This is a genomic window from Burkholderia sp. RF2-non_BP3 (assembly GCF_001522185.1).
GTDB lineage: Bacteria > Pseudomonadota > Gammaproteobacteria > Burkholderiales > Burkholderiaceae > Burkholderia > Burkholderia diffusa.
This window is the reverse complement of sequence record NZ_LOSU01000024.1, coordinates 1-56,209: the sequence shown is the minus strand read 5'-3', so window position 1 is coordinate 56,209 and position 56,209 is coordinate 1. Positions and strand designations below refer to the sequence as shown.

At 66.9% G+C, this 56,209-nt stretch carries 53 protein-coding genes and 1 tRNA gene (1 of these 54 cut by a window edge); 38 read left to right on the top strand and 16 right to left on the bottom strand.

Annotated elements, in window-relative coordinates; all coding sequences use genetic code 11:
* On the bottom strand, positions 1-1,808 hold the 5' portion of the coding sequence (gene mnmC / locus WS45_RS09620) for a bifunctional tRNA (5-methylaminomethyl-2-thiouridine)(34)-methyltransferase MnmD/FAD-dependent 5-carboxymethylaminomethyl-2-thiouridine(34) oxidoreductase MnmC (protein ID WP_059699572.1). It extends 154 nt beyond the left edge of the window; only the first 1,808 of its 1,962 coding nucleotides appear in the window; its start codon is at positions 1,806-1,808; the stop codon falls past the left edge of the window.
* Positions 1,809-2,197: 389 nt separating this feature from the next.
* On the opposite strand from mnmC, the gene WS45_RS09615 reads away from it, so the two are divergent.
* Positions 2,198-2,476, top strand: a complete 279-nt coding sequence (locus tag WS45_RS09615; RefSeq protein ID WP_006401505.1) for an HU family DNA-binding protein — start codon at positions 2,198-2,200, stop codon at positions 2,474-2,476.
* 143 nt (positions 2,477-2,619) lie between these two features.
* Here the strand turns inward: WS45_RS09615 and WS45_RS09610 are convergent, their stop codons facing one another.
* Positions 2,620-3,933, bottom strand: a complete 1,314-nt coding sequence (locus WS45_RS09610; RefSeq protein ID WP_059691489.1) for a GTP-binding protein — start codon at positions 3,931-3,933, stop codon at positions 2,620-2,622.
* A gap of 158 nt (positions 3,934-4,091) precedes the next feature.
* Positions 4,092-4,541: a lytic transglycosylase domain-containing protein gene (locus WS45_RS09605; RefSeq protein WP_059691488.1), complete on the bottom strand. Its 450-nt coding sequence runs from the start codon at positions 4,539-4,541 to the stop codon at positions 4,092-4,094.
* Between the two features lie 367 nt (positions 4,542-4,908).
* Between WS45_RS09605 and gspD the strand changes: the two genes are divergently transcribed.
* Genes gspD through gspF form a run of 3 tightly spaced genes read left to right on the top strand, consistent with a single transcriptional unit; the run spans position 4,909 to position 9,954 of the window.
* On the top strand, positions 4,909-7,236 hold the full coding sequence (gene gspD, locus WS45_RS09600) for a type II secretion system secretin GspD (protein ID WP_059531280.1): 2,328 nt from the start codon (positions 4,909-4,911) through the stop codon (positions 7,234-7,236).
* A complete protein-coding gene (gene gspE / locus WS45_RS09595) occupies positions 7,233-8,732 on the top strand; it encodes a type II secretion system ATPase GspE (protein WP_059531283.1) in 1,500 nt (499 codons plus the stop codon). The genes gspD and gspE overlap by 4 nt, the downstream gene beginning before the upstream one ends.
* A gap of 4 nt (positions 8,733-8,736) precedes the next feature.
* Positions 8,737-9,954, top strand: coding sequence for a type II secretion system inner membrane protein GspF (gspF, locus tag WS45_RS09590; protein WP_059531287.1), 1,218 nt, complete (start codon positions 8,737-8,739; stop codon positions 9,952-9,954).
* Positions 9,955-9,984: 30 nt separating this feature from the next.
* On the opposite strand, the gene WS45_RS09585 is transcribed toward gspF, so the two are convergent.
* Entirely contained in the window at positions 9,985-10,395 is a 411-nt protein-coding gene (locus tag WS45_RS09585; protein WP_059448336.1) for a type II secretion system protein N, read from the bottom strand.
* A gap of 177 nt (positions 10,396-10,572) precedes the next feature.
* On the opposite strand from WS45_RS09585, the gene gspG reads away from it, so the two are divergent.
* From gspG to WS45_RS09545, 8 genes are read left to right on the top strand one after another with little or no spacing between them, the layout of a single operon-like run.
* Complete coding sequence (gspG, locus tag WS45_RS09580; protein WP_059531290.1) at positions 10,573-11,025, top strand: type II secretion system major pseudopilin GspG; 453 nt, start codon at positions 10,573-10,575, stop codon at positions 11,023-11,025.
* Between the two features lie 43 nt (positions 11,026-11,068).
* Positions 11,069-11,611 (top strand): GspH/FimT family pseudopilin, encoded by a 543-nt coding sequence (locus WS45_RS09575; protein ID WP_059531294.1) that lies wholly within the window; start codon positions 11,069-11,071, stop codon positions 11,609-11,611.
* On the top strand, positions 11,608-12,012 hold the full coding sequence (gene gspI / locus WS45_RS09570) for a type II secretion system minor pseudopilin GspI (protein ID WP_059531297.1): 405 nt from the start codon (positions 11,608-11,610) through the stop codon (positions 12,010-12,012). The genes WS45_RS09575 and gspI overlap by 4 nt, the downstream gene beginning before the upstream one ends.
* Positions 11,990-12,694 (top strand): PulJ/GspJ family protein, encoded by a 705-nt coding sequence (locus WS45_RS09565; RefSeq protein ID WP_059699570.1) that lies wholly within the window; start codon positions 11,990-11,992, stop codon positions 12,692-12,694. The genes gspI and WS45_RS09565 overlap by 23 nt, the downstream gene beginning before the upstream one ends.
* A 2-nt stretch (positions 12,695-12,696) precedes the next feature.
* Entirely contained in the window at positions 12,697-13,824 is a 1,128-nt protein-coding gene (gene gspK, locus WS45_RS09560) for a type II secretion system minor pseudopilin GspK (RefSeq protein WP_059699713.1), read from the top strand.
* A 24-nt stretch (positions 13,825-13,848) separates the two neighbouring features.
* Complete coding sequence (gspL, locus tag WS45_RS09555) at positions 13,849-15,222, top strand: type II secretion system protein GspL (RefSeq protein ID WP_059691486.1); 1,374 nt, start codon at positions 13,849-13,851, stop codon at positions 15,220-15,222.
* Positions 15,219-15,725 (top strand): type II secretion system protein GspM, encoded by a 507-nt coding sequence (gspM, locus tag WS45_RS09550; protein WP_059531425.1) that lies wholly within the window; start codon positions 15,219-15,221, stop codon positions 15,723-15,725. The genes gspL and gspM overlap by 4 nt, the downstream gene beginning before the upstream one ends.
* Before the next feature lie 31 nt (positions 15,726-15,756).
* The gene (locus WS45_RS09545) at positions 15,757-16,545 is read left to right on the top strand and encodes a type II secretion system protein N (protein WP_059699568.1); all 789 of its coding nucleotides are present in this window, start codon (positions 15,757-15,759) and stop codon (positions 16,543-16,545) included.
* Between the two features lie 29 nt (positions 16,546-16,574).
* Here WS45_RS09545 and WS45_RS09540 read toward each other — a convergent pair whose 3' ends face one another.
* Together WS45_RS09540 and WS45_RS09535 are read right to left on the bottom strand one after the other, a co-directional pair.
* Positions 16,575-18,113, bottom strand: a complete 1,539-nt coding sequence (locus WS45_RS09540; protein WP_059699566.1) for an efflux transporter outer membrane subunit — start codon at positions 18,111-18,113, stop codon at positions 16,575-16,577.
* Between the two features lie 275 nt (positions 18,114-18,388).
* Positions 18,389-18,673, bottom strand: a complete 285-nt coding sequence (locus WS45_RS09535; RefSeq protein WP_082721891.1) for a multidrug ABC transporter ATPase — start codon at positions 18,671-18,673, stop codon at positions 18,389-18,391.
* 176 nt (positions 18,674-18,849) lie between these two features.
* Between WS45_RS09535 and WS45_RS09530 the strand changes: the two genes are divergently transcribed.
* Complete coding sequence (locus tag WS45_RS09530) at positions 18,850-19,338, top strand: MarR family winged helix-turn-helix transcriptional regulator (RefSeq protein ID WP_059699564.1); 489 nt, start codon at positions 18,850-18,852, stop codon at positions 19,336-19,338.
* Between the two features lie 172 nt (positions 19,339-19,510).
* Positions 19,511-21,073 carry a DHA2 family efflux MFS transporter permease subunit gene (locus WS45_RS09525; protein ID WP_059699562.1) on the top strand — a complete coding sequence of 521 codons (1,563 nt, stop codon included), beginning with the start codon at positions 19,511-19,513 and terminating at the stop codon, positions 21,071-21,073.
* A gap of 57 nt (positions 21,074-21,130) precedes the next feature.
* On the opposite strand, the gene WS45_RS09520 is transcribed toward WS45_RS09525, so the two are convergent.
* Positions 21,131-22,057: a LysR family transcriptional regulator gene (locus tag WS45_RS09520; protein ID WP_059531322.1), complete on the bottom strand. Its 927-nt coding sequence runs from the start codon at positions 22,055-22,057 to the stop codon at positions 21,131-21,133.
* A 140-nt stretch (positions 22,058-22,197) separates the two neighbouring features.
* On the opposite strand from WS45_RS09520, the gene WS45_RS09515 reads away from it, so the two are divergent.
* The 17 genes from WS45_RS09515 to WS45_RS09435 all read left to right on the top strand — a co-directional run bounded on the left by WS45_RS09515 (position 22,198) and on the right by WS45_RS09435 (position 39,943).
* Positions 22,198-22,674 (top strand): CidA/LrgA family protein, encoded by a 477-nt coding sequence (locus WS45_RS09515; RefSeq protein WP_059531325.1) that lies wholly within the window; start codon positions 22,198-22,200, stop codon positions 22,672-22,674.
* A gap of 13 nt (positions 22,675-22,687) precedes the next feature.
* Complete coding sequence (locus tag WS45_RS09510) at positions 22,688-23,410, top strand: LrgB family protein (RefSeq protein ID WP_059699560.1); 723 nt, start codon at positions 22,688-22,690, stop codon at positions 23,408-23,410.
* Between the two features lie 179 nt (positions 23,411-23,589).
* Positions 23,590-24,126, top strand: coding sequence for a flagellar basal body-associated protein FliL (gene fliL / locus WS45_RS09505; RefSeq protein ID WP_059531331.1), 537 nt, complete (start codon positions 23,590-23,592; stop codon positions 24,124-24,126).
* A gap of 22 nt (positions 24,127-24,148) precedes the next feature.
* Positions 24,149-25,147: a flagellar motor switch protein FliM gene (gene fliM / locus WS45_RS09500; RefSeq protein ID WP_059531334.1), complete on the top strand. Its 999-nt coding sequence runs from the start codon at positions 24,149-24,151 to the stop codon at positions 25,145-25,147.
* Positions 25,140-25,631, top strand: coding sequence for a flagellar motor switch protein FliN (gene fliN / locus WS45_RS09495; protein WP_059531336.1), 492 nt, complete (start codon positions 25,140-25,142; stop codon positions 25,629-25,631). Before fliM ends, fliN begins: the two co-directional genes overlap by 8 nt.
* Positions 25,628-26,197, top strand: coding sequence for a flagellar biosynthetic protein FliO (fliO, locus tag WS45_RS09490; RefSeq protein ID WP_059699558.1), 570 nt, complete (start codon positions 25,628-25,630; stop codon positions 26,195-26,197). The genes fliN and fliO overlap by 4 nt, the downstream gene beginning before the upstream one ends.
* Before the next feature lie 36 nt (positions 26,198-26,233).
* Positions 26,234-26,995 carry a flagellar type III secretion system pore protein FliP gene (fliP, locus tag WS45_RS09485; protein ID WP_059699556.1) on the top strand — a complete coding sequence of 254 codons (762 nt, stop codon included), beginning with the start codon at positions 26,234-26,236 and terminating at the stop codon, positions 26,993-26,995.
* 16 nt (positions 26,996-27,011) lie between these two features.
* Positions 27,012-27,284, top strand: coding sequence for a flagellar biosynthesis protein FliQ (gene fliQ, locus WS45_RS09480; RefSeq protein WP_006750427.1), 273 nt, complete (start codon positions 27,012-27,014; stop codon positions 27,282-27,284).
* A 28-nt stretch (positions 27,285-27,312) separates the two neighbouring features.
* Positions 27,313-28,095 (top strand): flagellar biosynthetic protein FliR, encoded by a 783-nt coding sequence (gene fliR / locus WS45_RS09475; protein WP_059691479.1) that lies wholly within the window; start codon positions 27,313-27,315, stop codon positions 28,093-28,095.
* A 143-nt stretch (positions 28,096-28,238) separates the two neighbouring features.
* Positions 28,239-29,243: an ABC transporter substrate-binding protein gene (locus tag WS45_RS09470; RefSeq protein WP_059531428.1), complete on the top strand. Its 1,005-nt coding sequence runs from the start codon at positions 28,239-28,241 to the stop codon at positions 29,241-29,243.
* Positions 29,244-29,364: 121 nt separating this feature from the next.
* On the top strand, positions 29,365-30,162 hold the full coding sequence (locus WS45_RS09465) for an ABC transporter ATP-binding protein (protein ID WP_059531344.1): 798 nt from the start codon (positions 29,365-29,367) through the stop codon (positions 30,160-30,162).
* Between the two features lie 24 nt (positions 30,163-30,186).
* The gene (locus WS45_RS09460) at positions 30,187-31,044 is read left to right on the top strand and encodes an ABC transporter permease (protein ID WP_107938093.1); all 858 of its coding nucleotides are present in this window, start codon (positions 30,187-30,189) and stop codon (positions 31,042-31,044) included.
* A 73-nt stretch (positions 31,045-31,117) separates the two neighbouring features.
* Positions 31,118-32,485 (top strand): sensor histidine kinase, encoded by a 1,368-nt coding sequence (locus WS45_RS09455; RefSeq protein ID WP_059699554.1) that lies wholly within the window; start codon positions 31,118-31,120, stop codon positions 32,483-32,485.
* Positions 32,486-32,497: 12 nt separating this feature from the next.
* Positions 32,498-33,175 (top strand): response regulator, encoded by a 678-nt coding sequence (locus WS45_RS09450; protein WP_059531350.1) that lies wholly within the window; start codon positions 32,498-32,500, stop codon positions 33,173-33,175.
* A gap of 255 nt (positions 33,176-33,430) precedes the next feature.
* Positions 33,431-34,561, top strand: a complete 1,131-nt coding sequence (locus tag WS45_RS09445; RefSeq protein WP_059699551.1) for a porin — start codon at positions 33,431-33,433, stop codon at positions 34,559-34,561.
* A 328-nt stretch (positions 34,562-34,889) separates the two neighbouring features.
* Positions 34,890-36,908, top strand: a complete 2,019-nt coding sequence (locus WS45_RS09440) for a site-specific DNA-methyltransferase (RefSeq protein ID WP_059699549.1) — start codon at positions 34,890-34,892, stop codon at positions 36,906-36,908.
* Positions 36,908-39,943, top strand: coding sequence for a type III restriction-modification system endonuclease (locus tag WS45_RS09435; RefSeq protein WP_059699547.1), 3,036 nt, complete (start codon positions 36,908-36,910; stop codon positions 39,941-39,943). Before WS45_RS09440 ends, WS45_RS09435 begins: the two co-directional genes overlap by 1 nt.
* 227 nt (positions 39,944-40,170) lie before the next feature.
* On the opposite strand, the gene WS45_RS09430 is transcribed toward WS45_RS09435, so the two are convergent.
* From WS45_RS09430 to WS45_RS33295, 6 genes are all read right to left on the bottom strand, one after another.
* Positions 40,171-40,545 (bottom strand): hypothetical protein, encoded by a 375-nt coding sequence (locus tag WS45_RS09430; RefSeq protein ID WP_059531362.1) that lies wholly within the window; start codon positions 40,543-40,545, stop codon positions 40,171-40,173.
* Positions 40,546-40,769: 224 nt separating this feature from the next.
* Positions 40,770-41,024 carry a hypothetical protein gene (locus WS45_RS09425; protein ID WP_059699545.1) on the bottom strand — a complete coding sequence of 85 codons (255 nt, stop codon included), beginning with the start codon at positions 41,022-41,024 and terminating at the stop codon, positions 40,770-40,772.
* A 56-nt stretch (positions 41,025-41,080) separates the two neighbouring features.
* On the bottom strand, positions 41,081-41,383 hold the full coding sequence (locus tag WS45_RS09420) for a hypothetical protein (RefSeq protein WP_059531368.1): 303 nt from the start codon (positions 41,381-41,383) through the stop codon (positions 41,081-41,083).
* A 249-nt stretch (positions 41,384-41,632) separates the two neighbouring features.
* Positions 41,633-42,646 (bottom strand): L-histidine N(alpha)-methyltransferase, encoded by a 1,014-nt coding sequence (gene egtD / locus WS45_RS09415; RefSeq protein WP_059699543.1) that lies wholly within the window; start codon positions 42,644-42,646, stop codon positions 41,633-41,635.
* Positions 42,630-43,859 (bottom strand): ergothioneine biosynthesis protein EgtB, encoded by a 1,230-nt coding sequence (gene egtB / locus WS45_RS09410; protein ID WP_059699541.1) that lies wholly within the window; start codon positions 43,857-43,859, stop codon positions 42,630-42,632. The genes egtD and egtB overlap by 17 nt, the downstream gene beginning before the upstream one ends.
* Complete coding sequence (locus WS45_RS33295) at positions 43,856-44,194, bottom strand: hypothetical protein (protein WP_156437104.1); 339 nt, start codon at positions 44,192-44,194, stop codon at positions 43,856-43,858. Before WS45_RS33295 ends, egtB begins: the two co-directional genes overlap by 4 nt.
* A 248-nt stretch (positions 44,195-44,442) precedes the next feature.
* On the opposite strand from WS45_RS33295, the gene WS45_RS09405 reads away from it, so the two are divergent.
* Together WS45_RS09405 and WS45_RS09400 are read left to right on the top strand one after the other, a co-directional pair.
* The gene (locus WS45_RS09405) at positions 44,443-44,919 is read left to right on the top strand and encodes a carboxymuconolactone decarboxylase family protein (protein WP_059699539.1); all 477 of its coding nucleotides are present in this window, start codon (positions 44,443-44,445) and stop codon (positions 44,917-44,919) included.
* On the top strand, positions 44,919-45,800 hold the full coding sequence (locus WS45_RS09400) for a sigma-70 family RNA polymerase sigma factor (RefSeq protein WP_059699536.1): 882 nt from the start codon (positions 44,919-44,921) through the stop codon (positions 45,798-45,800). The genes WS45_RS09405 and WS45_RS09400 overlap by 1 nt, the downstream gene beginning before the upstream one ends.
* A 210-nt stretch (positions 45,801-46,010) precedes the next feature.
* On the opposite strand, the gene WS45_RS09395 is transcribed toward WS45_RS09400, so the two are convergent.
* Positions 46,011-46,087, bottom strand: a tRNA-Val gene (locus WS45_RS09395).
* 714 nt (positions 46,088-46,801) lie between these two features.
* On the opposite strand from WS45_RS09395, the gene WS45_RS09385 reads away from it, so the two are divergent.
* The 3 genes from WS45_RS09385 to WS45_RS09375 are packed head-to-tail and all read left to right on the top strand — an operon-like array spanning position 46,802 to position 52,226.
* A complete protein-coding gene (locus tag WS45_RS09385; RefSeq protein ID WP_059699532.1) occupies positions 46,802-49,576 on the top strand; it encodes a type VI secretion system Vgr family protein in 2,775 nt (924 codons plus the stop codon).
* A 2-nt stretch (positions 49,577-49,578) separates the two neighbouring features.
* Positions 49,579-51,159: a hypothetical protein gene (locus WS45_RS09380; RefSeq protein ID WP_059699711.1), complete on the top strand. Its 1,581-nt coding sequence runs from the start codon at positions 49,579-49,581 to the stop codon at positions 51,157-51,159.
* Entirely contained in the window at positions 51,156-52,226 is a 1,071-nt protein-coding gene (locus tag WS45_RS09375) for an Imm72 family immunity protein (protein ID WP_059699529.1), read from the top strand. Before WS45_RS09380 ends, WS45_RS09375 begins: the two co-directional genes overlap by 4 nt.
* Positions 52,227-52,755: 529 nt before the next feature.
* Here WS45_RS09375 and WS45_RS09370 read toward each other — a convergent pair.
* Both WS45_RS09370 and WS45_RS09365 read right to left on the bottom strand, forming a co-directional pair.
* Positions 52,756-53,517, bottom strand: coding sequence for an anti-sigma factor family protein (locus tag WS45_RS09370; RefSeq protein ID WP_059699527.1), 762 nt, complete (start codon positions 53,515-53,517; stop codon positions 52,756-52,758).
* Entirely contained in the window at positions 53,514-54,032 is a 519-nt protein-coding gene (locus WS45_RS09365) for a sigma-70 family RNA polymerase sigma factor (RefSeq protein WP_059531391.1), read from the bottom strand. Before WS45_RS09365 ends, WS45_RS09370 begins: the two co-directional genes overlap by 4 nt.
* A 157-nt stretch (positions 54,033-54,189) precedes the next feature.
* On the opposite strand from WS45_RS09365, the gene WS45_RS09360 reads away from it, so the two are divergent.
* A complete protein-coding gene (locus WS45_RS09360) occupies positions 54,190-55,278 on the top strand; it encodes a catalase family peroxidase (RefSeq protein ID WP_059699525.1) in 1,089 nt (362 codons plus the stop codon).
* Entirely contained in the window at positions 55,275-55,808 is a 534-nt protein-coding gene (locus tag WS45_RS09355; RefSeq protein ID WP_059699524.1) for a cytochrome b, read from the top strand. Before WS45_RS09360 ends, WS45_RS09355 begins: the two co-directional genes overlap by 4 nt.
* Positions 55,809-56,209: the final 401 nt, after the last annotated feature.

Sequence of the window (56,209 nt, the reverse complement as noted above, 5' to 3'; positions counted from 1 at the left end):
TAGCCGAATGCGCCGTAGAGCCCAGCGGTGCGCGGCAGGTCGCGCGCCTTCGCACCGCTCAGCGCACGTGCGTTCGCGACGGTCTGCGCTTCGTCGGCAAGCGGGCCGATCACCGGCACGCGGTCGGCGACGACCCAGCGAAACGCGACGCGCCCGCGCAGCGTCCCGACGTCCGGCAGATCGCCGATCAGGCCGGGCAGCAGATGCCGCACGCGTTCGATATTTTCGATATGTCCGGCGGGACGCATCGCAGGATCGAGGTCGTCCGGTTCGAACGTTGCGCCGATCAGCAGCGTGCCGTCGTCGAGCGGCACCGCATAGCCGTCGCCGATCGCCGGGCACGGCAGCGGCGCCGTGCTGCCGGGCGGCAGCAGCGTCAACTGGCCGCGCACCGGCTGCAGCGCGACATGCCGCAGGCCGGCGAGACGCACGGCATCGCCCGCGTTCGCGAGCACGACGACCGGCGCTTCGGCGAGCGTCGCACCTGCCGCATCGACGGCGCGCCACGTGTTGCCGTCACGCTCGAGTCGAGCGACCTCGGTGCCGGCCAGCAGTTTCACGCGCTCACCGGCCGCCGCGACTTGCGCGGCGCAGAGCGCTGCCGGCCATACGGCGCCGCCGTGCGGAAACAGCAGGCCGCCATGTGCGACGGGCAGGTTCAGATGCGCGCGTGCGGCGTCGGTGTCGAGCAGCGACACGTAGTCGGACGGTGCGCCGAGCGCATCGAACGCCTCGCGCATCCGCACGAAATCGTCGGCCGATTCCGCAAGATGAATCATTCCGCGCGTGCTGCGCGCGAACGCATGGCCGGCCTGCTCGAGCGCGCGCCAGCGTGCGAGCGCATGCAGGAAACCGCTGCGCGTGAGGCGGCTCGCGACGTTGTCGTCGCGCGTCATCAGTGGATGAAATACACCGGCCGGATTGCCCGATGCATCGCTCGCGATCCGCGCGTGCCGCTCGATCAGCGTGACGTTCCAGCCGCGTGCCGCAAGCCGTTCGACGACCGCGCAGCCGGCCAGGCCCGCGCCGATCACGATCGCATCGCGCGCGGCGACCGGCAATGCGCGCGGCGGTTCGTGCCGGCGCGTCCGCCAGCGCGGTGCATATTCGCCCGCGAGCATCGCGAACTTGCCGGCCAACCCGGCGATCTTGCGATACGTGAAACCCGCGTCGAGGAGCGCCTGTTTCACCACGCCCGCGCTCGAATACGTCGCAAAGGTCGCATCGTCGGCGGCGACGCGTGCGAGTGCGCGAAACACATCGGCCGACCAGAGCTCCGGGTTTTTTGCGGGCGCGAAGCCGTCAAGATAGAACGCGTCGGCGCGTGCGACCAGTTTCGGCAGCATCTCGCGCGCGTCGCCCAGTGCGAGCGTGAGCACGACGCGGCCGGCGTCGAATTCGAGGCGATGGAAACCTGGAACGAGCATCGGCCACGCATCGACGAGCATCCCCGCTTCTGTCGATATGGTTGTGTTCGCAACTATCTTTGACAGTGCGTGGCGCAGATCCTCGCGCGAAAACGGATGTTTCTCGAACGACACGAAATGCAGCCGCTCGCAGCGTGCGGGATCGTCGCGCCAGGCGGCCCAGGTCGCGAGGAAGTTGGCGCCCACGCCGAACCCGGTCTCGACGATGGTGAACGTGCGGCGGCCTTGCCAGCGCGCGGGCAGCGCGTTGCCCGCGATGAACACGTGGCTCGCCTGCGCGAGCGCGCCCGCGACGTTGTGATAGATGTCGCCGTACGCGGGCGAGACGAGGGTGCCGTCGTCGCGAAACGCGAGCGTGGCGGGAACGAGTCGGTCGGGCATGCGAAACAAAAAACGTGGCAGCCAAGCCTGGCAAGGGATTGCGCGGAGGCGTCCGGCGGGCCGTTGGCAAAAACCAACGGCGTTGCGCGACGGCGGACCCGGCTGCGTATCCTGTCCGGTTGGCGCAGGTCAAAAAACGGGCAATCGACGATTCATTCGGCGAAATACCGATGAAAATCTTTGAAACCCTTGTCGTTATTGGGTTTGCGCTGCGCTATCATAGCAACGCCGTACCGCGGGGTGGCCGCCGGCAAGCCGGACGGCACGTCGCGCGGGCCAGGATTCGGCGCTGTGCCGTCGGAGTCTGACTCTCGACGGCACGGTTCGCGCACGTATAATCGGCGCGTTCGCGCTGTTCGTGTCAAACCTAACCTGAAAAAGGAACCTTAATGAACAAACAGGAACTGATCGACGCCGTCGCCGCCCAAACGGGCGCCAGCAAGGCTCAAACCGGCGAAACGCTGGACACGCTGCTCGAAGTCATCAAGAAGGCCGTGTCGAAGGGTGATGCGGTTCAGCTGATCGGCTTCGGCAGCTTCGGTTCGGGCAAGCGCGCAGCACGTACGGGCCGCAACCCGAAGACGGGCGAAACCATCAAGATCCCGGCAGCCAAGACGGTCAAGTTCACGGCTGGCAAGGCGTTCAAGGACGCCGTCAACAAGCGTTAATTCAGCGCCTGTTCCAGGAAAAAAACCCGCCTTCCGGCGGGTTTTTTGTTGGGCGCGCGCGGCATTTTCGCCACAGTTCGCGTCACTCTTGCAAGATTTAACGGTTACTGTCCGCGGCCGTTTTCCCCGAGTTTTACCGTGTATTACGCGTGCACGATCTGCGTGTCGCCCGGGTCTTCGTCGTCGTGCGAATCGACATCCCACACCGGAAACGGATCGTCGAACGTGGCCCATTGCGGCGCGCCGAGCGCGAATTCCGCATCGGTGAGCAGGCATGTGTCGAGTTTCGCGCGCCATGCGTCGGCATCGAGCCCGATGCCGATCAGCACGAGTTCCTGACGGCGATCGCCGACCGAGCGGTCGTCGAGGTCGCCCTGCCACTCCGTGCGAATTTCGGCGAGCAACTCGTCGTCGTCCGGCCATTCCGCGCGATCCTGCGCGGCCCACCAGAGACCTGCCGGGCCATGCCGGCACACGCCGCCCGCCTGCGACAGCGAACCCGCGATGTCGTTGCGCGTCGCGAGCCAGAAGAAGCCTTTGCTGCGGAGCACGCCCGGCCACTCCTGATGCAGCAGCGCCCAGAGTCGCGCCGGATGAAACGGCCGGCGCGCGCGGTAAACAAAATTGCCGATGCCGAATTCGTCGGCCTCGCCATGCACGTGCGCGTGATGCGGATCGTGGCACTCGGGATCGTCGCAATGCGTGTGATCGTGATCGAGCGACGCGAGCCAGCCCGGCGCGTTCGCGGCTTCGTCGAAATCGAAGCGGCCGGTGTTCAGCACTTCGCCGAGCGCCACGTTGCCGAACGTCGACACGACCTGGTGCGCGCGCGGGTTGAGCCGCGCAAGGATGTGCTGCAGGCGCGCGAGTTCGTCCGCGCCGACGAGGTCGGCCTTGTTGATCACCAGCACGTCGCAGAATTCGATCTGCTCGATCAGCAGCTCGACGAGCGTGCGATCGTCTTCGTCCGATGCGGCGATGCCGCGCGTCGCGAGCGCGTCGTCGGAACCGTAGTCGCGCAGGAAATTGTAGGCGTCGACCACGGTGACGAGCGTGTCGAGGCGCGCGACGCTCGACAGCGACGCGCCGTCGTCGTCGACGAACGTGAAGGTTTCGGCGATCGGCATCGGCTCCGCGATGCCGGTCGATTCGATCACGATCGCATCGAAGCGGCCGTCCGCCGCGAGATTGCGGATCTCGACGAGCAGGTCGTCGCGCAGCGTACAGCAGATGCAGCCGTTCGACATCTCGACGAGGCGTTCCTCGACGTGCGACAGCGCCTGCGCATCGCGCACGAGCGACGCGTCGATGTTGACCGCCGCGAGATCGTTGACGATCACGGCGACTTTCAGGCCCGCGCGGTTCGCGAGGATGTGATTGAGCAGCGTGGTCTTGCCGGCGCCGAGGAAACCGGACAGCACGGTGACGGGCAACGGCTGGTTCATTGCCGGATTCATAACGATTTGCACCAACGGAAAAGAGGGAAAAGCGGCCGCGGCGCCCTGGCGGGGCGCGATCGGCCCGGGCCGGTCGAAATCGCGGCGTGAGATGCGCATTGTGCATCAAACGCGCGCCGGCCGAGCGGCACGGCGTCAGCCGGCGCTGCGGCGCGGCGTCACTGCTCGGGCGGCAGCAGCTTCCACTGCGCCAGGATTCCGGCGATCTGCCGCGCGTACTTGTCGCGCAGCGACGGCGTTTCGGAATGATAGGCGCCGACGGCCTGCCATGTGTTGCCGTAGCGATTCATCTTCTGGCGCAGGTGCCACGCGGCGATGTAGACGCTCTTGCACGGCTGCATCAGCGTGTCGCGGCCGATGCCGTAGCGCGACAGCGTCGGCAGGTGGATCGAATTGATCTGCATCAGGCCGTAGTCGACCGAGCCGTTCGTGTTCTTGTTCAGCGCGTCGGGCCGGTTGCGCGACTCCTGCCACGCGATCGCGCGCAGGATCAGCGGATTGACCTTCTGGTAGCGGGCGGCTTCGTCGAAACAATCCGCGCGAGCGTTTCCGCAGGCGAACCACGCGCCGGCGGCGATCAACGCGATCGAAGCGAACCGTCTGTTCATGTTGCGGAAACGAAATGGAAATGACGCAAGGATCGGGAAAACCCGTGTCTGTTATTCGTACGACTGGAAACGCGCCGCCCGTATCATACAGACAGTCCGTCGCGTGACGACAAGCGAAAGGCGGCAGCCCGTTTATACCGCATTTTCGTGTCGATTCATCGCAAAACGACGGCGATGGCCTGAATGCCGGGGCATTGCCGAAATCTTACATATTGCATACGGTGTGCCGGATACATGTCGTATGTGAGACAGTCTTCGGATCAATGTGATATTTCGGACATGAAAAACTGCTAATGTCGCGCCTTTAGGACCTGGATCCCAGCACTACCGCCGGAAGTGGCCTGAGCCGGCATCGACCCAATCATCCATGACAAGAAATCGCTTCGTTATGCGGCGCATCGCCACGACCTTGATGGTCGCCGGCATCATCGTCTCGCAGGCCGCCTACGCTCAGGTCACGCTCAATTTCGTGAATGCGGATATCGACCAGGTCGCCAAGGCGATCGGCGCCGCAACCGGCAAGACCATCATCGTCGACCCCCGTGTGAAGGGGCAGCTCAACCTCGTGGCCGAACGGCCCGTGCCGGAAGACCAGGCGTTGAAGACGCTGCAGTCGGCGCTGCGCATGCAGGGCTTCGCGCTGGTGCAGGATCACGGCGTGCTGAAGGTCGTGCCGGAGGCCGACGCAAAGCTGCAGGGCGTGCCGACCTATGTCGGCAATGCGCCGCAGGCGCGCGGCGACCAGGTCATCACGCAGGTGTTCGAGCTGCGCAACGAATCGGCGAACAACCTGCTGCCGGTGCTGCGGCCGCTGATCTCGCCGAACAACACGGTCACCGCCTACCCGGCGAACAACACGATCGTCGTCACCGACTACGCGGACAACGTGCGCCGCATCGCGCAGATCATCTCGGGTGTCGACAGCGCCGCGGGCGCGCAGGTTCAGGTCGTGCCGCTGCGCAACGCGAACGCGATCGACCTCGCCGCGCAGCTGCAAAAGATGCTCGACCCCGGCGCGATCGGCAACAGCGACGCGACGCTGAAGGTGTCGGTCACGGCCGATCCGCGCACCAACTCGCTGATGCTGCGCGCGTCCAGCGCGTCGCGCCTTGCGGCCGCGAAGCGCCTCGTGCAGCAGCTCGACGCGCCGAGCGCGGTGCCCGGCAACATGCACGTCGTGCCGCTGCGCAACGCCGACGCGGTGAAGCTCGCGAAGACGCTGCGCGGCATGCTCGGCAAGGGAAGCGGCAGCGACAGCGGTTCGTCGGCGTCGTCCAACGATGCGAACAGCTTCAACCAGGGCGGCGGCTCGTCGTCGAGCGGCAACTTCTCGACCGGTACGTCGGGCACCCCGCCGCTGCCGTCGGGCGGCCTGGGCGGTTCGTCGTCCTCGTCGTACGGCAGCGGCGCGACGGGCAGCGGCGGCCTCGGTACCGGCGGCCTGCTCGGCGGCGACAAGGACAAGGGCGACGACAACCAGCCGGGCGGGATGATCCAGGCTGACTCGGCGACCAACTCGCTGATCATCACCGCGTCCGATCCGGTTTACCGGAACCTGCGCTCGGTGATCGACCAGCTCGACGCACGGCGCGCGCAGGTCTATATCGAAGCGCTGATCGTCGAGCTGAACTCGAACACGTCCGGCAACCTCGGCATTCAGTGGCAGATCGCTCAGGGCCAGTTTCTCGGTGGCACGAACTTCAGCGCTCCCGGTACACCCACCGGCAACATCCTCGGTGTGTCGGGCGCGGTTGCAGCCGGCGGTGCGACGGGTCTCGGCGCGTTGGGGCAGACTCTCCTGCCGGGCCTCAACGTCGGTTGGCTGCACAACATGTTCGGCGTGCAGGGCCTCGGCGCGCTGCTGAATTACTTCGCGGGCGTGAGCGACGCGAACGTGCTGTCGACGCCGAACCTCATCACGCTCGACAACGAAGAGGCGAAGATCGTCGTCGGCCAGAACGTGCCGATTCCGACGGGTTCGTATTCGAACCTGACGAGCGGCAACACGAACAACGCATTCAATACCTACGATCGCCGCGACGTCGGTCTCACGCTGCACGTGAAGCCGCAGATCACCGATGGCGGTATTCTGAAGCTGCAACTCTACACGGAGGATTCGGCGGTCGTGACCTCCACTGCGACCGCAGTCAACGGTCCGACCTTCACCAAGCGCTCGATCCAGTCGACGATCCTCGCGGACAACGGCGAAATCATCGTGCTCGGCGGCCTGATGCAGGACAACTACGCGGTGTCGAACAGCAAGGTGCCGCTGCTGGGCGACATCCCGTGGATCGGCCAGCTGTTCCGCTCGGAGAACAAGAACCGCCAGAAGACCAACCTGATGGTGTTCCTGCGCCCGGTGATCATCAACGATCGCAATGTCGCGCAGCAAGTCACGGCTAACCGCTACGACTACATTCAGGGCGTGACGGGCGCGTACAAGTCGGACAACAACGTGATGCGCGACAAGGACGATCCGGTCGTCCCGCCGATGCCGCTCGGCCCGAGCCAGGGCGGCACGCCCGCCGGGAACCTGTTCGATCTCGACAAGATGCGTCGCCAGCAGCTGCAGCGCCAGGTCGCGCCGGTGCCGGCCCAGCCGTTGCCGGAGGCAACGCCCGCGCAGCCGCAGAGCGTGCCGCAGCAGGCCGTGCCGCAACAGCCGCTGACCGCCACGCCGGGAGCCTCGCAGTGACCGACGTGCTCGCGTCCTCCGCCCACGACGGCGCGCCGGGCGAACGGCAGCCGCCGTCGCCGCTCGCCGCGCGCCTGTTGCCGTACGGCTTTGCGAAGAGCGGCCAGGTGCTGATCGCGCACCAGCTCGACGACACGCTCGAGGTGTGGATCAGCGAACGCACGAACGATGCGGCGCTCGCCGAAATCGCGCGCAACTTCGGCTCGATCTCCGTGCATCGCGTGCCGGCCGACGAGCTCGCGCAGGCGATCAACCAGGCCTATGCGCGCCAGGACGGCAGCGCGGCGCAGATCGTCGGCGAGGTCGAAGGCGAAGTCGACCTGTCGCGCCTGATGCAGGACATTCCCGAAGTCGAGGATCTGCTCGAATCGGAAGACGACGCGCCGATCATCCGGATGATCAACGCGCTGCTCACGCAAGCGGCACGCGAACAGGCCTCGGACATTCACATCGAGCCGTTCGAGAACGCATCGGTCGTGCGGTTTCGCGTCGACGGCACGCTGCGCGACGTCGTGCGCCCGAAGAAGGCGCTGCACGGCGCGCTGATCTCGCGGATCAAGATCATGGCGCAGCTCGACATCGCCGAGAAGCGCCTGCCGCAGGACGGCCGCATCACGCTGCGCGTCGGCGGCCGGCCGGTCGACGTGCGCGTGTCGACGCTGCCGACCGGGCACGGCGAGCGCGCGGTGCTGCGTCTACTGGAAAAGGATGCGCAGCGCCTGAACCTCGAGGCGCTCGGGATGGGCCGCGACACGCTCGTCCAGTTCGACAAGCTGATCGGCCGCCCGCACGGGATCGTGCTGGTGACGGGCCCGACCGGCTCGGGCAAGACGACGACGCTGTATGCGTCGATGTCGCGGCTCGAAACGGCGACGACCAACATCATGACCGTCGAGGATCCGATCGAATACGACCTGTCCGGCATCGGCCAGACGCAGGTGAACGAGCGGATCGGGATGACCTTTGCCCGCGCGCTGCGCTCGATCCTGCGCCAGGACCCGGACGTGATCATGATCGGCGAAATCCGCGATCTGGAAACCGCGCAGATCGCGGTGCAGGCGTCGCTCACGGGCCACCTCGTGCTCGCGACGCTGCACACGAACGATGCCGCATCGGCCGTCACGCGCCTGACCGACATGGGCGTCGAGCCGTACCTGCTCGCGTCGTCGCTGCTCGGCGTGCTCGCGCAGCGCCTGGTGCGCCAGCTCTGCCCGGTCTGCAAGGAAGAGCGGCACGAGGAAGGCCGCACCGTGTGGCATCCGGTCGGCTGCGACAAGTGCGGGCATTCGGGCTACACCGGCCGGCGCGGCGTGTACGAACTGCTGGTGGTCGACGATTCGATCCGCACGCTGATCCACCGCAACGCGGCCGATGCGGAGATTCTCGCCGCGGGCCGCGCCGAAGGGATGCGCACGCTGCGCGACGACGCCGAGCGCTGGCTCGCGGCCGGCGCGACGTCGCTCGAGGAAGTGCTGCGCGTGACGGGAGGCGCATAGCGCGATGCCGGCATTCCGTTTCGAAGCAATCGATTCGGCGGGGCGCGCGCAGAAAGGCGTGATCGACGCCGACAGCGCGCGCGCCGCGCGCGGCCAGCTGCGCACGCAGGGGCTCACGCCGCTCGTCGTCGAGCCGGCCGCCAGCGCGACCCGCGGCGCGCGCTCGCAGCGCCTCGCGTTCGGCCGCAAGCTCTCGCAGCGCGAGCAGGCGATCCTCACGCGCCAGCTCGCGAGCCTGCTGATCGCGGGGCTGCCGCTCGACGAGGCGCTCGGCGTGCTCACCGAGCAGGCCGAGCGCGACTACATTCGCGAATTGATGGCCGCGATCCGCGCGGAAGTGCTCGGCGGCCATTCGCTCGCGAACGCGCTGGGCCAGCATCCGCGCGACTTTCCGGAAATCTACCGCGCGCTCGTCGCGGCGGGCGAGCACACCGGCAAGCTCGGCATCGTGCTGTCGCGCCTTGCCGACTACATCGAACAGAGCAATGCGCTGAAGCAGAAGATCCTGCTGGCGTTCACGTATCCGGGAATCGTCACGCTGATCGCATTCGGCATCGTCACGTTCCTGCTGAGCTATGTCGTACCGCAGGTCGTCAACGTGTTCGCGAGCACGAAGCAGCAACTGCCGCTGCTGACGATCGTGATGATGGCGCTGTCGGATTTCGTCCGGCACTGGTGGTGGGCGATCCTGATCGCGGTCGCGCTCGTCGTGTGGTTCGTGAAGGCGACGCTGTCGCGCGACGGGCCCAGGCTCGCATTCGACCGCTGGGTGCTGACGGCGCCGCTCGCGGGCAAGCTCGTGCGCGGCTACAACACGGTGCGCTTCGCAAGCACGCTCGGCATCCTGACCGCGGCCGGCGTGCCGATCCTGCGCGCGTTGCAGGCGGCCGGCGAGACGCTGTCGAACCGCGCGATGCGCGCGAACATCGACGATGCGATCGTGCGCGTGCGCGAAGGCTCCGCGCTGTCGCGCGCGCTGAACAACGTGAAGACGTTTCCGCCGGTGCTCGTGCACCTGATCCGTTCCGGCGAGGCGACGGGCGACGTGACGACGATGCTCGATCGCGCGGCGGAAGGCGAGGCGCGCGAACTCGAGCGGCGCACGATGTTCCTGACGAGCCTGCTCGAGCCGCTCTTGATCCTCGCGATGGGCGGCATCGTGCTCGTGATTGTGCTGGCCGTGATGCTGCCGATCATCGAGCTGAACAACATGGTGCAGTGACGGCCCGGGCGCCGGTCGGGCCGCCGCCGTTCAACGCATGTAGATCGCGGGGGACGGCGTATTCGCGGGGAGCTGGATTTCGGCGCGGGCGCCGTTGCGGTCGACGATGATCGAGCGGCTGCGGACTTCGGCGAGCTTCGCGCCGGGCGTGACTTCCGCGCCGAGCGACACGGCACGCGGCGGTTCGCCGCCGACGCCGACGATCGCGGCGCCGCCATGATCGAGCGCGAGAATGCCGAACAGGTGGATGTCCTGCACGGGATTCTTGTCGAGCTGTCCGCCGAAGAGCGCGGCGGCGTCCTCGGTGCGGATCGGCAACCGCGCGGCGGCGGCGGGCAGCGGCGCTTCGCGGGCCGACAGCGTGACGACCCAGTAGGTGGCCGTCGCGCACAAACCCGCGAAGAGGGCTAGGGAGAGGATCCGGATCGAGAGCGCGTTCATGCGCGCTATTGTACGGATGTATATGAAATTTGCGTTGGGTGAAAGCCCTCGGCAATGTGCGCCTTACAATGCGTGCTCCGCGCCCGGGGAAACGGAAGCCGGCCGTCAGGCAAGCGTCCGGAATACGCCGGGTGCGTCACTCAATCGACGATATTTTTTGGAAAGAGGTAGTCAGTCATGCAAACGTGGATCACTCGCCGTAATGCGGCCGTGCGCCGTCAGCGCGGTTTCACGCTGATCGAGATCATGGTGGTGGTCGCGATCCTCGGGATCCTGGCGGCACTGATCGTGCCGAAGATCATGAGCCGTCCCGACGAGGCACGCCGTATCGCCGCGAAGCAGGACATCGGCACGATCATGCAGGCGCTCAAGCTGTACCGTCTCGACAACGGCCGCTATCCGACCCAGGAACAGGGCCTGAACGCGCTGACCCAGAAGCCGACCACCGATCCGATCCCGAACAACTGGAAGGACGGCGGCTATCTCGAGCGCCTGCCGAACGACCCGTGGGGCAACGGGTACAAGTACCTGAACCCGGGCGTGCACGGCGAGATCGACGTGTTCAGCTACGGCGCCGACGGCAAGGAAGGCGGCGAGAGCAACGATTCCGACATCGGTTCGTGGCAGTAAGCGCGCGCTGACCGGACCGACGTTCTTCCCGTTTCTTCACTTCATGCCCGCCCTTCGCACGCCCTTGCGCTCCGCTCGCGCTCGCCGCGATGCCCGCGACGGCCGCGTGCGTCGCGGCGCGGCCGTGACCGCGGCGCGCGCGCGCGGCTTCACGCTGCTCGAGATGCTGGTCGTGCTCGTGATCGCGGGCCTGCTGGTGTCGCTCGCGTCGCTGTCGCTCACGCGCAATCCGCGCACCGACCTGCGCGAGGAAGCGCAGCGCATCGCGCTGCTGTTCGAGACGGCCGGCGACGAAGCGCAGGTGCGCGCGCGCCCGATCGCGTGGCAGCCGACCGCGCACGGCTTCCGTTTCGACGTGAGCTCGCCCGACGGCTGGCGCACGCTGCGCGACGACGTGCTGCGCCCGCGCGACTGGGACGGCGGCGTCACCGGCGCTGACATCGACTATCCGGGATCCGACACGCGTGCGAGCCGCGTCGTGTTCGGCATCGAAAGCGTCGACACGCCCGTGCGCGTGACGCTGCATTCGGCGGTCGGCAGCGCGACGATCGTCGGCACCGGCAACGGCCGCTACGAGGTGCAATGACGATGCGTCGTCGCCTGCCCTTCCCGGCTCCTTCCCGAGGCTTCACGATGATCGAGGTGCTGGTCGCGCTCGCGATCATCGCGGTCGCGCTTGCCGCGTCGATCCGCGCGGTCGGCACGATGGCGACCAATGCATCCGATCTCCATCGCCGGCTGCTCGCCGGCTGGAGCGCCGACAACGCACTCGCGCAGCTGCGGCTCACGCATGCGTGGCCGGAGGTCGGTGAGCAGAGTTTCGACTGTTCGCAAGGCAACGTGCAGCTGGTCTGCACGCAGCGCGTGAGCACGACGCCGAACCCGGTGTTCCGGCGCGTGCAGATGTCGGTGAGCATGCCGGGGCACGCCGGCGTGCTCGCGCAAATGGTGACGGTGGTCGCGAATGAAACCAGCCGTCCGCTCTGACGCGCCGATGCGGCGCCGGCCCGTGCGTTCCGTCGGCCCGCGCCGCGTGCGCGGCTTCACGCTGATCGAACTGATGATCGCGATCGCGATCCTCGCGGTGGTCGCGATCCTCTCGTGGCGCGGGCTCGACCAGATCATGCGCGGCCGCGACAAGGTCGCGTCCGCGATGGAGGACGAGCGCATCTTCGCGCAGATGTTCGACCAGATGCGCATCGACGCGCGGCTCGCCGCCACCGACGACGAAGCCGGCCAGCCGGCGATCGGCGTCGCCGGCAACACGCTGCAGATCGTCCGCGAACTCGACGTGCCGGGCGCCGCGCCTCGGTTGCAGGTGGTCCGCTACCGGATCGCCGGCGGGCGCGTCGTGCGCTATGCGTCACCGCCGCTCGACGACGCGAACCGCCTGCGCGACGTGCTGAAGGACAGCAGCGTCGACGGCTGGAGCTGGGTCGCGCTGATGGGCGGCGTCGGTGCGATCGACGCGAAGCTGTACGTGCCGCGCGTCGGCTGGACCACCAACCTGCAGGCGGCCAGCGACGCGCTGTCGCAGAACAACGATGCGCTGAAGGTGCCGCAGATCGGCAACGCGCCGCCGACGCGCGCGGTGACGGGGCTGCAGGTCAGCATCGGCGCGACGTCGCTGCGCATGCCCGTCACGCGCATTTTCCTCGTCGGGGAATGACGATGCGCGCGCGCCCTCACCGTTCCCGGTCCGCCGCTCGCGGCGGCGCACGCGCGCATGCACGCACCCGCCGCGAGCGCGGTGCGGCGATCATCACCGCGCTGCTCGTCGTCGCGCTGTCGGCGATCCTCGTGTCGGGGATGCTGTGGCGTCAGCAGGTGCAGATTCGCCGCATCGAGAACCAGCGCGTGATCGCGCAGGCGCAGTGGGTCGCGCGCGGCGCGCTCGACTGGACGCGCATGATCCTGCGCTCCGAAGGCGACACGGCGCCCGGCATCACCTATCTCGGCGGGATCTGGGCCGTGCCGATCGCGAAGACCAAGCTGTCCGACTTCCTCGGCCGGATCGGCGCGCCGAACGACAACGGCGGCGAAGACACCTACATCTCAGGATCGATCGAGGACGCGCAGGCGAAGTACAACCTGCGCAACCTCGTGTCGTCGCCGGCCCCCGGCGTGCTGCAGCTCAACGTGATGCAGCTGCAGGCGTTCCAGCGGCTGTTGACGACGCTCGGCTACGACGGCGCGTTCGCTAAGCGGATCGCGCTGCAGATGCGCGCGGGCCTGATGCATTCGGCGACGCGCTTCCAGACGCCGACGCTGCCCGGCGCCGGTACGGCCGCGACCGCGCCGGTGCCCGGCGGCGACATGACCGGCAACATCACCGACGAACCGGGGATGTCCGACGGCGATCGCGGGCCCGCGCCGCTCCAGATGACCGGCGTCGACAGCCTGCTCGACGTCGACGGCGTGACGCCCGAGATGGTCGCGCGGCTGCGCCCGTTCGTCACCGTGCTGCCGACCACCACGCCGGTGAACATGAACACCGCGCCGGCCGAGGTGATCGCGGCGCTGGTGCCGGGGATGAGCGTGTCGTCCGCGCAGGCGCTCGTGGCGCGGCGCGAGACCGTGTTTTTCCGCAACGTCGGCGACGTGCAGCTCGCGCTGCGCGGCGCCGGCGCGCCGCCGAACGCGACGATCGACTCGAGCCTCGTCGACGTCAATTCGAACTATTTCATCGTGCATGGCCGGATTCAGCACGATCGCGCGGAGGTCGATCGCACCTCGCTCGTGTATCGTGATTCGACCACGCACTCGACGCGGGTCGTGCGCATCCGCGACCAGCTATAACGACGCCATTCGGGAGAGGAACTCTTGAGCACGCTGATTGTTTCTTTGCCGCCGCGCGAGCCGGCCGTGCCGCTGCAGGAGTGGCAGTGGCCGGAGCTGCCGTTCACGCTCGTGGACAAGGCCGGCCAGGTGCAGCGCGCGGGCCGCGCCGCGCTCGCGCTGCTGCCGCGCGCGAACGCGACGGTGCTGATCGTCGCCGCGCGCGACGTGCTGCTCCTGGCCGCGACCGTGCCGCCGCTCAAGGGGCCGAAGCTGCGCCAGGCGCTGCCCAACATCGTCGAGGACCAGCTGATCCAGGATCCGCTCGGCTGCCATATCGCGCTCGATCCGGTCGCGCTGCCGGACGGCCGCCGCGTGCTGGCCGTCGTCGATCGCGCGTGGTTCCGCGCGATCTGCGACGCGTTCACGGCAGCCGGCCACCGGCACCTGAGCGCCGTGCCCGCGACGCGCTGCCTGCCCGCGCCGCGGGCGCCGGCGGCGGACGCGGCGCCCGATGCGCCTGCCGACGGTGAGGCCACGCCGGCCGACGCAATCACGGCGGCGGACGAGCCGCCCCTTCGCCCGACGGCGGTGGCCGCGGTGCTCGGCCTCGCGACGACGGTCGAACCCGTGCTCGTGGAAGCCGGCGCGCAGCCGGCCGCGGCCGGTGCGCCGCGTCTCGAGCTCGCGGTCGCGCGCGGCGCGCTCGGCGAAGGTTTCGCGGCGCCGGCATCCCGCGCGGGCGGCACGCTGGCCGCGCTCGCCGGTGGCGGCGACGTCGAGCTGTACGAACTCGGCGAACCGGGCGCGGAGCCGCGCCTCGCGTCGGTCGGGCGTGCCGACGGCCCGCTGCTGCCGGGCGCGCAACCGCTGTCGTTCGACGCATTCGCGCGACGTGCGCTGACCGAGCGCTTCGATCTGTGCCAGTTCGAATTCGAATCCCAGCCGTGGCGCTTCGACCGCGCGACGGTGAAGCGCCTGCGCGTGCCGATCGCACTCGCCGCGGCCACGCTCGGCGTCGCGGTGATCGGGATGAACCTGCACTGGTGGAAGCTGTCGCGCGAGCGCGACGCGCTGTCCGCGCAGATCACCGAGACGCTGCTGTCGGCCTTCCCGAAGACGACGACGGTGCTCGATCCGCCCGCACAGATGCAGCGTCAGCTCGACCAGCTGCGCCTTGCGGCGGGCGAGCTGTCGCCGAACGATTTCCTCGCGCTGTCGAGCGGGTTGTCGCGTTCGATGGGCGCGCTGCCGCTGAACGGAATCGCGTCGCTCGATTATCACGACCGGCGGCTCGACGTCGGCTTCAAGCCGGAGGTCAAGGTCGACCCCGATTTCCCGCAGCGTCTCGCGCGCAACGGGCTGTCCGGCGAAGTCGACAGCAGCACCGGCAAATGGACGATCCGGAGCCGCTCATGAAGACCGAACAACTCAACCAGACGCTGGCCCAGTTCTGGGGCGAACGCACGCCGCGCGAGCGGACGCTGCTCGGCTGGGGCGGCGCCGTGCTGGCGGTCGCGATCGCGTATTCGGTGCTGTGGTCGCCCGCGCAGGAAGGCCGCGCGCGGATCCGCCACGAACTGCCGACGATGCGCCGCGAGCTTGCGCAGATGACCGCGCAGGCCACTGAGGCGAAGTCACTGACGGCCGCCGCGCAAGGCGTCGCGCCGACCGGCCTCGCGCTGAAGGATGCGCTCACCGCGTCGCTGTCCGATCACGGGCTGCAGGGCGCGCAGGTGCAGGTCGTCGGTAACGGCGTGCAGGTCCAGATGAAGAACGTGCCGTTTCCGGTGTGGACGCAGTGGCTCGACGACGCGCGCCGGCAATTCAAGGTGCAGGTCGGCGAAGCGCACGTGACCGCGCTGAAGGAAGACGGCCAGGTCGACCTGACGGCCGTGATGCAACCCTCGACGCAGAAATGACGCAGTGGATGAAACAAGCGACGGTCGGCCGATGAGGCCAGGGATCCGGCGGCTCGTCGCCGCATTGCCGTGGGTGGTGGCGGGCGGGCTCGCGACGGCGCTGACGCTCGTCGCGCTCGCGCCGGCCGCCTGGATCGCCCCGCAGTTCGCGCGCGCGACCGGCGGGCACGTCAATCTCGTCGATCCGGACGGATCGCTGTGGCACGGCTCGGGCACGCTGATGCTCGCGCCGGGCGCCGACCAGAGCGCGGCGACGCTGCTGCCGGGCCGGGTCGAATGGACCACGGGCTTCTGGCCGCTCCTGACCGGGCGCGTGCGGATGCGCATGCGGCAGACCGAGGCGATGCCCGACGCCGTCACGCTCGACGCGACGTGGCGCGGCGCGGTGCTGTCGGCGGGCTCGATGGCCGTGCCCGCGTCGCTGCTCGCCGGGCTCGGCACGCCGTTCAACACGCTCGATCTGCAGGGCGACGTGCGGCTCGGCTGGACCGACTGGCGGATGATCGGCAACAACGCGTTCGGCCAGTTGACGGTGACGATCGATTCGATGAGTTCGCGCGTGTCGCGCGTGAAGCCGCTCGGGTCGTACCGGGCGGTGCTGCAGGCGAAGGGGGCGGACGCCGATCTCGACCTGTCGACGACGCAGGGCCCGCTGTTCCTCGACGGGCACGGCAGCTTCGGCCCCGGTCAGGGTTCGTTTCGCGGCACCGCGCACGCGGCGCCCGAGCAGCAGGCGAATCTCGCCGGACTGCTGAACCTGCTCGGCCATCCGATCGGAAACAACCAGGTGTCGCTGATCTTCGGCGACGCGACGCGCTGACGCGCGCGGCGCGCTCGCCTTTTCCCGTCTTACTTCTGCGCGAGCGGTGCGGCAGCCGACGGTGCCGCCGCACCGGATGCCGGCACCGGCGCCGCCACATCGCCCGTCTCGCGCGCCATGTCCGATGCATCCCAGCCGCCGCCGAGCGCCTTCACGAGTCCGACCGACGACACCATCCGCTGCCCGCCGATCGTCGCGAGCTTCTGCTGCGCGGTGAACGCGGTGGTCTGCGCGGTCAGCACGTTCAGGTAGGCAACCGTGCCGGCCTTGTACTGGTTCGTGACGATCGCGAGCGCGTGCTCGGCGCTGTCGACGGCCTGCCGCTGCACGTCGACTTCCTGCGCGAGGATGCGCTGCGACGCGAGGTTGTCCTCGACATCCTGGAACGCGGTGAGCACCGCGAGGCGGTACGCGGCGACATCCTGGTCGTAGGTCGCGCGCGCGGCATCGGTCTGCGCCGCGCGCAGGCCGGCGTCGAACAACGTCGCCGCGAGCTGCGGGCCGACCGTCCAGAACCGCGCGGGCAGCGTGAACAGCTGCGACCACACCGAGCTCTGGAAACCGCCGGTGGCCGACAGCGTGAGCGTCGGGAAGAACGCGGCAATCGCGACGCCGATCTGCTCGTTCGCGGCCGCCGCGCGGCGCTCGGCCGCCGCGATGTCGGGCCGGCGCTCGAGCAGCGCGGACGGCACGTCGACCGGCGTGATCGGCGGTTCCGCCGCGAGCGGATTCGGCGGCAGCGAGAACGTCGAGGCCGGTTCGCCGATCAGCGTCGCGATCGCGTGCTCGTACTGCGCGCGCGCGACGCCGTTGTCGATCGCCGCGGCCTGCGCGCTCTGCAGCTGAGTCTGCGCCTGGATCACGTCCGCGCGCGCGGCGACACCCTGCGCGTACTGGTTCTGCGTGAGCTTCAGCGATTCGCCGTACGACTTCACGGTGTCGTCGAGCAGCTTCTGCAGCGCATCGGACGTGCGCAGCTGGAAGTAGGTCTGCGCGAGCAGCGCCTGCTGCGACAGCCGCGCGTTCGCGAGATCGGCTGCGGCGGCCGCCTCGCCGGCGCGCTGCGCGCTGACGCTGCGGCTCACCTTGCCCCACAGGTCGGGCTCCCAGCTCGCATCGAGACCGACGCTGTAGCTGTTGCCGATCGACGAGCTGCTGCCGAAACCCGACGTGCTCGACGTCGACGCGCGCCCCGTGCGGGAGCGCGAGCCCGACGCGGTCAGCCCGACGGTCGGGAAGTACGCGGCACGCGCTTCGGCGACGAGCGCGCGGGCTTGCCGGTACGCGGCGGCCGATTGCGCGATGGTCTGGTTCGATGCGTTGAGCTTGCCGATCAGCGCGTCGAGCTGCGGATCGTTGTAGACGGTCCACCACGGGCCGCGGTCGGCCCGGTCGGCGGGCTGCGCGACCTTCCAGCCGGCCGGCGCTTCCTTGAAGGCGGCGGGGATCGACGTGTCGGGCCGGTGATAGTCGGGCCCGACGGCGCAGCCGGCGAGCAGCACGGCCGTCGCAACGGCGACGGCGGCGCTCAGCGGGCGAAGGGCGCGCGGGAGGGGGGCGTACGGCATCGTGGTATTCCTGTCTGGGCGCGATGGCCGGCGAGCGGCGTCGCGCGATGCGGTCGTTGTGCCGCTGGCGGACAAATGGTAACTGACGGCGGGAAAGCTGCGCAGCCCTAAGGGTACGGTGCGCGGCGGCACGAATGTGTTACCGGCGCGGACGGCCGGTTTACCGGTCATTACGGATCGCTTGCGCGCGGAGCGGGCAACGAATGCGGCGCGGACGGCGCCGGGCCGCGGGGATGCGGCCGGCGTTCAGTCCGGATGGCGGGGGCGGTGCGGTGTCAGTGGCAGTGCACGGGCACCGGGACGGGATCGGCGGCGGACCGCCATGTCGACGGCTCCGTTGCCGCCGGCTGGCTCGTGCGGCGGGCGGTGTGCTTCGCGTTGCGCTGCCGGCGGTGATCGAACCATGCGAACCCGAGCGCCGCGAGCGATCCGCCCGGTACCACCAGCATCGTCACGTACAGCGCGATCTTCCAGCCGCGGTGCGGCCCGGAGAACACATGATGAGCGGTATCGGTCAGGTTGCGGCGCAGCGCGCCGGCGGCATTTTTCAGGAACAGCATCGCGAACATCCTCGGGGTGCCCGGCAGCGCGGGCGAAGCGGTCAGAACATCGTCTCCGGCAGTGCAACATGCACGTCGTAACTGGTTGCCTGAAATAATATTGACTAAGCAATTAATTTTCAAGATACTGGGCGCGTTTTGACCTGAAACGCACTATTGCTGCGCGCGCAATTCGCATGAACGGCGGCCTCTACGATCCCGACACCATCGCACTGGAAACGAGCCTCGGTTATTACCTGACCAAGGCCCGGCAGGCGCTCGTCGAGCGAATGGACCGCGCGCTCGAGCCGTACGACCTTACCGCGCAGCAGATCGGCGTGATCCTGCTGTTGTCGCGCGGCTATGCGCGCACGCCGTTCGAGCTGTCGCGCAAGATGTCGTACGACAGCGGCTCGATGACCCGGATGCTCGACCGGCTCGAGCGCAAGGGCCTGATCGCACGCTCGCGCAGCGAACAGGACCGCCGGGTGATCGAGCTGACGCTGACCGAACGCGGCGCCGAAGCGGCCCGCGCGCTGCCGTCGCTGATCGCGACCGCGCTGAACGCGCAGCTCGCCGGCTTCTCGGCCGACGAACTCGCGCAGCTCACCGGCCTGCTGCAGCGGTTCATCGCCAACGGGCCCGGCGACACCGGCTGCCCGAAGCCCGACGAACCGGATTGTTGAGCACGGAGGCCCGATGTCTAGGTTAAGCAGTCGCTTATTTCTCTGTCTGGGCAGAAGATGACAAGGCACGTGCTCCGTCTCTCCCCTCACCCGCCAACCAGCCGGGCCGCGCGATATCGTGCGCCCGTGCGCCGTGCCGGCGCGTCGCGCGCGCCGCGTCTAGGAGATTCCGATGTCCGCCACCACGGCATCCGCCGCGCCCCGTCCCGCCGAACCCGCGCCGCTGACCGGCGGCGCGCTCGCGCTCCTCACCGTCGGGCTCGCGCTCGGCACCTTCATGGAAGTGCTCGACACGTCGATCGCGAACGTCGCGGTGCCGACCATCTCGGGCAGCCTCGGCGTCGCGACGAGCGAAGGCACGTGGGTGATCTCGTCATATTCGGTCGCGTCCGCGATCGCGGTGCCGCTGACCGGCTGGCTCGCGCGGCGGGTCGGCGAAGTGCGCCTGTTCACGCTGTCGGTGCTCGCGTTCACGATCGCGTCGGCGCTGTGCGGCCTCGCGGAGAATTTCGAGACGCTGATCGCGTTCCGGCTGCTGCAGGGCCTCGTGTCGGGGCCGATGGTGCCGCTGTCGCAGACCATCCTGATGCGCAGCTATCCGCCCGCGAAGCGCGGGCTCGCGCTCGGGCTATGGGCGATGACGGTGATCGTCGCGCCGATCTTCGGCCCGTTGCTGGGCGGCTGGATCAGCGACAACTACACGTGGCCCTGGATCTTCTACATCAACCTGCCGATCGGGATCTTTTCGGCGGCCTGCGCGTACTTCCTGCTGCGCGGCCGCGAGACGAAGACGACGAGGCAGCGGATCGACGCGGTCGGCCTTGCGCTGCTCGTGATCGGCGTGTCGTGCCTGCAGATGATGCTCGACCTCGGCAAGGACCGCGACTGGTTCAACTCGACCTTCATCGTCGCGCTCGCGCTGATCGCGGTCGTGTCGCTGGCGTTCATGCTCGTGTGGGAGGCGACCGAGAAGGAACCGGTGATCGATCTGTCGCTGTTCAAGGACCGCAACTTCGCGCTCGGCGCAATGATCATCTCGTTCGGCTTCATGGCGTTCTTCGGCTCGGTCGTGATCTTCCCGTTGTGGCTGCAGACGGTGATGGGCTACACGGCCGGCAAGGCCGGCCTCGCGACCGCGCCGGTCGGGCTGCTCGCGCTCGTGTTGTCGCCGCTGATCGGCCGCAACATGCACCGGCTCGACTTGCGGATGGTCGCGAGCTTCGCGTTCGTCGTGTTCGCCGGCGTGTCGATCTGGAACTCGACGTTCACGCTCGACGTGCCGTTCAACCACGTGATCCTGCCGCGGCTCGTGCAGGGGATCGGCGTCGCGTGCTTCTTCGTGCCGATGACGACGATCACGCTGTCGAGCATCTCCGACGAGCGGCTCGCGAGCGCGTCGGGGCTGTCGAACTTTCTGCGCACGCTGTCCGGCGCGATCGGCACCGCGGCCAGCTCGACGTTCTGGGAGAACGACGCGATCTACCACCACGCGCGGCTGTCGGAATCGGTGAGCGTCTACGCGCAGAGCACGACCGACTACCAGGGCGCGCTCGCGCAGCTCGGCATCGTCGGGCAGACGGCCAACGCGCAGCTCAACCAGCTCGTCACGCAGCAAGGCTTCATGATGGCGACCAACGACTTCTTCCACCTGTCGGCGGGCGTGTTCATCGCGCTCGCGGCGCTCGTGTGGATCACGAAGCCGAAGAAGGGCGCGGGGCCGGCGATGGGGCACTGAACGCGCGGCGGGCCGCGCCGGCGCCGGCCCGCTCCTCTTCCATCCCGGCGGTGGGTCTCACTCCCGCGCCAGCAATCCGCCGAACGCCAGATCGTCGCCCGACGCGATCGGCAGCGTCGCCCGCGCGACCTCGAGCCATGCACGCGCCGCGTGCGACAGGTAACCCTTCTTCAGCCAGCCGAGCGCGATCGCCCACGTGATTTCCGGCTCGACGATCGGCCGGCACGTGAACTGCCGCGCGTCGAGCCGCCGGCAGTACGGCTCCGGCAACAGCGCGATGCCGACGCCCGCGTGCACGAGGGCCGCCATGAAATCCCAGTGTCCGCTGCGGCTCACGATCGACGGCGTGAAGCCGGCCTGCCGGCACGCGTCGAGCACCGCATCGTGCAGCGCGAGGCTCTCCGCGTAGAACACGAACGACTCGCGCGCGAGATCGGCGAGCGGCACGGCCTTGTGGTCCTCCCAGCGCGACTCGCGCGGCGCGACGAGCCACAGCGGCGCACGCACCATCGGCAACCGCTCGAACGTGGCGGGATCGACCGGCTCCAGCAGCCCGCCGAGCTCGAGCTCGCCCGACATCAGCGCGGCCTCGATCATCCGCGCGCCCTGCTCGAACAGCTTCAGTTCGATGTTCGGATAGCGCTGCTTGTACGCGGCGATGATCGGCGTGAACAGCGACCCGCCGAGCGGCGGAATGCCGATCGTCAGCTCGCCGCGCCCAAGCGTGCCGAGATCCTTCAGCTCCGACTGCAGCTGCGCCTGCGCCGCGAGCACGTCCTGGCCGCGCTGGAACACGATCCGCCCCGCGTCGGTCAGCACCATCTGCCGGCCGTCGCGCAGCAGCAGTGGCGAGCCGATTTCGTCCTCGAGCGCCTTCACCATCTTGCTGATGGTCGGCTGCGTGACGAACAGCCGGTCGGCGGCCGCCGTGAAACTCTGCTGACGGACCACCTCGACGAAGTACCGCAGCGCGCGCAATTCCATCGATCACTCCCCAGGTTGGTGCAGCGAACACAAACTGAATTCCGAATTGGAATGATAAGGATAGAGACAAGTCATTTTATTTATGGTTAGGGGAAACCCTATACTCACACCATCGACGAAACATCTGTATGGAGCCCGCCATGACCCAGCCGACCGCCACTGCCGCCGCCCGCCCCGCCGCCTCGGGCAACGTTGCGCGTACGGGCCGGATCGTGCTTCAGGCCACCGCGCTCGGCGTGCTGTGGATGGCCGTCGACTGGACGGTACGCGCGGTCGGGCTGCCGGTGCCGTCCGGCGTGATCGGCCTCGCGGTGCTGCTCGCGCTGCTGTTTTCGGGCCGCGTCGCGCCCGCGTGGGTCAAGGACGGCGCGAACTGGCTGCTGTCCGACATGCTGCTGTTCTTCGTGCCGGCTGCCGTCGCGGCCGTCCAGTACGGCGGGCTGTTCCGCGAGGACGGCTGGCGTATCGCGCTGGTCATGCTCGCCGGCACCGCCTTCGTGATGGTCGCGGTGGCGGTGGCGGTCGACCTCGCCGCGAAGCTCGAACGCCGGCTCGCCGCGCAGCGCGTGTTCGCCGAGCGCCGCCGCGCGCGCCTCGCCACCGTGTCCGCCCACTGAGCCGGAGCCTGGAATGCCTGCGCTGCTGTCGAACCTGTCCGCCGACCAGGTGAATACCGCGATCTCCATCGGCTGCTTCGTGCTGACGGTCGTCCTGTATTTTGTGTCGAAGCGGCTTTACGCGTACAGGAAGACGCTGCTGTTCTCGCCGCTCGTGTTCGTGCCCGGCGTGCTGGTGCTGCTGGTTTTGCTGACCGGCATCCCGTATTCGGTCTATTTCCGCGACACGCGCTGGCTGATGTGGCTGCTCGGCCCGGCGACGATCGCGTTCGCGGTGCCGATCTACGAGTACCGCGACCTGATCCGCCGCCACTGGCTGTCGCTGTCGGTCGGCGTCGCGGTCGGGATCGGCGCGGGCGTGTGCGGGTCGCTGTTGCTCGCGAAGCTGCTGCACCTGTCGCCCGAGCTGCAGCGCTCGCTGATGACGCGCTCGGTCTCGACCCCGTTCGCGCTGGCCGTATCCGACAAGATCCATGCCCCGAAGGACCTCACCGCCCTCTTCGTGATCGCGACCGGCATCTGCGGGATGCTGCTCGGCGAAATCGTGCTGGCGCTGGTGCCGATGCGCACGCGGCTCGCGCGCGGCGCGCTGTTCGGCGCCGCCGCCCACGGCGTGGGCACCGCGAAGGCGCGCGAGATCGGCAGCGAGGAAGGCGTCGTGTCGAGCCTCACGATGATGATCGCTGGCGTCGCGATGGTGCTGATCGCGCCGCTCTTGTCGCTGTTGCCGATCTGACACCGCGCGGGTGGGCGCCGCCGCCAGCCCGCTCCGCCGCGCAGCCCCGGCGCCCGCCGGCCGCGCCTCGCCCCGCCGTTCCCGCCCTGCATCGAGCCGACACCCGCCCGACAATCGGCTGAGATAGCCGCAATTCCCCCCTCTTTTCCGCCCATCGGGCTTGGCCCGGATGCCGAACAATGCATGCTACGAGACATCACGCACGCATTCACATGGCCTCCACGACTGCAAACCCGACCGCCGACAAGCCGGCTTCGTCCGGCAAGTTCAAGCGCATCGCGCTCATCGCCGTCATCGCGCTGGGCGCGGCCGCCGCCGCCGCGGGCGGCATGTACGTGTTCCTGAGCAAGGCAGGCGTCGGCCATGCGAGCGCGCCCGCCGAACCCGCGCCGCTTGCCGCGCCGGTGTTCTTCCCGCTCGACCCGTTGACCGTCAACCTGCAATCGGACGACGGCGTGCAGCACTACCTGCGCGTCGGCCTGTCGCTGAAGCTCACCGACCCGAAGGCGCAGGAGCAGCTGACCGCGCGCATGCCGGAGATCCGCAGCCGGATCCTGCTCGCGCTGTCGAACAAGCATCCCGAGGATCTCGCGACGCCGGACGGCAAGCGTTCGCTCGCGACGGAACTGCGGGAGCTGATCGAACAGCCGACGCAGCCGGGCAACCAGCGCGCGAAGGTCGACGACGTGCTGTTCACCGAATTCGTCGTCCAATAACGCGGCCGGACAAGGAGCGCGCATGGGCCACCAGGAGTTCATGTCCCAGGAGGAGGTCGACGCCCTCCTCAAGGGCGTCACGGGCGAAACCGATTCAGTCGACGAGCAGCGCGACACGTCGGGCGTCCGCCCCTACAACATCGCGACGCAGGAGCGGATCGTCCGCGGCCGGATGCCCGGCCTCGAGATCATCAACGACCGCTTCGCGCGCCTCTTGCGGATCGGCATCTTCAACTTCATGCGGCGCACGGCGGAAATCTCCGTGAGCCAGGTGAAGGTGCAGAAGTACAGCGAGTTCACCCGCAACCTGCCGATCCCGACGAACCTGAACCTGGTGCACGTGAAGCCTCTGCGCGGCACGTCGCTGTTCGTGTTCGACCCGAACCTCGTGTTCTTCGTCGTCGACAACCTGTTCGGCGGCGACGGGCGCTTTCACACGCGCGTCGAGGGCCGCGACTTCACGGCGACCGAGCAGCGGATCATCGGCAAGCTGCTGAACCTGGTGTTCGAGCACTACACGACCGCGTGGAAGAGCGTGCGGCCGCTGCAGTTCGAATTCGTGCGCTCGGAGATGCATACGCAGTTCGCGAACGTCGCGACGCCGAACGAGATCGTGATTGTCACGCAGTTCTCGATCGAGTTCGGGCCGACGGGCGGCACGCTGCACATCTGCATGCCGTACTCGATGGTCGAGCCGATCCGCGACGTGCTCGCGTCGCCGATCCAGGGCGAGGCGCTCGAGGTCGACCGCCGCTGGGTGCGCGTGCTGTCGCAGCAAGTGCAGTCGGCCGAGGTCGAGCTGAGCGCGAATCTCGCCGAGATCCCGTCGACCTTCGAGAAGATCCTGAACCTGCGTGCGGGCGACGTGCTGCCGCTGGAGATCGAGGACACGATCACCGCGAAGGTCGACGGCGTGCCGGTGATGGAATGCGGCTACGGCATTTTCAATGGTCAATATGCGTTGCGCGTGCAGAAGATGATCAGCGCGGGCGACACGATGAAGGAAGGTGGATATGAGTGAGCTGAACCCGACGCCCGAACTCGACCCGCAGGCGCTCGCCGACGCGGCGCTCGCGGAATCGGCCGCGGCCGTGCCGGCGGCCCCCGCCGCCGCGGAAGAAGAGTCGAGTCTGGATGACTGGGCCGCCGCGCTGGCCGAGCAGAACCAGCAGCCGGTGCAGGCGGGCGCGACCGGCGCCGGCGTGTTCCAGCCGCTGTCGAAGGCCGCGGCCAGCTCGACGCACAACGACATCGAGATGATTCTCGACATCCCGGTCAAGATGACCGTGGAACTCGGCCGCACGAAGATCGCGATCCGCAATTTGCTGCAGCTCGCGCAGGGTTCGGTCGTCGAACTCGACGGCCTCGCCGGCGAGCCGATGGACGTGCTCGTGAACGGCTGCCTGATCGCGCAGGGCGAGGTCGTGGTCGTCAACGACAAGTTCGGCATCCGGCTGACCGACATCATCACGCCGGCCGAACGCATCCGGAAGCTGAATCGGTGAACGTCGTGAAGTCCGGCCGCGGCGCGTGCCTTTTGCCGAGCGTGGCGACGCTGGCCATCGCCGCGTCGTTCGTCTGCGCGCCGGCCGGCGCCGCCGACATGAACGCGGTGAACAACGCCGGCGCCATCGCGTCGAGCGTGACGGTCGGCTCGGCCGTGCCGTCGCTCGGCGTCGGCGCGGTGCTGCAGACGCTCGTCGGGCTCGCGGTCGTGATCGGCCTCGTGTTCGGCTGCGCGTGGCTCGCGCGCCGCTTCGGGTTCCAGCCCGCGCGGCGCGGCGGCCCGCTGAAGGTCGTGTCGAGCGTCGGGCTCGGCGCGAAGGAAAGCGCGACGATCGTCGAGATCGGCGATACCTGGCTCGTGCTCGGCGTCGCGCCGGGCAACGTGCGGCTGCTGCATACGCTGCCGGCCGGCTCGGCGGCGGTCACGACGGCGCCGGTTTCGGCCGACGCCCCCGCCGGCGTCGCATCGGACGAACGCGGCCAGCCCGGGACGTTCGGCGCGCGGTTTCGCGATGCGCTCGCGGGCGAAGCCGCGAAGCGCTTCGGGCGCGGCAAGGACCGCTGACATGGCGTCGCGCCCTCTTTCCGTATTCGCATCTCGATGAAACACGAATCCCTGCGTCACGCGGCGCGCTTCGCGCCCGTGCTGATCCTCGGCCTCGCCCCCGCGCTCGCGTGCGCGCAGGCGGCCGGCCTGCCCGCGTTCAACACGAGCCCTGGCCCGAACGGCGGCACCACCTATTCGCTGAGCGTGCAGACGATGCTGCTGCTCACGATGCTGTCGTTTCTGCCGGCGATGCTGCTGATGATGACGAGCTTCACGCGCATCATCATCGTGCTGTCGTTGCTGCGCCAGGCGCTCGGCACCGCGACGACGCCGCCGAACCAGGTGCTGGTCGGCCTCGCGATGTTCCTCACCTTCTTCGTGATGTCGCCGGTGCTCGACCGCGCGTACGCCGACGGCTACAAGCCGTTCTCCGACGGCGCGATGCCGATGGAGCAGGCCGTGCAGCGCGGCGTCGCGCCGTTCAAGAGCTTCATGCTGAAGCAGACCCGCGAGACCGATCTCGCGCTGTTCGCGAAGATTTCGAAAGCCGCGCCGATGCAGGGCCCGGAAGACGTGCCGCTGTCGCTGCTGGTCCCCGCGTTCGTCACGAGCGAGCTGAAGACCGGTTTCCAGATCGGCTTCACGATCTTCATCCCGTTCCTGATCATCGACATGGTCGTCGCGAGCGTGCTGATGTCGATGGGGATGATGATGGTGTCGCCGTCCACCGTGTCGCTGCCGTTCAAGCTGATGCTGTTCGTGCTCGTCGACGGCTGGCAGTTGCTGATCGGCTCGCTCGCGCAGAGCTTCACGTAAGCGGAGGAAGCGCGCGATGACGCCCGAACAAGTGATGACGCTGGCGCACCAGGCGATGATGGTCGGCCTGCTGCTGGCCGCCCCGCTGCTGCTGGTCGCGCTCGCGGTCGGCCTTGTCGTGAGCCTGTTCCAGGCCGCGACGCAGATCAACGAATCGACGCTGTCGTTCATCCCGAAGCTGCTCGCGGTGGCCGCGACGCTCGTGATCGCCGGCCCGTGGATGCTGACGACGATGCTCGACTACCTGCGGCAGACGCTGCTGCACGTCGCGACGCTCGGCGCCGGCTGAGCGGCACGCCAGACTCCGTACCGCCGCGATGTTTTCGGTCACCTACGCGCAGCTCAACGGCTGGCTGACGGCTTTCCTGTGGCCGTTCGTGCGGATGCTCGCGCTCGTCGCGACGGCGCCCGTGATCGGCCACGCGGCGGTGCCCGTGCGCGTGAAGATCGGCATCGCCGCGTTCATGGCGCTGGTCGTCGCGCCGACGCTCGGCGCGATGCCGGGCGTCACCGTGTTCTCGGCGCAGGGCATCTGGATCGTCGTCACGCAGTTTCTGATCGGCGCGGCGATGGGCTTCACGATGCAGATCGTGTTCGCGGCCGTCGAGGCGGCCGGCGACTTCATCGGCCTGTCGATGGGGCTCGGTTTCGCGACCTTCTTCGACCCGCATTCGAACGGCGCGACGCCGGCGATGGGCCGTTTCCTGAACGCGATCGCGATGCTCGCGTTCCTTGCCGTGGACGGCCACCTGCAGGTATTCGCGGCGCTCGCCGCGTCGTTCCAGTCGCTGCCGGTGTCGGCCGACCTGCTGCACGCGCCCGGCTGGCGCACGCTCGCCGCGTTCGGCGCGACCGTGTTCGAGATGGGGCTGCTGCTCGCGCTGCCGGTGGTCGCGGCGCTGCTGATCGCCAACCTCGCGCTCGGGATCCTGAACCGCGCGGCGCCGCAGATCGGCATCTTCCAGATCGGCTTTCCGGTGACGATGCTGGTCGGGCTGTTGCTCGTGCAACTGATGATCCCGAACCTCGTGCCGTTCGTGGCGCACCTGTTCGACATGGGGCTGGATGCGATGGGGAGGGTGCTGGTGGGGTGGCGGTAGGCCGCTTGAGCCCTCGATTGCTGGAAAACCCCTAAAGGAATCGCCAGACCGCGAAAGGTAGCGGAAGGTTTCGCCTCCCTATACTCGTCAGGACGATGCAGCAAGCATCGCGCCATACGAATACAACGAAGGAGACGACCCCGATGCGACCCATCCTGCGCACCCTCGCCGTTGCAGCCAGCCTGAGCTGCGCGCTCGCCGCTCACCCCGCCTTCGCCGACGACGGCGGCAAGGTCACGATCATGGTCGGCGGGATCGCCAAGCTGATCTACCTGCCCGCGCGGCTCACGCAGGAGCTCGGCTACTTCAAGGCGGAGGGGCTCGACGTCGAACTGCTGTCGCAGCCGGCCGGCGTCGATGCCGAGAACGAGCTGCTGGCGGGCGCCGTGCAGGGCGTCGTCGGCTTCTACGACCATACGATCGACCTGCAGAGCAAAGGCAAGGAAGTGAAGGCGATCGCCGTGTTCGGCCAGGTGCCGGGCGAGGTCGAGATGGTGTCGACCAAGGCCGCCCCCACCTTCAAGTCGATGGCCGACGCGAAAGGCAAGACGCTCGGCGTGACGGGCCTCGGCTCGTCGACGAGCTTCCTCACGCAATACCTCGCGCTGCAGCACGGCGTGCCGTCGACGCAGTACACGATGCTGCCGGTCGGCGCCGACGCGAGCTTCATCGCCGCGATCAAGCAGGGTCGCATCGACGCCGGGATGACGACCGAGCCGACGGTGTCCGCGCTCGAGAAGATGGGCGACGCGAAGGTGCTGGTCGACCTGCGCACGCTGGAAGGCACGCGCGCCGCGCTCGGCGGCACCTATCCGGCCGCGAGCCTGTACGTGCAGTCGGCGTGGGCCGATTCGCACAAGGCCGAAGCGACCAAGCTCGCGCACGCGTTCGCGAAGACGATGCAGTTCATCCACACGCACAGCGCGGAGGAAATCGCCGCGAAGATGCCGGCCGACTATCAGAAGGACAAGGCGCTGTATGTGTCCGCGCTGAAGGCATCGCTGCCGATGTACACGGCCGACGCGAAGATGCCGGCCGACGGCCCTGCGACGGTGCTGAAGGTGCTGTCGGCGTTCAACCCGTCGGTGAAGGGCAAGCACATCGACCTGGCGCGCACCTACACCAACGATTTCGTGAACGCGAAGTAATCGAGAGCGATACAGGCGCCGGCGGCGGCGATCCCGCCGCCGCGCGTTCCCCGTTCCGGCCCGGTTGACCGGCCCGGCGTCGCCACGATGCGGCGCCCTCCTCACCCGCAGGACGAATGCGATGAATCAGGCAGTTTCCCCGAGCACACCGGCGATCGAGTTTCGCAATGTGTCGTGCCGCTTCATTTCGCCGGAAGGCAAGGCCACCGTCGCGCTGCGCGACTTCAGCATGAACGTCGCGCGCGGCGAGTTCATCGCGATCGTCGGGCCGACCGGCTGCGGCAAGTCGACCACGCTGAACCTCATCACCGGCCTGCTCAAGCCGGCGTCGGGCGAGGTGCGCGTGATGGGCCGCCCGGTCGACGGCATCGACCCGCGCATCGGCTTCGTGTTCCAGGCCGACGCGGTATTCCCGTGGCGCAACGTGATCGACAACGTCGCGGCGGGCCCGCTGTTTCGCGGCCGCTCGAAGGACGTCGCGTACGCGCAGGCCGAGGAATGGATCCGCAAGGTCGGCCTCGACAAGTTCACGAAGCACTACCCGCATCAGCTCTCCGGCGGGATGCGCAAGCGCGTCGCGCTCGCGCAGACCTTCATCAACCAGCCGGAAATCCTGCTGATGGACGAGCCGTTCTCGGCGCTCGACATGCAGACGCGCACGCTGATGCAGGACGAGCTGCTGCAGTTGTGGTCCGCGAACAAGGGCTCGGTCGTGTTCGTCACGCACGACCTCGAGGAGGCGATCGCGCTCGCCGACCGCGTGTTCGTGCTGACCGCACGCCCCGCGACGCTCAAGCGCGTGTACGAGATCGACCTGCCGCGCCCGCGCGTCACGTCGGAGATTCGCTACGACACGCGCTTCATCGAAATTTCCAAGGACATCTGGCACGACCTGCGCGAAGAAGTGCAGATCGGCTGACAGCAGCAAGGACAGGACAGGAGCATGACCGACATGACGCTTCCCCCCACCGCCATTCCGGCAACGTCGCTCGAGGACGAGTCGCGCGCCGCTCAAACCCGGCTGCGCCGCCGCCGGCAACTGATCATCGGCCTGCGGATCGCCGTGCTCGTCGTCGTGCTGGGCGGCTGGGAACTCGCCGCGCGGCTCAAGTGGATCGATTCGTTCTTCTTCTCGCAGCCGACGCTGATCTTCGCGCAGATCCAGGACTGGTTCGTCAACGGCACGTCGCAGGGGCCGCTGCTCACGCAGGTCTGGGTGACGCTCGAGGAAACCACGATCGGCTTCCTGATCGGCTCGGTCGCCGGCGTGATCTGCGGGATCGTGCTCGGCCGCAACAAGCTGATGGCCGACGTGTTCGGCCTGTACATCCAGATCGCGAACTCGATTCCGCGCGTCGTGCTGGGCTCGGTGTTCGTGATCGCGCTCGGCCTCGGGATGGCGTCGAAGATCGCGCTGGCCGTCGTGATGGTGTTCTTCGTCGTGTTCGGCAACGCGTTCCAGGGCGTGCGCGAAGCCGACCGCTACCTGATCGCGAACGCGCAGATCCTCGGCGCGTCGCGCCGGCAGATCACCACGTCGGTCGTGATCCCGTCCGCGCTCTCGTGGATTCTCGCGAGCCTGCACGTGAGCTTCGGCTTCGCGCTGGTCGGTGCGGTCGTCGGCGAATTCCTGGGTTCCAAGCAGGGCATCGGCCTGCTAATCTCCACCGCCCAGGGCGCGTTCAACGCGAGCGGCGTGTTCGCGGCGATGATCGTGCTGGCCGTGGTCGCGCTGGCCGCCGACTATCTGCTGACCTGGCTCGAGAAGCGCCTGCTCAAGTGGCGCCCCGCCGCGTTCTGAGCAGCGCACGCATCGGATCACACGCCCGAACCGCGCCGGTTGCCCCGGCGCGGTTCGGCATTGAGGAGAAGGAATGGCGCACAGCCTGCGCGGGCGGCTCTTGTGGTGGCTGCTGCTGCCGCTCGCGGTGTTCGTGCTGATCGCGGGCGCGATGTCGTACGACACCGCGCGGACCACGGCCGGGCTCGTGCAGGACAGCGCGCTCGTCGCGTCCGCGCGCACGATCGGCGAGGACGTCGAATGGCGCGACGGCTATCTCGCGGCCGACGTGCCGCCCGCCGCGCTGGAGATCTTCGAGTCGCCGTCGGCCGATTCGGTCTACTACAAGGTGATCGACAGCCGCGAGCGGCTGCTCGCCGGCAATCCGGCGCTCGCCCTGCCCGAGCGGCACGGCATCGAGCCGACGCTGTACGACACGGCGCTCGACGACGTGCCGCTGCGCGCGGTGGTCTACGACCGCCAGCTGTACAACGAGGGCAAGATCGAGACGGTCACGGTGATCGTCGCGAAAACGACGCGCTCGCACGATGCGATGGTCGCGACGATCTGGCGGCCGCAGCTCGTGCGCCTGTCGCTGATGCTGGTGCTCGCGATCGTGCTCGTCTATCTCGGCCTCACGCTCGAGCTGCGCCCGCTGATGAAGCTGAAGGACGACGTCGCCGACCGCGGGCCGATGGAGCTGGAGCCGATTCGCCCGGAGCGGCTGCAACACGAGCTGCGGCCGATCGTCGACGCGATCAACCAGTGCATCGCGCGGCTCAATACGCACACGGCCACGCAGCGCCGCTTCATCGCCGACGCCGCGCACCAGTTGCGCACGCCGATCGCCGTGCTCGATACGCAGATCCAGTATGCGCGGCAGCGCGAGCACAACGACCGAGAACTCGCGTCGGTGCTCGACAGCATGCAGCGCAGCAGCCGCAAGATGGCCGACGTGACCGACAAGCTGCTGCTGCTCGCGCACGCGGAAGCGACGCCGTCGACGCTGCTCACGCATCGCGTCGATCTCGCCGCCGTCGTATCGAGCGTGCTGGAGGAAACGATCGTGCTCGCGCAGCAGCGCGACATCGACCTCGGCGCCGATCTCGGCGAACGGCTCGACGTCGCGGGCAGCGACAGCCTGCTGACCGCGCTGGTGATGAACCTCGTCGACAACGCGGTGCGCTATACGCAACCGGGCGGCTGTGTGACGGTCGCCGCGCGGCGCGACGGCGACGCCGTCGTGCTCGACGTGGTCGACAACGGCCCCGGCATTCCGGCCGAAGCGCGGCCGCACGTGTTCAAGCGGTTCTACCGCGTGTCGGCCGACACCGAAGGCTCGGGCCTGGGCCTCGCGATCGTCCGCGAGATCGCGCAGGCGCACGGCGGCAGCGCGTCGCTCGCGCCGGGGCCCGGCAATCGCGGTATCGTCGTGACCGTGCGGCTGCCCGCATACGCCTGAAGAGAAGTCGCCATGAAACTCCTGCTGGTCGAAGACAACGCCGAACTCGCGCACTGGATCGTGAACCTGCTGCGCGGCGAGGATTTCGCGGTCGATTGCGTCGGCGACGGCGAACGCGCGGACACGGTACTGAAAACCGAACGCTACGACGCGGTGCTGCTCGACATGCGGCTGCCCGGCATCAGCGGCAAGGAAGTGCTCGCGCGATTGCGGCGCCGCAACGACAACGTGCCGGTGCTGATGCTGACCGCGCACGGCTCGGTCGACGACAAGGTCGACTGCTTCGGCGCGGGCGCCGACGACTACGTGGTCAAGCCGTTCGAATCGCGCGAACTGGTCGCGCGGATCCGCGCGCTGATCCGCCGGCAGGCCGGTGTGGGCACGACGCAGCTCGTATGCGGCGATCTCGTCTATGCGTTCGGCACGCGCGAATTCCGTTGCGGCGACGCGGTGCTCGCGCTGCGCCGCCGCGAGCATGCGATTCTCGAAACGCTGATGCTGCAGCAAAACAAGACGGTGTCGAAGGCGCGGCTGATGGACAGCGTGTTCGCCCTCGACGACGAACCGAGCGCGGATGCGATCGACATCTATATCCACCGGCTGCGCAAGCATCTCGCGGGCAGCACGGCCGAAATCATCACGCTGCGCGGGCTCGGCTACATCCTGCGCGAGAAGAACGCGCAGGACTGACGGCCCCGCCTCCGGCGTCGATTCGTAGCACGTAACGTGTCGGCAGGCGCCCGCGCCCGCCCGCCTGCCCGATTCACGATTATTGCGCGTTCGGTGTTTTCACCGATCCGATTCTTTCCTCCGGGAAAGCGGCGTGAAGGATTTCACCCTCTACGATGCTACATGTCGGCCCCCTCGCTGTGGCCGGCAACAGCTGGCATACATTACGTACTGCCAACAAACAGATTTCAATGCGGCAGCTCGGAGGAGACGATCTTGAAACGAAAAACCCTTGCCCTTTCCATCGCGGCGGCAGGCCTGTGCGCCGGCACCCAGGCGCACGCGCAGTCGAGCGTGCAGCTCTATGGCCTGATGGACCTGAGCTTTCCGACCTACCGGACCCACGCCGACGCGAACGGCAATCATGTGATCGGCATGGGCAACGAGGGCGAACCGTGGTTCAGCGGCAGCCGCTGGGGCCTGCGAGGCGCCGAGGACATCGGCGGCGGCACGAAGATCATCTTCCGCCTCGAAAGCGAATTCGTGGTCGCGAACGGCCAGATGGAAGACGAAGGCCAGATCTTCGACCGCGACGCGTGGGTTGGCGTCGAGGACGAGCGCTTCGGCAAGCTGACGGCCGGCTTCCAGAATACGATCGCGCGCGACGCATCGGCGATCTACGGCGACGCGTACGGCTCCGCGAAGCTCACGACCGAGGAAGGCGGCTGGACCAACTCGAACAACTTCAAGCAGATGATCTTCTACGCGGCCGGTCCGACCGGCACGCGCTACAACAACGGCCTCGCGTGGAAGAAGCTGTTCAGCAACGGCATCTTCGCGAGCGCCGGCTACCAGTTCAGCAACTCGACCTCGTTCGCGACCGGCTCCGCATACCAGGTCGCGCTCGGCTACAACGGCGGGCCGTTCGCCGTGTCGGGCTTCTACAACCACGTGAACCACAACGGCTTCAGGAACCAGACGTTCTCGGTCGGCGGCGACTATTCGTTCAGCATCGTGCGCCTGAATGCCGGCTACTTCCGCTACAACGGCGACCAGGGCTCGCTCGGCCAGCGCCACGACGATTCGTGGACCGTGTCGATGAAGATCGCGCCGAAGGGCGCGCTCGACTACGAGCTCGGTTATCAGCAGATGCGCATCAAGAACGCCGCGTACAACGCCGACGGCTTCACGCCGAATGCGAACCTCGGCGCGTTCAGCCTGACCAACGGCGTCGGCAACGGCTTCAAGGAGACGATCTACGGGTCGGTGTTCTATCACCTGAGCAAGCGCACCGAACTGTATCTGGCCGGCGACTACATGAAGCTGCATGGCGGCTACAAGGTGTCGTCGACGTTCGGCGCGAAGAACCAGCTCGAACTGACCTCGGGCATCCGCACGCGCTTCTGACCCTGCGGCCGGGGCGCGCCGCGCCCCTTCGTTCGGGATTCTCCATGCGGGCACGCCGGCGCATTGCGCCGACCGTGCCCTTTTTTTCGTCGTTTTTCGGCCCGTGCGGGGCCCCCGTGACACGGCGGTCGGCCGGCGCCGCGACAACCGGCCCGAAGCCGCTTGCGGCCCATGGGACGGGCGATCGCGGCCGATGCACGCACGATCGCCTCACATCGGTGCTTGACCTGCGCCGACCGACTCGCTAGCGTTTCGGGTTTGCCCGGGTGGCCATTGCCGCCGGTGCCGTGAGTGCGCCCGACGTCCTGGCGCACGCGGCCGGGCTCCGATGGAAAAAACGATGCAGAAACTCGATGCGGCGAGCCCGCAGGCGATGTCGACGGATTTCACCGCCGACAACGTCGCGCGCCTGAAGGCGCTGTTCCCCGAACTCGTGACCGAAGGCCCGGACGGCGCGTCGGTCGACGTCGACGTGCTGAAGGCGCTGGTCGGCGAGCGCACCGTCGGCGACGCCGACGAGCGCTACGGCTTCCACTGGCACGGCAAGCGCAGCGCGCGCCAGGCCGCGCTCACGCCGTCGACGGGCACGCTGCGTCCGTGCCCCGGCGACAGCGTCGCGTGGGACGACACGCGCCATCTCGTGATCGAGGGCGACAACCTCGACGTGATGAAGCTGCTGCACAAGAGCTATGCGGGCAAGGTGAAGCTCGTCTACATCGACCCGCCGTACAACACCGGCAGCGATTTCGTCTATCCGGACGACTTCAGCGACAGCATCCGCCACTACCTGGCGATGACGGGCCAGACCGAAGGCGGCGTGAAGCGCAGCACCAACACCGAGGCGAACGGCCGGTTCCACACCGACTGGCTGAACATGATGTACCCGCGCCTGAAGCTCGCGCACGCGCTGCTGTCCGACGAAGGGCTGATCGCCGTGCACATCGACGAGCATGAAGTGCACGCGCTCGTGCTGATGCTGCGCGAGATCTTCGGCGAGGAGAACGAGCTCGGCGTCGCCGTGTGGGACAAGCGCAACCCGAAAGGCGATGCGCGCGGCGTCGCGTACCAGCACGAATCGCTGGTGCTGTTCGCGCGCAACGCCGAGACGCTGCTCGAGCAGGCGCCGCTGAAGCGCCCGAAGCGCAACGCGCAGCGCATGCTGGATGCCGCGCACGACGCGGTGTACCGCAGCGGCAACGCGAAGGACGCGCAAAAGGCCTACCGCGCGTGGATGAAGGCGCAGACCAACCTGTCGGGCGGCGAGGTGATGTACGACCGGCTGTCGGCCGACGGGCGCGTGTACCGCCTCGTGTCGATGGCGTGGCCGAACAAGAAGAAGGCGCCGGAAGAGTATTTCACGCCGCTGATCCACCCGGTCACCGGCAAGCCGTGCGCGATGCCGGCGCGCGGCTGGCGCAACCCGCCCGCGACGATGCAGGCGCTGATCGAGCGCGGCCAGATCGAATTCGGTCCGGATGAAACCACGCAGCCGCAGCGGATCTACTACCTCGACGAGAACATGTACGAGAACGTGCCGTCGGTGCTGCCGTTCGCCGGCTCCGACGACGCGCTGCTGAAGACGCTCGGCATCCCGTTCGATCAGCCGAAGCCGGTCGATTTCGCGGCGGCCGTGATCGGCTGGTGCACGCGCGGCGACGACATCGTGCTCGACTGCTTCGCCGGCTCCGGCTCGACCGGCCACGCGGTGATGCAGGTGAACGCGACCGACGGCGGCGCGCGCCGCTACATCCTCGTGCAGCTGCCCGAGGCGCTCGACCGCCGCGACAAGACGCAGCTGGCGGCCGCCGATTTCTGCGCGAAGCTGAAGAAGCCGCTCACGCTCGCGGAAATCACGAAGGAACGCCTGCGCCGCACCGCGCAGCAGGTCGCGCGCGACTATCCGGAAAGCTATGGCGATCTCGGTTTCCGCGTGTACCGGCTCGACACGACCAACGTGATCGAGTGGGACCCGCGCCGCGACGATTTCGACCACGCGCTCTTCGCGTCCGTCGAGCACGTGAAGACCGGCCGCAGCGAGGACGACCTGCTCGCCGAGCTGACGCTGAAGCTCGGCCTCGACCTGTGCACGCCGGTCGGGCATCACCAGGTCGCGGGCAAGACCGTGCACCTGATCGGCCGCTCGATCGTCGCGTGCTTCGATGCGCGCATTTCGCGCGACGACGCGGGCCCGCTCGCCGACGGCATCGTCGAGCTGCTCGACGCGACCGGCGCGACGCGCGACGTCACGTGCCTGTTCCGCGACAGCGGCTTCGTCGACGACGTCGCGAAGCTCAATCTCGCCGCGCTGCTCGAACAGCACGGCGTGAAGCGCGTGCGGAGCCTGTGATGCGGCTGCATTTCGAAGCGGATCTCGACTACCAGCGCGAGGCGATCGACGCCGTCTGCGACCTGTTTCGCGGCCAGGAATCGTATCGCGGCGACTTCAGCGTGCTCGCGAACGCCGCGCCCGGCACGACGGCCGCCGCGCAAGGCTCGCTCGGCTTCGCGGTGTCGGAGCAAGGCGTCGGCAACCGGCTGTCGCTGACCGACGACGCGCTCGCGCGCAATCTCGCCGACGTGCAGCTGCGCGGCGGGCTGCCGCCGTCCGGCTTGCCCGGCTCGCGCGACTTCACCGTCGAGATGGAGACCGGCACCGGCAAGACCTACGTGTACCTGCGCACGATCTTCGAGCTGAACCGCCGTTACGGCTTCACGAAGTTCGTGATCGTCGTGCCGTCGATCGCGATCAAGGAAGGCGTGCACAAGACGCTTTCGATCACCGAGGACCATTTCCGCGCGCTGTACGCGGGCGTGCCGTACGACTATTTCCTGTACGACTCCGCGAAGCTCGGCCAGGTGCGCCACTTCGCGGCGAGCGCGGCGATCCAGATCATGGTGATGACGGTCGCCGCGATCAACAAGAAAGAGATCAACAACCTCTACAAGGACAGCGAGAAGACCGGCGGCGAGAAGCCGATCGACCTGATCCGCGCGACGCGGCCGATCGTGATCGTCGACGAGCCGCAAAGCGTCGACGGCGGGCTCGAGGGGCGCGGGCGCGAAGCGCTCGCCGCGATGGCGCCGCTCTGCACGCTGCGCTATTCGGCGACGCACGTCGACCGCCACCACATGGTGTACCGGCTCGACGCGGTCGACGCGTACGAGCGCAAGCTCGTCAAGCAGATCGAGATCGCGTCGGCGATCGTCGAGGATGCGCACAACAAGCCGTACGTGCGGCTCGTCGGTGTGTCGAACCGGCGCGGCGCGATCAGCGCGCGCATCGAGCTCGACGTCGCGACCGCGGCCGGCGTGAAGCGCCAGATCGTGTCGGCGACCGACGGCGACGATCTCGAACGCCTGACCAGGCGCGCGCTGTACGCGGGGCTGCGAATCGGCGAGGTGCATGCGGTGAAAGGTGCCGAATACGTCGAGCTGCGCCATCCGGAAGGCGAGGCGTTCCTGTCGCTCGGCGAGGCGTTCGGCGACATCGACACGCTCGCCGTGCAGCGCGAGATGATCCGCCGCACGATCCGCGAGCATCTCGACAAGGAATTGCGTCTGGCCGAGCGCGGCGTGAAGGTGCTGTCGCTGTTCTTCGTCGATTCGGTCGAGCGCTATCGCCGCTACGACGAAAACGGAATGCCCGTGAAGGGCGACTACGCGCTGATCTTCGAAGAGGAATATGCGCGCGCGGCGCGCGTGCCGGCCTACCGTGCGCTGTTCGACGGCGTCGACGTCGCGCTCGAAGTCGAGCGCGCACATAACGGCTACTTCTCGATCGACCGCAAGGGCGGCTGGACCGACACGAGCGAAAGCAGCGCCGCGGCACGCGAGAACGCGGAGCGCGCGTACGGCCTCATCATGCGCGAGAAGGAAGCGCTGCTGTCGTTCGACACGCCGCTGAAGTTCATCTTCTCGCATTCGGCGCTGAAGGAAGGCTGGGACAACCCGAACGTGTTCCAGATCTGCACGTTGCGCGACATCCAGACCGAACGCGAGCGTCGCCAGACGCTCGGCCGCGGGCTGCGCCTCGCGGTCGACCAGGACGGCGAACGCGTGCGCGACCCGGGCGTCAACACGCTCACCGTGATCGCGACCGAGCGCTACGAGTCGTTCGCGGAGAACCTGCAGAAGGAAATCGAGGCCGATACGGGCATTCGCTTCGGGATCGTCGAGGAACATCAGTTCGCGGCGCTGCCGGTGCAGGAAGGCGACGGGCCCGCGCACGCACTCGGCATCGAGCTGTCGCGCGTGCTGTGGGCGCATCTGCATGAGCAGGGCTACGTCGACGCGCAGGGCAAGGTGCTCGACCGGCTCAAGGATGCGCTGCGCCAGAGCGCGCTCGTGCTGCCCGTCGCGTTCGAGACGCTGCGCGCGCCGATCGTCGCGACGCTGCGCAAGCTGTCGGGCCGCTTCGCGGTGCGCAATGCGGACGAGCGTCGCGCGATCGCGTTGCGGCGCGATGCTTCGGGCAAGGCCGTCGTGTTCGGCGACGACTTCCGCGCGTTGTGGGACCGCATCCGCCATCGCACCGTGTACAGCGTCGAATTCGACAACGCGAAGCTCGTGCGCGATTGCACGGCCGCGCTGCGCGACGCGCCGGACATCGCACGCGCACGGCTGCAATGGCGCAAGGCCGAGATCGACATCGGCAAGGCCGGCATCGAGGCGATCGAGGTGGCGGGCGCCGGCACGGTGCTGATCGACGAAGGCGAGTTGCCGCTGCCCGACCTGCTCACCGAACTGCAGGACCGCACGCAGCTCACGCGCCGCTCGCTCGCGACGATCCTGGCCGACAGCGGCCGGCTCGACGATTTCCGCGTGAATCCGCAGCAGTTCATCGCGCTGGCCGCCGAGGCGATCAACCGCTGCAAGCGGCTTGCGCTGGTTGCGGGCATCGCGTACCGCAAGCTCGGCGAACGCCACGTGCATGCGCTCGAGTCGTTCGAAAGCGAGGCGCTGACCGGCTATCTGCGCAATCTGCGGCCCGATGCGCGGAAGTCGATCCACGAGGCCGTCGTGTGCGAGACCGACGCGGAGCGTGCGTTCGCCGATGCGCTCGAGGCGCACGACGGCGTGAAGCTGTACGCGAAGCTGCCCGCGTGGTTCCGCGTGCCGACGCCGCTCGGCAGCTATCACCCGGACTGGGCGGTGCTCGCGGAGCAGGACGGAGGCGAGCGGCTGTATTTCGTCGTCGATACGCCGAATGCCGACGGCGACGTGACGAGCGAGCACGAGCGCGCGAAGCTCGTGTGCGGCGACGCGCATTTCCGTGCGCTGGTGGACGGCGGAGAGGCCGCGCGATTCGTGCGCGTCAGGCAGGCCGATGCGTTGTTCGAGCCGGTCGCAGCCGTCGCGCCGCTGGCGGGCGCGGGACGCTGAAACGAAGGGCGGCGACGAGCCGCCCTTTTTTTCGTTTCATCGATCCGGCTGCGATGAATCCGCTTGTCATACGAATGAAAGCGATTCGTATCCTAGCGGGTTCGCGCGTGTGGTTACGGCTGGTTGCAAATCGGGGTCGATGCGATCGCGGTGCGCAGCACCTCCGTTTTCTCCCCGCCACGAAAAAGGGCGCCGAAGCGCCCTTTCTCCACATGCGTGCGCCGCAGTTACAGCGTGCGGCCGAATGCGTTGCGATGTGCGTGATGCGTGGACGTCGACGCATGCGCGGTATGGCCGTGCGTATGCGCGTGACCGTGACCCGGCTGCGTGCCTGCACGATCGGCGATCGTGTCGGAGCGGTCGGCTGCGCGTGCGAGGCCCTTGTCGCGGTCGCCCGCGTGCACGCTGTTCGAGTTGCTCAGTGCTTCGCCGCTCATGTGGCCGGCGGACATGCCGCCCGCGTTGCCACCCATGCCGCCGGCACCGTGACCACCACCGTTGCCGCCACCACCACCATTGCCGCCGGCTGCCGCATTCGCGGAAACGGCACCGAGTGCGAGGAGCGCGGCGGCCAGTACGGACAGATATCGTTGCGTTTTCATTGTTTGCTCCCTGGAGCGTGTTCGAATGATTGCATTCTAGGAACACGCGGTTTCCGCGCGACTCGACGTTGTAAATGATCGTAACGGTGTGCGAGATGCGCATTCGTCAGATCAATATGCGATATGCCGGTCGCGCGCGCGGACTGCGTGGCCGGCCGTCGTCGGACGAAGGGAGATGAAAGGCGGAAACGGCACCGTCGCGCCGTTTCCGCCGTTGTGCGCGCTTACTGCGCCGGCTGCACGCCCTGCGCGGTGGCCTTGCGCTGCGCCGCCACCTCCTGCTCGTGCTTCTTCGCCATGTGGTGGCCGACGATGCAGCCGCCGACCGCGCCGACCACGGCGTGATGTCCCGCGTAGTGGCCGGCGACGCCGCCCACCACCGCGCCCTTCATGCAGCCCGCCGCGTGCGCGCTGCCGATCGTTGCGAGCGCAACGACGGCGGCCGCCGCGCACGACCTGATGTGTCGAATGGGCATCATGCGATCACTCTCCTCTTGTCGTCGTGATCAGTATTCTCGTGAGCCGGTCGCCCGGTTCAGTTCCAGCGGCCGCGCCAGCCGTCGCCGTCACGCCAGGCGCGCTCGCGCCACTCGTGCTCGCGCCATTCACGGCGACGCCACTCGTGTTCACGCCATTGACGCGCACGCCAGTCGTCGTCGCGGTAACCCACCGGCGCGTACATCACCGGCGGAGGCGGCGCCACGTAGACCGGCGCCGGCGCCTCATAAACGCCCGGCACACCGATCCCGACCGACAGGTCGACATGGGCCGATGCGACACCCGAAGCTGCCAGCGCCGCTACACCGAGAACTGCACCGAGGATAAGTTTCTTGCTCATTTCGCGACTCCCTGCACGTGTCGTGCGTCATGTGACTACGGTTCGGAGTCTAGGCACCGGGCGCCGACACAGGTGAAACCGGTCTGCGAGACCGGTAACGGACGTTTACGGGGAGGCGCAAAGCCTTGCAGGACAAGGGTGGCGGGCGATTCGACACGCCGTTGCGACGGCGCATCGAATCGGCAAAGGCGGGAATTTTTGCCGAAAAGCGCGCCGGCGACGCACGCCGTGCGCGCCGATCGAACGACGTCACGCGCGGATATCGTCGACGCTGCGCAGCCAGTGCACGCTGAACAGATTGTCCGCGTCGGTCCACACGGTGTCGGGCTCGAAGCCCGCCCGGCGCGCGATCGCATGGAAGCCGTCGATCGTGAACTTGTGCGAGTTCTCCGTGTGAATGTGCTCGCCCGCGTCGAAGCGGAACGCGTGGCCACGCACGTGCACCGCTTGCGCGATATCGCTGACGAGATGCATCTCGATGCGCTGCCGTTCCCGGTCGTAAAACGCGTAATGCGAGAACGCGTCGAGATCGAAGTCCGCGCCGAGCTCGGCGTTCGCGCGGGCGAGCAGGTTCAGGTTGAACCGCGCGGTCACGCCCTGCGCGTCGTTGTACGCGCGATGCAGCGTGCGCTCGTCCTTCACGAGATCCACGCCGACCAGCAGGCCGCCGCCGCGCAACAGCCGCGCGGCGTCGCGCAGGAACGCATCGGCTTCCTCCGGCGAAAAGTTGCCGATCGTCGAGCCGGGGAAGAAGCCGATGCGCCGGCGCGGCGTCTCCGTCAGTTCGGCCAGTTGCTCGGCCTTCGTGTAGTCGGCCGCGATCGGCGCGACGTCGAGCCACGGATACGCGGCACGCAGCCGCGCGGCGGCGCCGTGCAGGTAGTCGGCCGAGATGTCGATCGGCACGTAGCGCGCCGGCGCGTTCGCGTAGTTGTCCGCACACGCGTCGAGCAGCACGCGGATCTTCTCGAGCGAGCCCGCGCCGAATTCGACGATGTCCGCATGCGGGCCGACGCGCCGCACGATCTCGGCCGCGCGATCGCGCAGGATGCCGAGTTCCGTGCGTGTCGGGTAGTACTCGGGCAACTCGCAGATGCGGTCGAACAACGCCGAGCCGGCCGCATCGTAGAAGTATTTCGGCGAAATGCTGCGCGGCGTGCGCGACAGTCCGTCGATCAGATCGCGCTCGAACGCGCTCGGCCGCGAATCGCGGGCGGGTTGCAGGCCACCGCTCGTGGCCGTCAGATCAGACGTCTCGCGCAAGTCGCACTCCCGTGAATTGCCAGCGCGCGGCCGGCGGAAAGAAATTGCGGTACGTCGGCCGTTCGTGCCCCGGCGGCGTCGCGATGCTGCTGCCGCGCAGGACCTGCTGGCCGACCATGAACTTGCCGTTGTATTCGGCCGCGACTCCCGCGAGCGGCCGAAAGCCCGGATACGGCTCGTAGGACGAACGCGTCCATTGCCACACGTGCCCGAGCATCTGCTCAATACCGTCCGCGCCGACTGCGGCTTCCCATTCGAATTCGGTCGGCAGGCGTGCGCCGGCCCACTCCGCGTACGCGGCCGCTTCGTAGAAGCTCACGTGACACACGGGTGCATCGGGTGCGAGCGGCTCCACGCCGTGCAGGCCGAACGCGCGCCATGCGTGTACGGTTTCCGGCTCATCATCGTCGTCGGAAATCCAGTAAGCGGGCCCTCGCCACCCTTCCCGCTGCACCGTCGCCCAGCCGTCCGACAGCCAGTATTCAGGGCGTGCGTAACCGCCGTCCGCGATGAAGGCCGCGAATTCCGCATTCGTCACGAGACGGTTCGCGATCTCGAACGGACGCACGAGCGCCGTATGGCGCGGCCGTTCGTTGTCGAACGAGAACGCGTCGCCGTCGTGGCCGATCTCGACGAGTCCGCCCGGCTGTTGCATCCAGCGCAACGGGCCGGCATCGCCCGCGGCCAGGGCCGCATGCCCGTCGGTGCCATTGCGCGGCCGGAACGCGGGCTTCAGCGGGTTGCACGAGAATGCATGCAGCATGTCCGTGACGATCAGCTCCTGATGCTGCTGTTCGTGATGCAGGCCGAGTTCGATCTCGGGCGCGATCGCGGCGAGCAACGCCGGATCGGCACCGTCCAGCGCGCGCAGCATCGCGTCGTCGACGTACCGACGGTACGCATGCACCTCGTCGAGCGACGGACGCGTGAGCAGCCCGCGCTGCGGCCGCGGATGGCGCGGGCCAAGCGCTTCGTAATAGGAATTGAAGAGGAACTGGAACGCGTCGTCGAACGGCGCGTAACCGCGCACGCGGCGCATCAGTACGACGGTTTCGAAGAACCAGGTCGTATGCGCGAGATGCCATTTCACCGGACTCGCATCGGGCATCGACTGCACGGCCTGGTCTTCGGCGGACAGCGTCGCCGTCAACGCGACGCTATGGGCGCGCACGTCCTGATAACGGCGCTGAAGCTGGGATGCAAGGAGGCTCATCGGTTTACCGTCCACGTCGCGATTCGCTGCGTTGCGTTGCCGGAAAAAGGAAAGCCTTGCGCTCGGATGCGCGCGGCTGACGTGCGACCTTCAATGCTGCGTCGTCGGGCAGCCGGCGCGCGCGCCGGGCCGCTGGTGCGGCGACACTTCATCTGCCCGTGCAGAACAGTATGGGCCAGAAATGTGAACGTCGCGAATCGGATTTCGAGCGAAACGAAGACGAAAGACAAATGAAAGCACTCGCGCTTCGAGCGGCGGCGGCGTAACAAACCGTCGATGCCCGTGATGGCGGGGCTGGGAGGTCGATCGCAAAGGGCATGCCTGCGCGTCGGCATTACCGTCGCCTCATGACAGCCGCGCGGCACGCATGAAAGGTCGACGACCGGGGCACACCGGAGGGACGGCGTCACGCAGTCGATATCGGCCCCGATCCGCACGTTGGCATCGCGGCCGTCGGTGCGATGTTCAACTGCCCTGCCCTCCGTGCGCTTCCCGGCTTTTGAAAAATTTTTCGCGTCGATGTCACACGCGCGGGGGTCTCGCTCGTCATATCACCGGAACCCACACGAAAGGAGAAGGAACCATGACTGCGAAACTCAATCCATTTGCCGCCGCCCCCGCGCTGATGAAGAACTGGATGGCCGTATCGGTCGCCGCCGCCGGGAGCCTCGAGCCGACGCTGATCGAGCTGATCAAGATCCGCGCATCGCAGATCAACGCGTGTGCGAACTGCCTTAACATGCACACCGTCGAGGCGCGCGAGCAAGGCGAGACCGAGCAGCGCATCAACCTGCTGGCCGCGTGGCGCGAGGCGCCCTGCTACACCGACCGCGAACGCGCGGCGCTCGGCTGGACCGACGCGCTCACGCGGCTGTCGGAGGGCCATGGCGCGCACGAAGCCGCGTATGCGGCGCTGAACGACCATTTCAGCCAGGAGGAACAGGTGAAACTCACGGTGATGATCAACGTGATCAACGGCTGGAACCGGCTGGCCGTCGGCTTCGGGCTGTGGATCGATCCGGCTGAAGCGAAAGCCGCTGCCGCGAAAATGGTGGCCTGATGACGGACCTCGATCCGGCCGCGGGCAGCGCCGAAGACCGGGACGACGCTGCGGCAAGCTTCGATCCGCTGCGTCGCACGCTGATCCGCGTCGCGTACCGGATGCTCGGTTCCGTCGCGGACGCCGAGGACATCGTGCAGGAGGCGTTCATCCGTTGGATGGACGTCGATCGCACGGAGGTGCGCGTGCCCGAGGCGTTCCTGCGACGCATGGTGATGCGCATGTGCCTCGATCAGCTGAAGTCCGCGCGGCACCAGCGCGAGACGTATATCGGCCCGTGGCTGCCGGAGCCGGTCGTCGAGGAAGATGAACAGGAGGACGTCACGCTGCCGCTGATGCTCGCGCTCGAACGGCTCTCGCCGCTCGAACGCGCGGCGTTTCTTCTGCACGACGTGTTCGGCCTCGAATTCGACGAGATCGCGACGACGATCCAGCGTGACCCGGCCGCATGCCGGCAGCTTGCGGCGCGCGCGCGCACGCATGTACGCGAGGCGCGGCCGCGGTTTCATGTCGAGAAGCAGCGCGGGATCGAGCTGGCCGAGGCGTTCTTCGCGGCGTCACGCAGCGGCGACATGCGCGCGCTCGGCGCGATGCTCGCCGAGGACGTGAGCCTGCATTCGGACGGCGGCGGCAAGCGCTCGGCCGCGGGCAAGCCGGTGTTCGGCTTCGAGCGTGTGATGAAGGTGCACGAATACCTGGCCGGGCTGTTCGCCACGCATGCGTCGACGCTCGTGCGTGCCGGGTTCGTCAACGGGTTGCCGGGTTTCGTCACGCTGGAAGCCGACGGCGAGTTGCAGACCACGGCGCTCGAGATCGAAGACGGGAAGATCGTCGCGATCTATGTCGTGCGGAATCCTGACAAGTTGAAGCATCTGCATTGATGCTTGACGAGCGGGGGCTTTGCGCCCTGCCTTGTCGATTGCTGGCCGCCAGTCGCGCATGTATCGCACATGGAGCGTCGCGCGCGTGCATGCGCTATTTCGACCGCAAAAAGAAAAACGCCACGCGATGTTGCCGCGTGGCGTTTGTATGTTGGCGAGCCGGATTGCCCGTAGGCAATGCGCACTGCCAGACCCCTTCATTTTGTTCGTTGGTAGGCTCGATTGGATTCGAACCAACGACCCCCACCATGTCAAGGTGGTGCTCTAACCAACTGAGCTACGAGCCTAAGAAGCCGCGAATTATAGAGAGGGTTTTGGAGGTGCGCAAGTCCCTTCGTGAAAATTTTTTGAATCGGGCGTGTGCGGGTGTCGATGATCGATGAAGTCTCGCGATGCCGGGCACGTTGGCTTCACTGCTTCGCCTCACAGCAAAACGTGTCGATGCGCTGTGACGTTATCCACATTGCCCTCTGGATAACCGTCCGGCAACCCTCTGGATTCACAGTGGAACGATTGAGGATATGTCGGCGTGGCTGTGAATCGACGAAAAGTTGTTCTGTGCTTCACAGAGTTTTGCGTGTGCATCGCCGGTGGTTATGCGTTCCGATTCGTCTTGGAAATTCAGGGCGTTACGGAGGTTATCCACTGTGAGGCACCGAGCTTGTTAACTATCACTACGTATGTATACGAACTCTGTTAACACCTTTGGATAAGCACAGTTCGCCGACTGTGATCCGGGGAGGATATGCACTGCGTGCGGTGGATGGACAACCGGATCGTCGGGCTGTGAGACCTGCGATCAATCAGGGAACGGATTGCTGAGTAGAATCGCTCGGACCATGAACGCCAGACCGACGGACTGAGGCAGGGCACCGAATTCAATATTCTCAACGTTCGATCCAACGATGTTTAACAGCCGAGCCACGACAAGCCGGTAAAATCGCGCGAAATTGCGTGTCAGACACCATCCGAGGGTGCTGAAATAAAAAAAGGGCCCAATCATGAACATGCCGGACATCGGCGCCGCGATTCGCGGTGGCTTGCTTCAGCAGGACCGTTTGCTCAAGCTGGATACGCCGCTGGGCGCCAACGCACTCACCGTACAGCGCGCGGTGGGCCGATCGCGGATCGGCCGAGACTATTCATTCACGCTCGACGTGATTTCGAGCGATGGCGGCCTCGAACTCAAGAAGCTGATTGCGCAGGCTGCGACGCTCTGGATTCAGCAGCCAGACAATTCCTACCGCCCGATCAATGGCTACGTGTATACCGCACGTCGACTCGGCGCGAACGGTGGCCTGACGACCTATCAGCTGGAACTGCACGCGTGGATGCACGTGCTTCGGTTTCGCCGGGACGAGAAGATCTGGATCGACAAGAACGCCGAGGACATCATTTCCGATGTGCTGGGCATGCATCCAGAAGCGCGCGGGCGATTCCGCTTTGCGTTGTCGCAGCCGTTGCCGAATCGGTCATTCACGCGACAGAGTGAAACTGACTGGAACCTCGTGCACCGGTTGATGGAGGACGAGGGTCTCTACTGCGCGTGGCAACAGGCCGACGACGGTAGGTCGCATACGCTCCTCATCACCGATAACCTGCAGGAGTTCGCGCCGCTGTCGCCGGAAACCGTGCGCTTCTACCACGGCGGCGCAGCGGGTGAAGCCGACGCATTCACGCAATGGTCGGGCACGCGCACGCTGCAGAGCGTGACCCTGACGACACGCACGTTCGATTACAAGAACCCGGCGCAGGCGGCGAACCCGAAAGGCACATCGGTGCCGACGATGGGCGGCCAAGGGGTATTGCCCGACCAGCTCGAGGTGTACGAGTACACGGGTGGCTATACGTATCTGGACCAGTCGCGCGGCGATCACCTGTCGAAGATCCGGATGGAGGGATGGGAGTCGCAGGCGAAGCGCTTCTTCGGATCAGGTGGCGTGCGCGGTATCGATGCGGGCCGGCGTTTCACGCTTGCCGACCATCCCGAACACGATCGCGATTCTGCTGATCAGCGAGAATTCGCTGCGATCGAGGTTGCATGGTGGATCGAGAACAACCTGCCGGTTCCCGGCAGCGATTCTGATTTCCCGCATAGCCTGGCGCGCGCGCTGGACCGGACACGCGCTCGATACGACAACACGCCAGGACTGCAGGTAGCGCACGACGATGGCTCGGTCGGCTTCTATCTCGTCGAGGTGGAGGCACAGCGCGTGAGCGTGCCGTATCGCAGCCCGTTCGAACACGAGAAGCCGAAGATGCATCTCGAGACGGCGATCGTCGTCGGGCCGCAGGGCGAGGAAGTCTATACGGACGAGTTGAACCGGATTCGTGTGCAGTTCGTATGGGATCGTCTGAACCCGGGCAACGAGAACGCGTCATGCTGGGTGCGCGTCGTGCAGTCGGATACCGGTGGCGGTTACGGTGGCGTGCATGTGCCGCGGATCGGCGAAGAAGTGCTGATCGATTATGTGGGCGGCGATTGCGATCGGCCGCTCGCGGTCGGGCGTGTGTACAACGGCGCGAACCAACCGCAGTGGCATAGCGACGGGATTCTCTCCGGCTATCGGTCGAAAGAATATTCGGGCAGCGGCTACAACCATCTCGTGATGGACGACGCGACCGGGCAGAACCGCGTGCAGCTGATGAGCAGCAGCGCGAACAGCCTGCTGCATCTGGGTTACCTCATCGATCAGAACGGCAATTCGCGCGGATCGTATCTGGGCAGCGGCTTCGATCTGCGTTCGGATGCGTATGGCGCGGTGCGGGCGAGCCAGGGGCTGTACGTCACGACTCATCCGAAGGCGCCGAACAGCCAGCCGCTCGACGTGAAGGAAGCGCAGCAGCAGTTGGTGACGGGCGAGAGCCTCGTCGAGGCGATGTCGGGCGTGAGCGAGCAGCATCAGGCGGAAAGCCTGATGGATGCGCACGAGACGATGCGCGCATTCACCGACGCGACGCAGGACAGCGCGTCGGGCAGCGCGTCCGGTGGACGCACGGCGGGTGGCGGCACGGGCAGCGCGAACGCGTTCAAGGAACCGGTGATGCTGTTCGGCAGCCCGTCGGGGATCGGGATGTCGACGCAGCAGTCGCTGCACTTAGTCGCGAACGATCACGTGAACGTCGCGAGCGGACAGAGCGTGCATGTCGCGGCGGGCAAGTCGCTGATCGGCAGCATCGGGCAGAAGCTGAGCCTGTTCGCGCAGAACGCTGGGATGAAGCTGTTCGCGGGCAAGGGCAAGGTCGAGATTCAGGCGCAGTCGGACAACGTCGAAGTCACCGCGCAGAAGGCGGTGAAGGTTGTGTCCGCAACCGATCGGATCGAGATCGCGGCTGATCAGGGGATCGTGCTGACGAGCGGCGGCGCGTACATCCGGATCAAGGATGGCAACGTCGAAGTTCATGCGCCCGGAAAGGTCGACATCAAAGGCGCGTCGCATACGTTCGCTGGCCCGACGAGCATGGCATATCCGTTGCCGGCGATGCCGACTTCCACGCATGCGGCGGCGCTGCAATACCAGTATCACGACAACGAGCCCGTCCAGGGTGCGAAGTACGTTGCGACGCTGCCCGATGGCACCACGCGCGAAGGCGTGCTTGATTCGCAGGGCCGGATGCATCTGGAAAACGTGCCGGCCGGCGCCATCAAGGTTGAACTCGGGCCCGATGCGCGCGCGTATGCGCGCAAGGATACGACCGCCAATCCCGACTACAAGGGAAGCAGCCTGTCCGACGCCGACATCGATTCAATCATCAACAAGCACGGGGGAGCGTGAGCGTGAGCTGGACGATCGAGGATTTCAGGGCAACGTCGCTGGAAGTCGGGCAGTGGTGCTGGGGAACGCTGGAAGGTGCATTCAACGAAAAGCAAACAATCAGCCAGATCATCGTCGATGCGGTGATCGGCATGATTCCGCTCGTGGGCGACGCGACCGCCGTTCGCGATCTGCTGGCCGTCAGCATCGGCATGAGCCAGGATCCGATCAAGCGAAACGATACGATGCAGCGCGTGCTGCTGGTCGTACTCATCTTTGCGCTGATTCCGGTGGTGGGCGGCGTCATCAAGGGCGTCGGGCGTCTGCTGCTGAAGGTCACCGGGGATGTGGCGAAAGATGCCGAACTGCTCAAGGCGGTCGTGCAATTCCTGAACCGGATGGGGCACGGCGACGCGCCGAAGTGGCTAAAGTCACTGGACCTGGCCAAGTACCAGGCGCAGGCGATTTCCCGACTGAAGGATTTTTGCGCAACGGTTCGCGTGGCCATTCAGCGTTCACTCGAGGCGCGCGTTGGTCGAATGCTGCCGGACAAATGGCGGGCCGCGCTCGAGCGTGTCAGCAGCGGCTTTCACGCGATTCAGGACATGGCCGACAAGATCGTGCCGGAGGCGATCAAGGAGCTGAACGCGAAGCTCAAGGTGCTGCAGAACATGGTCTATCGCGGCGAGGTGCATGAAATCGCGACAGGCGGTGTACCGAAGCTCCAGCGCGAGGCCGAGGCGTATCTGCAAGAACGCAGGCTGGCCCGCGATATTCGGCGGGGCCGCTTTCCGTCCGCGGAATGCCTGGCTGACGAAGGTAAGGTCGAAGCGCTGCTCAACGCGAAATACGGCGCGAAAATTGCCCAGGGATGGCCGGACATCCTCAAGAGGAAAGGCAAAATGCCAATGTTCGACGACGCCGATGTCTTTCTCGACATTGCGTCGTTCAGCGGCGAGATCAAGGCACTGACTGCGAAGGAGCTTGCGGGCAAGAAGGTATATCGCGTGTTCGGCAATCCGTCCGAACTCGCGAATTACAAGAGCGGCAGTTCAGCGGGCGGCAGAAACCCCGCGTTCTGGGGTGTCGGCGAGCCGCCGAAGACTGCGGAGGAGTGGCGCAGGCTCGCCGCTGTGCTGGACACCTGGAACGGCAACGGGTTCATTGTGGTCATGCAGTTGCCGCACGATTTCGGCGAGCGGATGCCGACGGCCAATGCGTGGGCCGGAAAGATTGCCGAACAGTACGGCACGGCGACACCCGTGCAGTATCTCGAGGGCGGTGGCGATCAATTGGTCGTCGACTTCGGCAAACTGTCGGAATACGTGACCGAAGAAGGGAACAAGATCAAGCAGCAGTTCGAGAACGTCACCGGACATGCCGACCTGCACGTTCAGCGGGAATTCAACGGTGTCAAGATCGAATTCCACAAGACGAACTGGGAGAATGTTGAGAAAGTCTACGGCTACAGCAAGTACGAGGACGACATCTACTACTCGACGAAGACACGCCGGCTGGCGAGTGACGAAATCCAAACCAAGTCGACCAACAGCAAAGTGACGGCAACGACACGATCGGCAGCGAATTACGAAGGTCAGCGATGAGGAATACGATCAAGCAGTACGACATGACGGACGATGCGACGCGGCGCAGGATTTTCTGGCTGCTTCAACGGTTGACCAGTTTCTCGCTCTGGAAGCGCAAGCGCGATGCGTTTGCGATCTTCGCGAACGAATACGAGAACGCGGTGAAGACTTGGCCCGAAGATGATCCGGAGGCCATGCCGGCAGACAATTTGCCGACCATCTTCGAAATTCTCGCCGCGTACGATCGAGGATTGCCTGAGTTGGCCCGAGGGTACCGGTACGTCTGGCAGCGCGGCGAGGCGCTGCAATATGCGGTCGATCGGTACAACCATTTGAACGCGTATTTCTTCCCCCATTACGATTACTGGGATCGCGGTGCGCAGGCTGCTCCCTACCCGCCGAAGGTCGATGCGCTGGCTCAACTGCTGCATGCATCGGAATATCAGATGGAGCATGCGCCATTCGAGCCAGGACATACCGATCTCGCACAACTACGCTCGGTAGGGCTGCTGCTGTCCCCGAATGCCTACGAGCAGAGCTTCTACACGCTTCCGTATCCGATATTTCCAGAGCATCTGCCCGAGGTTCCGGAAGCCGTCGGCCCGGTGATCAAGTCCGGAGACAAAGTGCCTTGCGACGGCATCTGGGAACCCGTTGCCGTCGAACAATCGAAGGTGCTGGGTGTCGTGCCGGTCGGCAATCGCAGTCTGCGCAGCAACGGCTGCTTCAATTATTTCATTCGGGACATCCGCGCGCCGAACCTCAGGGATGACGAGACGCGAACGGCCGTCAAGACGCACTGGCGACTATTGTGGGAAGACAAGCGATACGCGGACGGCGTCATCCCCGATGAATCGCAGTACTTCCTCGAGCAGCCGTCAACGCCGCAGCCGGAGCAGGAAACCGTCGCGCAGGTCCGCACTGCCGATATCTGCCCGGTTTCTGGTGACTGGCAAACGGACGAATACGGCGGCAAGACGCTGCGCGTCGAAGCCGGGGCTGCGATGCCGGACATGCTCGTCAGGGACAATCTCGGCGATCTCAAGGTGCACTGGGTAACGTGGCGTTTGGTGAAGCGCGCGTAGCAAGAATGTATGCGGACAATTGGCCGGGCCTAGGCGAATTTCGGTGCGCGTGTCTGAATCCCTGATCCCCAACGGTTGCTCGAGCTGGGCGGTAGGCACGAAGGAGATAGCGTCTGGTGCTTCGACGGCGACGAGTCGTTGCATGTGGATAACCCGAACGCAACGAAGCACAAAACCCTGTGCATTGGCTCCGTGAGTGCGTTGTGGATATCACCACGCGAAATTACTCGAAATGCTGTGCCCCTCAAAGGCGAGGGGACCGACGAGCGACGGTACGCGGAGTCGTTGCGGCCGATGTGGATATCCCGCGCTGAAACGACGCCAAATCCTGTGACATCGAAAGCGAAGAAGGTGCGTCCATCCGCGATCGCATCGCGACGATGTTCACGATGTGGATAACCACCGCGAAAGCGAATCCAAACGCTGTGGACTCGAACGGTGAGCGTGAGCGCCATCTGGCTGATCGAATCGCCTCGGCTGAACCGCAGGCAGCGCGTAACAGCCGCGCACCGGCCGTGCATAGCCCCGATCAAATCTGCTGATCGAGCGCCCGCACGACAGCCTGTTCCCCCAAATTATCCACCGGCCCGACCACCGCGAAGTTGAGCCCGTTCACCGACCCATACCGCGCCAGCAACGACCCATCCACACGTTGCCCGGCTGGCAGCAGTCGATGTTTCGATTCCGCCGGTCGGAGATAGAAACTCAGCGTCCGCCCGGCGTCGTCCTCATAGAGCACCATCGCAGCTGTCGCGCCGCTGTCCGTCGTAAACCACCGCCCGCCAACCGGCCGGAACCCGGCCGCACTCAAATCCGGCAGCCTCGCCGACGCCCCCATGCGCCGGGTGAGCCACGTCTGCAAATCCTTCGCACTCGTCGGCCGGAAGTCCACCTTCGCGGTCTGATCGACCGCCATCATCCGGTAAGCCTCGACCGCATCGCTCATCGGCGCAATCGGCGGCGCCGCGTTCCACCCGCGCGCCTGCCACCCGCCAAACGTCCCGAGCCCGATACAGAACACGAACGAAGCCGCCATCGCGAACCGCACCCGCGAGCGCTCCGCACGCTTCGCACGAAGCGCCGCCGGATCGAGCGCAGGATTTTCGCCAGGCATCCGCACGCTCTCGAGCGCGGCCCGCAACCGCTGCGCATCCATCTGCCATTGCTTCACCTGTTCCGCGCTCTCCGGATGCAGCGCGAGATATCGCTCGACCGCGGCGCGCGCATCGTCGTCGAGCTGGCCGTCGACATAGGCCTGGAGATCATGTTCGTCGGGACGGAGCGTGTTCATTTCATCAAGCGGAGAGAAGGAGCGGGAAGCTCGCCGTCGCTGAGCTGGCGCAGTGCCCGGCGCGCGCGGGAGAGTCGCGACATCACGGTGCCGATCGGCACGTCGAGCAGGTCGGCGACTTCCTGATACGTGAAGCCCTCGACCGCGACGAGCAGCAGCAGGCTGCGCTGCTCGTCGGAGAGCCGGCCGAACGCTTCGAGCGTCGCGCGCGCGGTTGCCTCGCGTTCGGCGGACGGCCAGTGCGCTTCGTCGTCGTCGCGAATGCGGCCGAGCAGCCACGCGTAGCGCTTCGCGCTGCGTTTGCCGTCGAGAAACTGCCGGTAAAGGATCGTGAACAGCCAGCTGCGCAGCGACGCGTCGTCGCGGCGGCTCGCCCAGCGCGACAGCGCGCGCTCGAGCGTCGACTGGACAAGATCGTCGGCCGCGTGGACGTCACGCGCCAGCCAGAGCGCGAAGCGTCGCAGCCTGGGGATGAGTTCGCGCAATGCGTCGTCGTCGGGGGCGTTTGAGGGCATGGCCGGGGCGCGAGCCGATAAGCGTGGAGATGCCGCGTAGGACGCCGGTCGGCGCCGCTTATTCCGTCAGCATACGAAAAATTTCTTGATGGAATAAAGCGGCGCGGGTGGCGTCCTACACGCGTTCGACAATGATCTGACGATCGGGAGTGCATCCATGAAGCAATCTTCCTCTTCTTCGCCGCCGCGCGAACCCGGGCGCGGGTGGTGGCGCTGGGCCGTGATCGGCGGCGCGGTGGCCGGCGTGGCCGTGGCCTTCGGGTATGTTGGCGGCTGGCTCGCGCCGGCGCGTCTGACCCCGCACCGGCTCGTCGACGCGCTGCAGACGGCCGGCGGCGAGCATCCGGGTTTCCGGCGCAATCACGCGAAGGGCGTGTGCGTGACCGGTTACTTCGAAGGCAACGGCGCCGCGAGCGCATATTCCGTCGCGCCGTTCTTCAAGGCGGTGCGCACGCCCGTGGTCGGGCGCTTCGCGCTGCCGGGCGGGAATCCGTATGCGCCCGACAGCAGCGTGCCGATCCGCAGCCTCGCGCTGAAGCTCACCGCGCCGGACGGCCAGCAATGGCGGACCGGGATGAACGCGATGCCGGTGTTTCCGGTGGCGACGCCGAAGGCGTTCTACGCGCAGTTGCTGGCGACCCGGCCGGATCCGGCGACGGGCAAGCCCGATCCGGCGAAGGTGAAGGCGTTTTTCGGCGCGCATCCGGAGACGGCCGCATTCCGCGCCTGGGTGAAGGGTGCGAAGCCGAGCGCGAGTTACGTCACCGAAAGCTATTACGGGCTGAACGCGTTCTACTTCGTCGATGCCGCCGGCAAGCGCCAGGCGGTGCGGTGGCGCGTCGTGCCGGAGCAGACGACGGGCGCCGGCGACGTCGCGACGGCCGCGGATCCGAATGTGCTGCAGCAGGACCTGACGCGGCGCATCGCGGGCGGCGCGCAGAAGTGGAAGTTGCTGGTCACGCTGGCGGAGCCCGGCGACCCGGTGGACGACGCGACGAAGACTTGGCCCGCGCAGCGTACGACGATCGACGCGGGGACGCTCGTGCTCGATCGCGTGGAGGCGCAGGACAGCGGGCCGTGCCGGGACGTGAATTACGACCCGACCGTGTTGCCGCAGGGGATTCAGGTGTCGGGGGATCCGTTGCTGGCGGCGCGGTCCGCGGCGTATGCGGATTCGTATCTGCGCCGGACGAGTGAAGAAGCCGGCGTGGCCGGCGCGGCGCGATTGAGTGCGGAGGGACGATGATGAAGGCGACGACGACGTTTAGCTTGCCGGCGAGGCTGCTGCATTGGGTGATGGCCGCGATGATCGTCGCGATGCTGTTCATCGGGGTGGGGATGGTGGCGTCGGTATCGGGGCGGCACGATTTCCTGGTGGCGTTGCACAAGCCGCTGGGGATTGCCGTGCTGGTGCTGGTTTGCGTGCGGATCGTGGTGCGGTTCGTGTCGAAGCCGCCCGCGTTACCCGAGGATCTGCCCTGGTGGCAGAAGGTTGCCGCGCATGGGTCGCATCTGGTGCTGTACGCGCTGATGCTCGCGATGCCGCTGATCGGGTGGGCGATGCTGTCGGCAGGCGGGTATCCGGTGACGCTGGGCGGTGGTGTGCAGCTGCCGGCGATTGTGTCGGCTGATCCGGTGACGTTCGCCTGGCTCAGGGTCGCGCATCGCGTGCTGGCCTATCTGTTCTTCTTGACGTTCCTCGCGCATTTCGCGGCGGCGCTGTATCACGGACTGATTCGACGGGATGGGGTGGTGAGGGCAATGGTGGGGAGGTGAGCGACGGAAGGTTGCGTTCGCTGCGGCGGGGCGGTTTACGGGCGACCGAGGCTGCTCCTGCCGTGTTGCTTATATATGACCGCGGCTGCGGCTCAGCGGCTCCCGGCATAGCACGTCAAAAATATTTCACAAAGGGGGTTGCGGAGACTGGGGCAGGTGCTTAGAATCACGCCTCTTTCGCGCTAACGGAAACGCGGCGTGGAGGAAGAAGGGAAGCGGTGCTGTTGAAGTCGGTTTTATCGACTCCAGTGCATACGAAATTAAACCGCAGTCGTCGCAACGAAGTAGTTAAAAAAGTTGTTGACGAGTTTTAAAAAACGGTTGATAATCTCGCTTCTCTGCTGCTGAAAACGCAGCGCTGCTGAGGAACTCCAGGTTTCTCGCAGAAATGCTCTTTAAAA

Excerpts from the sequence above, each read along its gene's own strand:
- WS45_RS09615 (WP_006401505.1), top strand. The coding sequence starts at position 2,198 with ATGAACAAACAGGAACTGATCGACGCCGTCGCCGCCCAAACGGGCGCC.
- WS45_RS09610 (WP_059691489.1), bottom strand. The coding sequence starts at position 3,933 with ATGAATCCGGCAATGAACCAGCCGTTGCCCGTCACCGTGCTGTCCGGT.
- WS45_RS09605 (WP_059691488.1), bottom strand. The coding sequence starts at position 4,541 with ATGAACAGACGGTTCGCTTCGATCGCGTTGATCGCCGCCGGCGCGTGG.
- gspD (WP_059531280.1), top strand. The coding sequence starts at position 4,909 with ATGACAAGAAATCGCTTCGTTATGCGGCGCATCGCCACGACCTTGATG.
- gspF (WP_059531287.1), top strand. The coding sequence starts at position 8,737 with ATGCCGGCATTCCGTTTCGAAGCAATCGATTCGGCGGGGCGCGCGCAG.
- WS45_RS09585 (WP_059448336.1), bottom strand. The coding sequence starts at position 10,395 with ATGAACGCGCTCTCGATCCGGATCCTCTCCCTAGCCCTCTTCGCGGGT.
- gspG (WP_059531290.1), top strand. The coding sequence starts at position 10,573 with ATGCAAACGTGGATCACTCGCCGTAATGCGGCCGTGCGCCGTCAGCGC.
- WS45_RS09575 (WP_059531294.1), top strand. The coding sequence starts at position 11,069 with ATGCCCGCCCTTCGCACGCCCTTGCGCTCCGCTCGCGCTCGCCGCGAT.
- gspI (WP_059531297.1), top strand. The coding sequence starts at position 11,608 with ATGACGATGCGTCGTCGCCTGCCCTTCCCGGCTCCTTCCCGAGGCTTC.
- WS45_RS09565 (WP_059699570.1), top strand. The coding sequence starts at position 11,990 with ATGAAACCAGCCGTCCGCTCTGACGCGCCGATGCGGCGCCGGCCCGTG.
- gspK (WP_059699713.1), top strand. The coding sequence starts at position 12,697 with ATGCGCGCGCGCCCTCACCGTTCCCGGTCCGCCGCTCGCGGCGGCGCA.
- gspM (WP_059531425.1), top strand. The coding sequence starts at position 15,219 with ATGAAGACCGAACAACTCAACCAGACGCTGGCCCAGTTCTGGGGCGAA.
- WS45_RS09545 (WP_059699568.1), top strand. The coding sequence starts at position 15,757 with ATGAGGCCAGGGATCCGGCGGCTCGTCGCCGCATTGCCGTGGGTGGTG.
- WS45_RS09540 (WP_059699566.1), bottom strand. The coding sequence starts at position 18,113 with ATGCCGTACGCCCCCCTCCCGCGCGCCCTTCGCCCGCTGAGCGCCGCC.
- WS45_RS09535 (WP_082721891.1), bottom strand. The coding sequence starts at position 18,673 with ATGCTGTTCCTGAAAAATGCCGCCGGCGCGCTGCGCCGCAACCTGACC.
- WS45_RS09530 (WP_059699564.1), top strand. The coding sequence starts at position 18,850 with ATGAACGGCGGCCTCTACGATCCCGACACCATCGCACTGGAAACGAGC.
- WS45_RS09525 (WP_059699562.1), top strand. The coding sequence starts at position 19,511 with ATGTCCGCCACCACGGCATCCGCCGCGCCCCGTCCCGCCGAACCCGCG.
- WS45_RS09520 (WP_059531322.1), bottom strand. The coding sequence starts at position 22,057 with ATGGAATTGCGCGCGCTGCGGTACTTCGTCGAGGTGGTCCGTCAGCAG.
- WS45_RS09515 (WP_059531325.1), top strand. The coding sequence starts at position 22,198 with ATGACCCAGCCGACCGCCACTGCCGCCGCCCGCCCCGCCGCCTCGGGC.
- WS45_RS09510 (WP_059699560.1), top strand. The coding sequence starts at position 22,688 with ATGCCTGCGCTGCTGTCGAACCTGTCCGCCGACCAGGTGAATACCGCG.
- fliL (WP_059531331.1), top strand. The coding sequence starts at position 23,590 with ATGCATGCTACGAGACATCACGCACGCATTCACATGGCCTCCACGACT.
- fliM (WP_059531334.1), top strand. The coding sequence starts at position 24,149 with ATGGGCCACCAGGAGTTCATGTCCCAGGAGGAGGTCGACGCCCTCCTC.
- fliN (WP_059531336.1), top strand. The coding sequence starts at position 25,140 with ATGAGTGAGCTGAACCCGACGCCCGAACTCGACCCGCAGGCGCTCGCC.
- fliP (WP_059699556.1), top strand. The coding sequence starts at position 26,234 with ATGAAACACGAATCCCTGCGTCACGCGGCGCGCTTCGCGCCCGTGCTG.
- fliQ (WP_006750427.1), top strand. The coding sequence starts at position 27,012 with ATGACGCCCGAACAAGTGATGACGCTGGCGCACCAGGCGATGATGGTC.
- fliR (WP_059691479.1), top strand. The coding sequence starts at position 27,313 with ATGTTTTCGGTCACCTACGCGCAGCTCAACGGCTGGCTGACGGCTTTC.
- WS45_RS09470 (WP_059531428.1), top strand. The coding sequence starts at position 28,239 with ATGCGACCCATCCTGCGCACCCTCGCCGTTGCAGCCAGCCTGAGCTGC.
- WS45_RS09465 (WP_059531344.1), top strand. The coding sequence starts at position 29,365 with ATGAATCAGGCAGTTTCCCCGAGCACACCGGCGATCGAGTTTCGCAAT.
- WS45_RS09460 (WP_107938093.1), top strand. The coding sequence starts at position 30,187 with ATGACCGACATGACGCTTCCCCCCACCGCCATTCCGGCAACGTCGCTC.
- WS45_RS09455 (WP_059699554.1), top strand. The coding sequence starts at position 31,118 with ATGGCGCACAGCCTGCGCGGGCGGCTCTTGTGGTGGCTGCTGCTGCCG.
- WS45_RS09450 (WP_059531350.1), top strand. The coding sequence starts at position 32,498 with ATGAAACTCCTGCTGGTCGAAGACAACGCCGAACTCGCGCACTGGATC.
- WS45_RS09440 (WP_059699549.1), top strand. The coding sequence starts at position 34,890 with ATGGAAAAAACGATGCAGAAACTCGATGCGGCGAGCCCGCAGGCGATG.
- WS45_RS09435 (WP_059699547.1), top strand. The coding sequence starts at position 36,908 with ATGCGGCTGCATTTCGAAGCGGATCTCGACTACCAGCGCGAGGCGATC.
- WS45_RS09430 (WP_059531362.1), bottom strand. The coding sequence starts at position 40,545 with ATGAAAACGCAACGATATCTGTCCGTACTGGCCGCCGCGCTCCTCGCA.
- WS45_RS09425 (WP_059699545.1), bottom strand. The coding sequence starts at position 41,024 with ATGATGCCCATTCGACACATCAGGTCGTGCGCGGCGGCCGCCGTCGTT.
- WS45_RS09420 (WP_059531368.1), bottom strand. The coding sequence starts at position 41,383 with ATGAGCAAGAAACTTATCCTCGGTGCAGTTCTCGGTGTAGCGGCGCTG.
- egtB (WP_059699541.1), bottom strand. The coding sequence starts at position 43,859 with ATGAGCCTCCTTGCATCCCAGCTTCAGCGCCGTTATCAGGACGTGCGC.
- WS45_RS33295 (WP_156437104.1), bottom strand. The coding sequence starts at position 44,194 with ATGCCGACGCGCAGGCATGCCCTTTGCGATCGACCTCCCAGCCCCGCC.
- WS45_RS09405 (WP_059699539.1), top strand. The coding sequence starts at position 44,443 with ATGACTGCGAAACTCAATCCATTTGCCGCCGCCCCCGCGCTGATGAAG.
- WS45_RS09400 (WP_059699536.1), top strand. The coding sequence starts at position 44,919 with ATGACGGACCTCGATCCGGCCGCGGGCAGCGCCGAAGACCGGGACGAC.
- WS45_RS09385 (WP_059699532.1), top strand. The coding sequence starts at position 46,802 with ATGAACATGCCGGACATCGGCGCCGCGATTCGCGGTGGCTTGCTTCAG.
- WS45_RS09375 (WP_059699529.1), top strand. The coding sequence starts at position 51,156 with ATGAGGAATACGATCAAGCAGTACGACATGACGGACGATGCGACGCGG.
- WS45_RS09370 (WP_059699527.1), bottom strand. The coding sequence starts at position 53,517 with ATGAACACGCTCCGTCCCGACGAACATGATCTCCAGGCCTATGTCGAC.
- WS45_RS09365 (WP_059531391.1), bottom strand. The coding sequence starts at position 54,032 with ATGCCCTCAAACGCCCCCGACGACGACGCATTGCGCGAACTCATCCCC.
- WS45_RS09360 (WP_059699525.1), top strand. The coding sequence starts at position 54,190 with ATGAAGCAATCTTCCTCTTCTTCGCCGCCGCGCGAACCCGGGCGCGGG.
- WS45_RS09355 (WP_059699524.1), top strand. The coding sequence starts at position 55,275 with ATGATGAAGGCGACGACGACGTTTAGCTTGCCGGCGAGGCTGCTGCAT.